The 57671-nt window shown below is 41.7% G+C and carries 37 protein-coding genes, 5 tRNA genes and 1 pseudogene (1 of these 43 running past the window's edge); 23 read left to right on the forward strand and 20 right to left on the reverse strand.

What is annotated here, in order from left to right; genetic code table 11:
- Positions 1 to 235: 235 nt before the first annotated feature.
- Positions 236 to 697: a response regulator gene (locus tag H6G41_RS16970; RefSeq protein WP_190747367.1), complete on the reverse strand. Its 462-nt coding sequence runs from the start codon at positions 695 to 697 to the stop codon at positions 236 to 238.
- A gap of 320 nt (positions 698 to 1017) precedes the next feature.
- Between H6G41_RS16970 and H6G41_RS16975 the strand changes: the two genes are divergently transcribed.
- The gene (locus H6G41_RS16975) at positions 1018 to 1167 is read left to right on the forward strand and encodes a hypothetical protein (RefSeq protein ID WP_190747368.1); all 150 of its coding nucleotides are present in this window, start codon (positions 1018 to 1020) and stop codon (positions 1165 to 1167) included.
- Here H6G41_RS16975 and H6G41_RS16980 read toward each other — a convergent pair.
- The 5 genes from H6G41_RS16980 to H6G41_RS17000 form a co-directional block, all read right to left on the reverse strand.
- Positions 1151 to 2755 (reverse strand): TROVE domain-containing protein, encoded by a 1605-nt coding sequence (locus H6G41_RS16980; protein WP_190747369.1) that lies wholly within the window; start codon positions 2753 to 2755, stop codon positions 1151 to 1153. The genes H6G41_RS16975 and H6G41_RS16980 overlap by 17 nt on opposite strands.
- 37 nt (positions 2756 to 2792) lie before the next feature.
- A tRNA-OTHER gene (locus H6G41_RS16985) sits at positions 2793 to 2916 on the reverse strand.
- A gap of 33 nt (positions 2917 to 2949) precedes the next feature.
- Positions 2950 to 3090 (reverse strand) — tRNA-OTHER (locus H6G41_RS16990).
- A gap of 54 nt (positions 3091 to 3144) precedes the next feature.
- A tRNA-OTHER gene (locus H6G41_RS16995) sits at positions 3145 to 3285 on the reverse strand.
- Between the two features lie 27 nt (positions 3286 to 3312).
- Positions 3313 to 3432: transfer RNA gene (locus tag H6G41_RS17000), tRNA-OTHER, on the reverse strand.
- A 648-nt stretch (positions 3433 to 4080) separates the two neighbouring features.
- Between H6G41_RS17000 and H6G41_RS17005 the strand changes: the two genes are divergently transcribed.
- Positions 4081 to 4842: a hypothetical protein gene (locus H6G41_RS17005; RefSeq protein ID WP_190747370.1), complete on the forward strand. Its 762-nt coding sequence runs from the start codon at positions 4081 to 4083 to the stop codon at positions 4840 to 4842.
- Positions 4843 to 5014: 172 nt separating this feature from the next.
- Here the strand turns inward: H6G41_RS17005 and H6G41_RS17010 are convergent, their stop codons facing one another.
- Positions 5015 to 6157, reverse strand: a complete 1143-nt coding sequence (locus tag H6G41_RS17010; protein WP_190747434.1) for a quinone-dependent dihydroorotate dehydrogenase — start codon at positions 6155 to 6157, stop codon at positions 5015 to 5017.
- A gap of 174 nt (positions 6158 to 6331) precedes the next feature.
- Here H6G41_RS17010 and H6G41_RS17015 point away from each other — a divergent pair, with 174 nt between their 5' ends.
- From H6G41_RS17015 to H6G41_RS17025, 3 genes are all read left to right on the forward strand, one after another.
- Positions 6332 to 9217, forward strand: coding sequence for a GAF domain-containing protein (locus H6G41_RS17015; protein WP_242037954.1), 2886 nt, complete (start codon positions 6332 to 6334; stop codon positions 9215 to 9217).
- A gap of 482 nt (positions 9218 to 9699) precedes the next feature.
- On the forward strand, positions 9700 to 9870 hold the full coding sequence (locus H6G41_RS17020) for a DUF2256 domain-containing protein (protein ID WP_190747371.1): 171 nt from the start codon (positions 9700 to 9702) through the stop codon (positions 9868 to 9870).
- A gap of 32 nt (positions 9871 to 9902) precedes the next feature.
- Entirely contained in the window at positions 9903 to 10868 is a 966-nt protein-coding gene (locus H6G41_RS17025; protein ID WP_190747372.1) for an isoaspartyl peptidase/L-asparaginase, read from the forward strand.
- A gap of 19 nt (positions 10869 to 10887) precedes the next feature.
- On the opposite strand, the gene H6G41_RS17030 is transcribed toward H6G41_RS17025, so the two are convergent.
- The 6 genes from H6G41_RS17030 to glcD form a co-directional block, all read right to left on the reverse strand.
- Positions 10888 to 11313: a hypothetical protein gene (locus H6G41_RS17030; RefSeq protein WP_190747373.1), complete on the reverse strand. Its 426-nt coding sequence runs from the start codon at positions 11311 to 11313 to the stop codon at positions 10888 to 10890.
- Between the two features lie 89 nt (positions 11314 to 11402).
- Positions 11403 to 11474, reverse strand: a tRNA-Lys gene (locus tag H6G41_RS17035).
- Between the two features lie 49 nt (positions 11475 to 11523).
- Positions 11524 to 13785 carry a GAF domain-containing protein gene (locus H6G41_RS17040; RefSeq protein WP_190747374.1) on the reverse strand — a complete coding sequence of 754 codons (2262 nt, stop codon included), beginning with the start codon at positions 13783 to 13785 and terminating at the stop codon, positions 11524 to 11526.
- 420 nt (positions 13786 to 14205) lie between these two features.
- Complete coding sequence (locus tag H6G41_RS17045; protein ID WP_190747375.1) at positions 14206 to 14781, reverse strand: hypothetical protein; 576 nt, start codon at positions 14779 to 14781, stop codon at positions 14206 to 14208.
- A complete protein-coding gene (locus H6G41_RS17050; protein WP_190747376.1) occupies positions 14781 to 16025 on the reverse strand; it encodes a glycoside hydrolase family 10 protein in 1245 nt (414 codons plus the stop codon). Before H6G41_RS17050 ends, H6G41_RS17045 begins: the two co-directional genes overlap by 1 nt.
- A 213-nt stretch (positions 16026 to 16238) precedes the next feature.
- The gene (gene glcD / locus H6G41_RS17055) at positions 16239 to 17702 is read right to left on the reverse strand and encodes a glycolate oxidase subunit GlcD (protein ID WP_190747377.1); all 1464 of its coding nucleotides are present in this window, start codon (positions 17700 to 17702) and stop codon (positions 16239 to 16241) included.
- 298 nt (positions 17703 to 18000) lie between these two features.
- Between glcD and H6G41_RS17060 the strand changes: the two are divergent.
- Positions 18001 to 18294, forward strand: a pseudogene (locus H6G41_RS17060) (Uma2 family endonuclease); the annotation flags it as partial.
- A 371-nt stretch (positions 18295 to 18665) separates the two neighbouring features.
- On the forward strand, positions 18666 to 20516 hold the full coding sequence (locus tag H6G41_RS17065) for an adenylate/guanylate cyclase domain-containing protein (protein ID WP_190747378.1): 1851 nt from the start codon (positions 18666 to 18668) through the stop codon (positions 20514 to 20516).
- Positions 20517 to 20519: 3 nt separating this feature from the next.
- On the opposite strand, the gene miaA is transcribed toward H6G41_RS17065, so the two are convergent.
- Positions 20520 to 21416 carry a tRNA (adenosine(37)-N6)-dimethylallyltransferase MiaA gene (miaA, locus tag H6G41_RS17070; RefSeq protein WP_190747379.1) on the reverse strand — a complete coding sequence of 299 codons (897 nt, stop codon included), beginning with the start codon at positions 21414 to 21416 and terminating at the stop codon, positions 20520 to 20522.
- A gap of 226 nt (positions 21417 to 21642) precedes the next feature.
- Here miaA and gyrB point away from each other — a divergent pair, with 226 nt between their 5' ends.
- Positions 21643 to 23580, forward strand: a complete 1938-nt coding sequence (gene gyrB, locus H6G41_RS17075) for a DNA topoisomerase (ATP-hydrolyzing) subunit B (RefSeq protein ID WP_190747380.1) — start codon at positions 21643 to 21645, stop codon at positions 23578 to 23580.
- 1774 nt (positions 23581 to 25354) lie between these two features.
- Complete coding sequence (gene rpoD / locus H6G41_RS17080; protein ID WP_190747381.1) at positions 25355 to 26533, forward strand: RNA polymerase sigma factor RpoD; 1179 nt, start codon at positions 25355 to 25357, stop codon at positions 26531 to 26533.
- Between the two features lie 510 nt (positions 26534 to 27043).
- On the opposite strand, the gene H6G41_RS17085 is transcribed toward rpoD, so the two are convergent.
- A complete protein-coding gene (locus H6G41_RS17085) occupies positions 27044 to 27226 on the reverse strand; it encodes a chlorophyll a/b-binding protein (RefSeq protein WP_190747382.1) in 183 nt (60 codons plus the stop codon).
- Between the two features lie 545 nt (positions 27227 to 27771).
- A complete protein-coding gene (gene gyrA, locus H6G41_RS17090; protein ID WP_190747383.1) occupies positions 27772 to 30273 on the reverse strand; it encodes a DNA gyrase subunit A in 2502 nt (833 codons plus the stop codon).
- Positions 30274 to 30500: 227 nt separating this feature from the next.
- On the opposite strand from gyrA, the gene H6G41_RS17095 reads away from it, so the two are divergent.
- A complete protein-coding gene (locus H6G41_RS17095; RefSeq protein ID WP_190747384.1) occupies positions 30501 to 30899 on the forward strand; it encodes a response regulator in 399 nt (132 codons plus the stop codon).
- A gap of 147 nt (positions 30900 to 31046) precedes the next feature.
- Here H6G41_RS17095 and H6G41_RS17100 read toward each other — a convergent pair whose 3' ends face one another.
- A complete protein-coding gene (locus H6G41_RS17100) occupies positions 31047 to 31931 on the reverse strand; it encodes a tetratricopeptide repeat protein (RefSeq protein ID WP_190747385.1) in 885 nt (294 codons plus the stop codon).
- An 819-nt stretch (positions 31932 to 32750) separates the two neighbouring features.
- Here H6G41_RS17100 and H6G41_RS17105 point away from each other — a divergent pair.
- From H6G41_RS17105 to H6G41_RS17135, 7 genes are all read left to right on the forward strand, one after another.
- The gene (locus H6G41_RS17105) at positions 32751 to 34328 is read left to right on the forward strand and encodes an efflux RND transporter periplasmic adaptor subunit (RefSeq protein WP_190747386.1); all 1578 of its coding nucleotides are present in this window, start codon (positions 32751 to 32753) and stop codon (positions 34326 to 34328) included.
- A 73-nt stretch (positions 34329 to 34401) separates the two neighbouring features.
- Positions 34402 to 35682, forward strand: coding sequence for an ABC transporter permease (locus H6G41_RS17110; protein WP_190747387.1), 1281 nt, complete (start codon positions 34402 to 34404; stop codon positions 35680 to 35682).
- A gap of 108 nt (positions 35683 to 35790) precedes the next feature.
- Positions 35791 to 36462 (forward strand): ABC transporter ATP-binding protein, encoded by a 672-nt coding sequence (locus H6G41_RS17115; protein WP_277878141.1) that lies wholly within the window; start codon positions 35791 to 35793, stop codon positions 36460 to 36462.
- Between the two features lie 151 nt (positions 36463 to 36613).
- Complete coding sequence (locus H6G41_RS17120; RefSeq protein WP_190747388.1) at positions 36614 to 38038, forward strand: TolC family protein; 1425 nt, start codon at positions 36614 to 36616, stop codon at positions 38036 to 38038.
- A 595-nt stretch (positions 38039 to 38633) separates the two neighbouring features.
- The gene (locus tag H6G41_RS17125; RefSeq protein WP_190747389.1) at positions 38634 to 40094 is read left to right on the forward strand and encodes an efflux RND transporter periplasmic adaptor subunit; all 1461 of its coding nucleotides are present in this window, start codon (positions 38634 to 38636) and stop codon (positions 40092 to 40094) included.
- A gap of 69 nt (positions 40095 to 40163) precedes the next feature.
- Positions 40164 to 41381, forward strand: a complete 1218-nt coding sequence (locus H6G41_RS17130; protein ID WP_190747390.1) for an ABC transporter permease — start codon at positions 40164 to 40166, stop codon at positions 41379 to 41381.
- Between the two features lie 469 nt (positions 41382 to 41850).
- A complete protein-coding gene (locus H6G41_RS17135; protein ID WP_190747391.1) occupies positions 41851 to 42282 on the forward strand; it encodes a DUF2262 domain-containing protein in 432 nt (143 codons plus the stop codon).
- Positions 42283 to 42433: 151 nt separating this feature from the next.
- Here H6G41_RS17135 and aqpZ read toward each other — a convergent pair whose 3' ends face one another.
- Entirely contained in the window at positions 42434 to 43192 is a 759-nt protein-coding gene (aqpZ, locus tag H6G41_RS17140; RefSeq protein ID WP_190747437.1) for an aquaporin Z, read from the reverse strand.
- Between the two features lie 453 nt (positions 43193 to 43645).
- On the opposite strand from aqpZ, the gene H6G41_RS17145 reads away from it, so the two are divergent.
- The 3 genes from H6G41_RS17145 (at position 43646) to H6G41_RS17155 (ending at position 46095) form a co-directional block, all read left to right on the forward strand.
- On the forward strand, positions 43646 to 44293 hold the full coding sequence (locus H6G41_RS17145; protein WP_190747392.1) for a histidine phosphatase family protein: 648 nt from the start codon (positions 43646 to 43648) through the stop codon (positions 44291 to 44293).
- Positions 44294 to 44391: 98 nt separating this feature from the next.
- The gene (locus H6G41_RS17150) at positions 44392 to 45444 is read left to right on the forward strand and encodes a glucokinase (protein WP_190747393.1); all 1053 of its coding nucleotides are present in this window, start codon (positions 44392 to 44394) and stop codon (positions 45442 to 45444) included.
- Positions 45445 to 45486: 42 nt separating this feature from the next.
- Positions 45487 to 46095 carry a hypothetical protein gene (locus H6G41_RS17155; protein WP_190747394.1) on the forward strand — a complete coding sequence of 203 codons (609 nt, stop codon included), beginning with the start codon at positions 45487 to 45489 and terminating at the stop codon, positions 46093 to 46095.
- Between the two features lie 89 nt (positions 46096 to 46184).
- Here the strand turns inward: H6G41_RS17155 and H6G41_RS17160 are convergent, their stop codons facing one another.
- Complete coding sequence (locus H6G41_RS17160) at positions 46185 to 50906, reverse strand: PAS domain S-box protein (protein ID WP_190747395.1); 4722 nt, start codon at positions 50904 to 50906, stop codon at positions 46185 to 46187.
- A 905-nt stretch (positions 50907 to 51811) separates the two neighbouring features.
- On the opposite strand from H6G41_RS17160, the gene H6G41_RS17165 reads away from it, so the two are divergent.
- The gene (locus tag H6G41_RS17165; RefSeq protein ID WP_190747396.1) at positions 51812 to 53497 is read left to right on the forward strand and encodes an alpha/beta hydrolase; all 1686 of its coding nucleotides are present in this window, start codon (positions 51812 to 51814) and stop codon (positions 53495 to 53497) included.
- Positions 53498 to 54149: 652 nt separating this feature from the next.
- Here the strand turns inward: H6G41_RS17165 and H6G41_RS17170 are convergent.
- Positions 54150 to 54719 carry a hypothetical protein gene (locus H6G41_RS17170; protein WP_190747397.1) on the reverse strand — a complete coding sequence of 190 codons (570 nt, stop codon included), beginning with the start codon at positions 54717 to 54719 and terminating at the stop codon, positions 54150 to 54152.
- Between the two features lie 555 nt (positions 54720 to 55274).
- On the opposite strand from H6G41_RS17170, the gene H6G41_RS17175 reads away from it, so the two are divergent.
- Both H6G41_RS17175 and H6G41_RS17180 read left to right on the forward strand, forming a co-directional pair.
- Entirely contained in the window at positions 55275 to 56159 is an 885-nt protein-coding gene (locus tag H6G41_RS17175) for an SDR family oxidoreductase (RefSeq protein WP_190747398.1), read from the forward strand.
- A gap of 363 nt (positions 56160 to 56522) precedes the next feature.
- Positions 56523 to 57671, forward strand: the 5' portion of a protein-coding gene (locus H6G41_RS17180) for a glycosyl hydrolase family 57 (protein ID WP_190747438.1). The gene runs 354 nt beyond the window's last position; only the first 1149 of its 1503 coding nucleotides appear in the window; the start codon lies at positions 56523 to 56525; its stop codon lies beyond the right edge, outside the window.

Below are 57671 nucleotides of genomic sequence, written 5' to 3' on the forward strand. Positions count from 1 at the left end.
ATTCTACTTTGAGCATCCCTGCTTCATTCTCCACTACACCCATTTATTTACAGTAATATATTTTCTTGGGAAACTCCAGTTCTCAAAATGGACGAGGTTTAGCTATAAAATTAGACTAATTCAAACCATAATTGCGACAGATGAATTGACAGAACCTATATCTAGGCAAGAATTTCCAATCCAAAATCTAAAATCCAAAATCTAAAATGGCATTAGGCGATCGCTTTCTGGATTTTTATTGATATGATTGAGGCGCAATTTTATTTTTATTTATCAAATGCTTAATTTCTGTTAATAAAATCGTTGGCTCTACAGGCTTACTTACATAACTTTGAAAACCAGAAGCCAGAGCTATGCTGCGACTTTCGTCAGAACTAAGAGCAGTTAAAGCTATAGCTGGGATCTCTTTTTGTTCATAAATACCACCTTCTCTAATTTGGCGAATTAGAGAATAACCATCCATTTCTGGCATGGCAATATCAGAAATTAAAATATCAAATTTTGATTGTTTAATTGTTTCCAAAGCTTGGGACACCGACATTGCTGTTTTTACTTCCAAGCCAATATTTTCTAGGATAAAAGTAGTGAGAATCAAGCTATCTTCATTATCATCTACTAATAAAACTCGCAAGCCGTCTAGAGATTGAAAGTCTTTTGTATCTTCTTGAAGATGTGAATTGTCGGCGTTACTTGTCATTGTTAACATGTGCCTCCTTAGTTGCCTGCATCAATTACGGAGGAACTCCCAAGAGACAGCTATTATCTAACTGCCTCTTGGGAATCTAACAACAAGCTACCACAACATTAGGCATCTACCAGGTGAAATATTTGTTGCTCAATGCAATATTCAACCTATATAAGCCTTTATTAGCAGTTATGAATCTTTTAAAGGCGGGTGCGGGGATTGAACCCGCTATCCCCACAATGGTGGAGATACAACCGATAACCCTAAGTTCTTCGTCCTAAAAGGCAAGTTGCGAACTAGGATAACCCGCCATGTAGTATAAATTCTCAAAGATGAACGCGGATACAGGAGCACAGGAAGCACAAGAAGCAGAGGAAGCAGAGGGAGCAAAAGAGATATTTAATCAATGCCCCATACCCAATGTCCAATGCCCCATGCCCAATGTCCAATACCCCATGCCCCATTTTAAACTTCACCAGTAGCTAGCATCTGGATAATGCGAGGCGTTCCTGGATCGAATCCAGCTAAATCCCAAGATAGGGGATCTTTTGGATCTACTAAGGTAATGTTGTAAGGTGCCAAAGTGACATACACTGCCTTAGCATTGGGATTCACCTTCTCGCGGTACTGCGCCAAGGCTTGACTAGGATGCTTATAACCAGCCCATGACTCGTTATCTGTCCAAAAGCAAATGACATCGGCTTTGAACTTATTTTGAATCATCCAATCGTAAGCTACAGAAGCATCTGTACCACCAAAGTTTTGATTGCTAGCTTTTTTTATTGCAGAACTAAAAGTATCTTTGGCAGTGATACCTAATTCTCTAAATTCCGTTGCAAAGCCGCGAATCATGTAGTTTTTCTCAGCTTTGGCTGTGACTAGCGCCATTGTAGTGGCAATTTCACAACAGCTTAAGCCAACTGAATCAACCACACCCCAAGACATAGAGCCAGATACATCCACAGCGTGCATAAAAACTTTACCTGTGGGCTGTACAACATCAAAAGATAGTTCTAGCGCCTTTTCTAAAATATCTACAATCCGAGGAACTGGTTCCCATGTTTTCTGGCTGCGTCCTAATTTCCCACCAGATTGATAAGTTTTCAAAGCTTTTAAAACATCTATCGGATGGATACGACCTTTACGCAGATGTTCTTGCTTGTTGAGAACGCTTTCTACTCGCAAAATATTAGCACTTTCATCAGCGCGTAATACACCTAATTCTGTCAAGGAACCAAGGTTACGCAGCATTGCGCCAATAGGCATTTCTTGGAAAAGTAACTGCCAAGCTTGCTGATCCATTTTACCTACAGGGGCAGCCATTTCGTGAGTTAGACGGCCTTGGGCGATCGCTGTATGAGTTTCGCTAGGATTGCGCTTGAGCCACTCATACCACCAAATCTGCGCCAACGCTTCGGAGGGAATATCGGCTGGTAAATCTTCCCAACCTTTGACAACCCACTTATATAATTGGCGGTGATTTTCTGTAGGTGGTTTGACATGGAATAACCGCAATGCATCTCGATGAGAAAAGCCTTGACGCTGTTGATATTTCAACAATTGATAAGCCAAACCTTTAATATCATCACGAGATAGCCAAGTTTTCCCAGCTTCACGCACTACCTTACCAAATCCGCGCAGAGATTTAGTGTAGTTCAGCCATTCGTAGAAGTGGCTACCTGTACGTACAACTTGCCCAAATATCTCACCAAACGCCTTTTTAGCTTCTGGTGTTTCACCCATCGATAGCAGCACTAATGCTAATATTGGCGCACTGTTGTTGATGGCGCGTCCATCGCTAGCATAGAGAATTTCCTCAGCAACCCGCCCTGGATTTTCCGCCACAGCTTGTTTGATAACGGCAACAAAATCTTCTGTTAATTGCTGCTTTCCGGCGTAGTAAGTGCTTTTTGCCGTACCAATCAATAGACAACGGCGCAGCATTTTCCAAATACCCGCATCAAACATATAGCCGCCGGAACGTCCTTGAATCATCTCTGCTTCCCTTCCGGGGATAGGCTGAGTTTGCGGTGTATTAGTTTTCTTTTTAGTAAAAAAATTATAATTCATGACTTCATCTCCCGGCCCTTGCGGGCAAAAATGAAAGGTGGCAGGGCAGGACTCGAACCTGCGACATCCCGCTTGGAAGGCGATAACCCTCATTCTTCGGCCTTTACAGGCAAGGGGTGAACAAGGATGTTTTAGGCGCTCTACCACTGAGCTACCTGCCACATACAGAATTTTGGATTTTGGATTTTAAATTTTGGTGGATGAGGCAGGATTTGAACCTACAACCTTTGAAGTTGCGATAACCCTCGAATCGTCGGCCTTTTCAGGCAAGGTTGTGAACCAAGGACTATGGGTGTTAACCCATCCAATGCTCTACCAGATTGAGCTACCCATCCATATAAAAATTCAGAACTTGTACTAAGTTTGTCGGATGATTCAAAATTAAATTTTGGCGGATGGGGCAGGAATTGAACCTGCAACTTTTGAATTGACGATAACCCTCGAATCGTCGGCCTTTTCAGGCAAGGTTGTGAACCAAGGACTATGGGTGTTAACCCATTCAACGCTCTACCAAATTGAGCTACCCATCCATGCAAGAATTCAAAATTAGATTGTTGGTGGTGGAGCGGGAATCGAACCCGCGATCGCTCGAACCTAAATCGATAACCCTCAATTCGTCGGCCTTTGCAGGCAAAAGGTGAATAAGGATAAGCGCCTTACCACTTGGCTACCCACCACATAAAAATTCAAAATTTAAAAAATTAGGTTTGATTGTAGCGGAGCAGGATTTTCACCTACACCTCCAGAACTAAAATCAAGGATTTTTGTTGTTAAGTAATTTGCGATAACCCTCGATATGTCGGCCCTGACGGGCAAGGTGGGCGCTCTGGTATTTGAGCTATCCGCTACGGTTAACAGTTAAAAGCTTACTCCTTTGGGAATGTCGCCTTGTATTATTAATGTAATACATGTAGTATCGAGTGTCAAGTATCTCGGACGCTAATTTTGTAATTTATTGTTTAAACAAACCAGCAAGTTACAAATACAGCAGTTTTCATACCATTTCTCGAAATCTCAGCTAAAGATAATTCTCTCTCTAGGATTGCTTTTGCCCTGCGAAGTATAGATAAACACTGTAGTATCTATTTTTGCCAATAATTGCTAATGGCAAAAAATACTTTTTTTGGCAAAAATATTGATTTAACGTCACTACAGCCTAGATATTTTGTCAATTGTTCAGTTGGTTTACAGTGTATAAAAATTATTGATGTTATATTTTTCCAACAAATTTGCCGTGAGTTTGCCAAAATATACAAAAAAATGTCACAATTTTTGCCAAGATAATAGTTATTTCTTTTTTCACAATTCACTTGGCAGCAATGAGCATGAGTGAAAAGACATTAGAAGGCAGCGGGAAGGCTTTTCTCGTTCTGCTTTTGCCCATCTCGTTTTTGATTATTTTCCTGGTAACTACTTGGAAATTTTTACTAGCTTTGATTTTCTTGCTAACGGGCTTCAATCTTTGGCAATGGCGTCAATGGCAAAATTGGTGTGCGCAAGTTAATCCAATTTTCAATCGTCTAGTTTTGGACAATCAAGGTAAAGTCACACCGATGGACTTGGCAATTAAGGGTAATTTTTCGGGAACAGTCGCCAAACGTTACCTAGATACGAAAGCCAGCGAATTTGGTGCGAGTATTCAGAATTTGGAAGATGGCAATCTGGTTTATTACTTTATTAATGCCACCATTTTGGGAAGCATACTCGAAAGTAGTGAGCCAGTTAAAGAACTTACGGCTAAATCATTTGTCCAAACTGCGCCTGTATTGCTAGCACCAACGCTACCACAGACGCAGCCTGAAGCCGAAGAAGCCGAAAAAGCAGCAGCAGAAACTGAAGCTGAATTGTTACCCCCGGTAACTCATGAAGCTGTTACAGTACCTTTGGAAAAACAGTTAGTTTTTGGCTCTCTGATTCAATCAGAACTGGCTAAGAGATTAAATGTTTATTCCAGTACTGTATATAAACGGCGCAACGATCCTGATTTTCCGGAATGGAGTCGCAGCCGCGATCCTGATGGTATTGCTTGGTCATTTTCTCGGAGAAATAAAGAGTTTTTCCCTTTGGAAGAAGAAGATAAAAGTTAAAATTAGCAACTTTAATTGTCTTACTTTTGCCAAGGAAAAAATATCAACAATCAGCCCACAGTGAGGAGTTTTTCCGATGGGATTTAAATTAGCCCATTTCTGGAATGCGTGAGTTTGAGTTGCGGAATAAATCCCAACTCAAACTTGCAAAAATCATCACTGCGTCATTTTGTCAATTTTTAGCTTTTGCTGCTAAACCGACAGCAGCATTAATAGAAGTTAATCCGCTTTCTTCTAACTTAGAAAGTAAACCTGTGAGAATGCGGCGTACCATCATCGGGCCTTCGTAAATCCAGCCTGTGTAAACCTGAATCAGGCTAGCACCAGCAGTAATTTTTTCCCAAGCATCGGCTGCGGAAAAGATACCACCAACGCCAATAATGGGCAATTGCCCTTGGGTTTGCTGCCAAATAAAACGAATTACTTCGGTTGAGCGATCGCGTAATGGTGCGCCGCTAATTCCACCAGCTTCTTCTTGTACAGGCTTGCCAGTTTTAGCAATAATTTGAGTTTTCAGCAAATCGCGGCGAATAGTCGTGTTAGTGGCAATTAACCCGGCAATTTGATAGGTATGAGCCAAAGTAATAATATCCGCGATCGCTTCCCATTCTAAATCGGGTGCTATCTTGACAAAAATCGGCTTTCGTGTTTTATTGTCTTGTTGCAATAAATCCAAAATAGAGCCGAGCATGGCTGCATCTTGGAGCGATCGCAACCCTGGCGTATTCGGGGAAGAAACATTGACTACAAAATAGTCTCCCAAATCCTGAAGTAAACGAAAACTATTGAGGTAATCGTTTGCAGCATCTTCGAGGGGGGTAACCTTAGATTTACCTAAATTTATACCGATAGGTATGCGCTGATTTAATTCTTGTTTCCCTTGTGCTAATCTTGCCGCCATTGCTGCTGCACCGCTATTATTAAAGCCCATGCGATTGAGGACAGCTTGGTCTAAAGGTAAGCGAAACAATCGAGGACGAGGATTGCCTGGTTGGGGAACAAATGTTACCGTTCCTAATTCAGTAAAACCAAAACCAAAACTTGACCAAAGCTGGGTAGCAAGACCATCCTTGTCAAACCCAGCTGCTAAACCTAAAGGATTGGGAAAGTTTAGACCAAATAGATTTTGTTCTAAACGGGGGTCATATAAACATAATGACTGCTCAAGGAAGTGTTTCACCCAGCTAGCAGGGGGGCGATCGCTTGTTTGGGATAGCCAACCAAGAGTGTTAATTGTCTTGTGGTGTAACCACTCTGGATCTGCTTTAAGCAGATTAAACAAAAGTGGTCTAATTGCTAATTGATAAATATCCATGTCAATTGGAGTTAGGGCATTAGACATTGGTCTTTAGTCATTTGTCCACAGTCAACAGTCAACAGTCAACAATATTTTCCAGGTAAACTTTCCCTATATCCCCATTTTTAGATGTTATTTTTAACTGCAATTTAGTATCATGGTGCATTTCTGGGCATCTTATATATTACAAGTATGTTGACTAATAATCAGATGGGGCCGCCAGAAAAACCTACAGCTGCTGAAAAACAGATACTTTCCTTGGGGCGTGTCCTTCAGAAACTCAGGGAAGAGGATAATGTTGAAGTTTTAATTGAAACTACTATTGCTTATATTAGAGAGCAATTTGATTACCAGCTAATTTGGGTTGCTCTTTATGATCGCCTAAATCATACATTATTCGGTAAAGGTGGCATCACGCCTAATAAAGAAACTAATTTTTTATATCAGCGGTTAGTTCTTAGTCCTGGAGATTTATTAGAACAAGTCGTGATTGAACAGCGTCCGCTGGGGCTAGCAGATTTAAGAGTTGAACACCGCGCTGAGACATTAAAAGATGTAGCCAAAAAATTTCAAATCCAAGGAACGGTAATTTTACCAATTCGCTATCGAGACTGCTGTTTGGGTTTGGTATTACTCGGTTCCCAAAACTGGGGCTATTTATTGGGTGGAGATGCTAAGGCCAGACTTTTAATAGTCTTAGCAGAATTAGGAGCAATACTTTATCAACATGAGATAGATCTGCAACAAAAGCAAACCAAGCGGATTGAGGAGCCTTTGTTGCAATTGCTAGAGAATTTACGCTCCCTAACTAATTTTGAGGAAAAATTAGAAACAGTTGTCGAAGCCATTCATCAATTTGTTGCGCCTTCGCGAACAAATATTTACTGGTTTCAACGTGAAGGACGCTCTTTTTGGTGTCGGGCGAGCAATCAGCTTGTCAACCCAGGACGCAATGCGCCTCCATCTCAACCTGCATTAGGAATTTCCGCCCAGGACTTAACAGAATTTTATTATGCTTTAGCAGTCAATCAAATTGTCTGGATTGGGGAATCGCGTAGTTCTCTCAACACCCATGTTACAGGCAAACTACTACAACGCCTGCGAGTGCGATCGCTTTTAGCAGCTCCTATTATCTGTCAAAAGGACTTGCTGGGTTTTGTCGCAGTAGAAGGTCATCAACCACGCATTTGGACTGATGCAGACAAAAATTTTATTCAAAGCGCTGCGGGATTGATTTCTTTGGCTGCGCCTACGGAAAACATGGAAGGTACCATCAGCCAAATTCAAGCTGATGCTCAGTTAACTAGTCAAGTTGCTCAAGCTATTTATAGCCAGCATGACTTGCAACAAGTACTACACATCTGTGCGCAGCGAGTGTTAGAGCGACTAGCTACTACCCGCTTTTTATTGTTGCGCTACGATCCCGATCAAAATCACTATCAAATCCTCCACCAAAGCCAAATTCAGCATCGCAGACCATTGACATTTACCCTCAATGCTCTGAAAGATTTGGATAGACAGCTGTTGCAACGTGCTACAGAAGCTGTAGAAATTGAAAATTTAGATGACGATCTGCGATTTTTTAATTGGCGTCCATTTCTGAGCGAACATGGCGTGCATTCCTTGTTGGTTTGCAACTGCTCTCAAGGTAATTCACCTACAGCCCTTGTCGTCATTGCTGATGAAAAGTACCGTTCCTGGACGACTTTAGAAAAGGAATTGCTGTGGATTGTGAGTCAACAAGTGGGTGTAATTGTCCGTCAGTGGCAGCTACAAGACAATAACGAGCAGCAAAAAACAATTTTACAAAGTTTTCAACAATGCTTGCATATTCTGGGACAAAGCCAGAGTCCAATCACACAGACAGAAGAATATCATTTAGAACGCACGGCACTGCAACAAATTGCATCTGTTGTCAATTGTCCTTTGGCAATCATGCTCTCTTGGTCACCTGGTGAGTATCAAGCAAAAATTATACCTGGAGTATTTACCAATGAGGGATTCGAGGTTGTTGTCAATACATCTATTTCTATCCACACTGAAGTTCTGATTCAATGGGCATTGAGCCAAGATAGCTACTTAAGCTTGACTATAGATGATTTACCACCACCAACCAGAAATTGGTTGTATGGTTATGATATTGGTCAAATTTTAGTGATAGTATTACGTACTTCTACGGCTTGCCAACCTAAAAGTGTGGTAATACTAGCAGACCATAGACAGCGTTATTGGTCAGAACAAAGCCTGAATGCCGCAGAAACGCTGGTTTTTCAACTAGCATGGTTACAGCGTCAACAGGACATTACACAACTTCTAGAGTCTACAACCCAAGACTTACGCCAGCTCAATTGGTACAAGCACCGTTATCTCGAAGAAATTTATAGAGCAACAACACCATTAATATCGCAAATCAATGATTTGGGGATTAATGCTCAAGAAGTCAAAGATACACGTACTCAGCCACTATTACGGCAATTAGAACAGACAACAGCGGCGATCGCCGAATTGCTCAAAAATGAGCAATGGGAATTACAAATGAAATGGGAAACTGTACCCATAGCCAGTTTGTTGAAAAGAGCGATCGCCCGATTAGACAATTTACTCAAACAAAATAAGTTGTGGATTGGCGTACATGGTTTAGCATCGTCAGATGCAAATCAAGACTCGATTAAAACTGCTGCGGATCTCAATATTACTCAAGCCTTAGCCAATCAATCTGCAATGGCGATCGCTGGTGATATTGCCAAAATAGAAATGGTGCTTCATGAATTATTGCTTGCAGCTTGTCACCGTTCTCCATCAGGCGGCAGAGTTGATATTTGGTGTCGCCGTTTAGAAGCAGGAATGTTAGATATTTCCATCACAGACAACGGGGAGATAGAATCACAGCTACTAGCAGAACTCAATCAAACCCAACCCAAGGATGTGCTGGCTGTGTCTAGCCTAGATCGACCACCTGGTTTACATTTACTAATCTGCCAAAATTTCAGCCGCCAAATGAAAGGAGAATTGCATTTCTATCAATTAGAAGATAGTCGCATAGTCAGCCGTTTATTATTGCCGTTAGCAAATCACTGAACAGGACTTACGCAAGCAAAATTTGTCATTGCGACCGGAACGAAGTGTAGGGAAGCAATCCCAGAATATCAGGCGATTACGTCGCTACGCTCGTAATGACGTAATTCGGTAATTTTTGCGTAAATACTCTCTATGAATAAGTTATTAAAACAACATCATATTTTGACTTGATTTGTGAGGGGTATAACCCACAAATTTGCAGACTTTTTACTAGTAGCAAATCCCTAGACTTACTGAGATTTGTCTCGGTCTAAATCGCTGAAAATACAGCCAAAATCTATCTATATAAGGCTTTTGACAATTGCTAGAGAGTCTCAATAGCCCCAAATCTGCCTGAATCCTCCATTAGAATGGGCAGAAATAACCCTATAGGGGGAGTCACCCCACATTTATTTGCTAAAAGTATCCTCCGGTTGTAACAATTTAGTTATAATATTTTTCCATTGCTCTCGCATTTTTTCTCTAATTTACACAGTATTGATATGGGGCGTACACGTTCTAAATCTGACTTGCCTACAAAAATCTGTCTGGTATGTGAACGTCCCTTTACCTGGCGCAAGAAATGGCAAGATTGCTGGGACGAAGTCAAATACTGCTCAGAACGTTGCCGCCGTCGGCGTTCCGAGGTTAAAAATGAAACTAACTCAAACTAACACCACACAGACGCAAATAGCGCAAACAATATATGAAGTTACAGGTGCAGCCAAAATTAATTATTCATGGAGGGGCTGGTAGTTCACTACACGGAAAAGGTGGAGTGGAGGCGGTGCGCCAAGCGCTTTATCAAGTGGTAGAGGAAGTGTATTCTCTGCTAGCTTCTGGAGCAAATGCTTCTGAAGCTGTGGTGCTAGGCTGCCAATTGTTGGAAGATAACCCCCGCTTTAATGCTGGTACTGGTTCGGTACTGCAATCTGATGGGCAAATTCGCATGAGTGCTTCCCTGATGGATGGAACATTAGGACGCTTCAGTGGTGTCATTAATGTCTCACGGGTAAAAAATCCAATCCAGTTGGCACAATTTTTACAAACATCTCCAGACAGAGTACTGTCAGATTACGGTTCAGCAGAACTGGCGCGGGAGTTACAAATTCCTAGCTATAACGCTTTAACTGATTTGCGGTTACAAGAATGGATACAGGAACGGCAGGATAATTTTAAAAGCACAATGGCTGGGGTGATAGCAGAACCAGAACTTGTGGAAAGCAGTAATGCTGGACGTGGCACTATAGGTGTAGTAGCTTTAGATACCTATGGTAGATTATCTGCTGGTACTTCTACGGGCGGTAAGGGTTTTGAGCGGATTGGCAGAGTTAGTGATTCGGCTATGCCTGCGGGTAATTATGCAACTACCAAAGCGGCTGTAAGCTGTACTGGGATTGGGGAAGATATTATTGATGAATGTCTAGCCGCCAAGATAGTTGTGCGCGTAACTGATGGGATGTCGTTGCAAGAGGCGATGCAGCGCTCATTTGCAGAAGCTCATGACAATCAACGGGATTTTGGCGCGATCGCACTGGATGCAACAGGCGCGATATCTTGGGGTAAAACTAGCCAAGTCTTACTCGCTGCCTACCATGACGGTTACAAGCTGGGCGATACTTTAGAACTACCAGTAGCGACAAACGTTGGTTGTATCGTTAATCCTGAGTAAATTATTGAAAACTCGGTAATTAACAATAAGAACGAATGTGATCGCTTTGATAACGAACGTCGTCATGTTGGTAACGAATGCGATCGCTTTGATAACGAACGTCGTCACGTTGATAACGAATGCGATCGCTTTGATAACGAACGTCGTCACGTTGGTAATGAATGCGATCGCTTTGATAACGAACGTCGTCACGTTGATAACGAATGCGATCGCTTTGATAACGAACGTCGTCACGTTGGTAATGAATGCGATCGCTTTGATAACGAACGTCGTCACGTTGATAACGAATGCGATCGCTTTGATAACGAACGTCGTCACGTTGGTAATGAATGCGATCGCTTTGATAACGAACGTCGTCACGTTGGTAACGAATGTCGTCATGTTCATAACCAACATCGTCATGTTCTCGATGAATGTCGTGATTTGAGTGACTACAGCTTGTCAATTTGCAGAATGCGATCGCATTTCCTCATCTCAAACTTTAATTCGCAAAACTTCTATTGCTATTCAAGTAATTTCAAAACTTTCAGGAGATGGGTGACCTGAGATTCGAACTCAGAACCAGCGGATTAAGAGTCCGATGCTCTACCGTTGAGCTAGTCACCCATACAAAAAGTGATTATAGCAAATCGCTAGCGGCTTTACTAGTCCTAAATCAGAGCAATTTTTTGGCTATCGGGAATTTCACGATAAAGCTAGTTCCTCCGGCTACGCTTTCTACTTGAATTGCACCGCCTAAATGTTGCACCATTTTCTCGACTAATGCTAGTTCTAGACCAGTTCCGCTATGTTTCCAAGAATCGTTTTGGGCAAGGTGATAAAATGGCTGAAAAATTTTTGCCTGTTGTTTGGCAGATATTTCTAACCCGGAATTGTGGAAGCTAATCTGCATCATATCTGCTATCAAGTATGCAGATACGGTAATTGTCTCACCTGCTGGTGTGTATTTGCAGACATGGCTTAAAATTTCGGTGACGATGCGCTCTAATTCGGTGATCTCTGTTTCTAAAGGTGGGAGTGCTGTTTGAATATCCAGTTTTAAATGCTGACGCTGACAGGCTGTAACTTCGCGAAAGGATTCAATAATTGGATGTAGCCAGGTTTGTAAATCGATGGGGATAAGGGTATGACGATCAAGTGGGGTTTGGGTTTGGGTGAGTGTCAGTAAGTCTTTAATTAATTTGCTACCTCTGCCACATTCACTATGGAGAATCTGCAATAATTGGGAAACTATATCTTTATCGGCTAATTTCTCGGTTGTGAGGACACTTTCTAGGGTTTGGGCTGCAAGGCTAATGCTGGTGATGGGTGTGCGCAATTCTTGAGCTAGGGTGCGGAGAAATTCGCTTTTGCGGCGATCGCTTTTATTTAATTCTTGCGCCTGGGTTTGGATAGTTTCATTCAACCGTGATTGACGCAGAGCGATCGCACATTCATTGGCGATTTGCGCCACTATTTCCTGTTCCCATTCATCAAATGGTTGTTGTGTGGCGCGAATCACCCAAAGATTACCAATCATTCTTTGAGCATCAAATATCGGGTAAGCTATCTGCGTAATTAGCCGGATTTGGGGTTGCCATCCAGGTAAAATTTCTACAGAATGCAGAGGTTGTTTTTGCAGGAGTTTTTGATAAACTCCGGGGAAGTCTGCAACTGATTTCGTTGATCCTGCACAGAATGGTGGGCTATTGCTGTATTCATAGACTATGGTTGCTGTGGTGCAGTCAGGATCGTAAAGTTCAAGATGACAGCGATCGCTTTGTAATAATTTGGCTAATTCCCAAACTGCTATTTCTAGTATCTGGCTGATATCTACATCGTTGCGGATTTTTTCTGTAATCTGTCGCGTCAATCCTTGAAATGCTTGGATTTTCTGCAATTGGGCTGTATAGTTATGCCTTTGCAATTCCATTTCAGCTTTAAGTTGCTGTACTTGCTGCTGAAGTTCTATTTGCTGGGTTGCAATACCAATTTGATTTGCGAGATGCTTAAGTAAGTCAATTTCTGAATCTTGCCATTGATGTGGTTTATGGCAATGCTGGGCAATCAATAGCCCCCATAACTGCTGCTGGGATAAAATTGGCACAACTAAATTCGCCCGAACTTGCAACGAGGCGAGAAAGTCAATTTGACAAGGATGTAACCCAGCTGCGTAGATATCTTCAATTACTTGAATCCCTCCTCGTTGATAGCGATCGCGATTTTTGCTACTAAAGCAAGGATCGCTGATATTTTGATTCAACAAAGGGCCGCTAGCCGCTATAGTGGCTTCAGCAACGATCGCATCATTGCCATCAGCTATGAAGCGGTAAATTAAAACGCGATCGCTATCTAATAAATTCCGCCCTTCTTTAACTATCTGTGAGAGAATTGTCTCTAAATCTTCAGCTTGACCAATTCTTTGGGTGATCGCTTCTACCAATTTTGCTCTTTGCTGCTGTAAGCGATCGCTGCGTTCTACCTGCTTTGTCGGCGTAATATTACTACTAGTGCCAATTAAACGGTAAATCCTGGAGTTCTCATCTCGTAAGGGCGTTAAAGTCGTACTCCACCAAGTTTTAACTCCTTGAAATTGCAAGCATTGTTCATAGGAAATAGTTTTACCAAACCGCACGCAGTCACTATAACGCTGGCGTACCTTAGCCGCATCCGCAGGTGAGAGAATATCCTCTGGTTTTTTCCCTTTAAGTTCATCCGAGCGAATTCCGATCCAGCGTTCATGAGTTGGGTTTAGCGCCACATAGCGAAAATCCCCATCTTCGAGAACATCTACTACAAAAATCGATGCTTGCCCAGAATCGTATATGCTCAGTAGAAACTGCTCACTACTACTTTGATCCGCATTTGTTCCGAAGAGAAAGTAAGGCGGTGATAGTGGTTTCATCTCTACAATTGATTCGGATTGATTAATATTCATGCGAGAGTCCCTGTATGGTGTTACTGACTCATCTAGGCGCTCTCGTAATTTTTCCTATAGTAAAAATCTCCCTTAGCGCCTACAGCAAAGGATTGTCAGCCTTTATTTGTGGTTATTTTGTTTCTTTTTCTATTGACAATCAAAAATCTCGACAAGCTTATCAAAGTAAGCTTAATAATTTCTTATTCATGAAAAGCTGAAATGCATGAACAAGTTAGTGCAAAGAGAATCGAGTTTTGATTGTTAACAATTCCTTAAGATTTTTGCACATATTTTATGTACAATCAAGCCGGATCGTCAAGATTTGCAATAATTCTTTATGGTTGACTGTTGACTGTTGACTGTTGACTGTTGACTGTTGACTGTTGACTGTTGACTGTTGACTGTAGTTACCACTAACAACTGACAACTGACTACTGACTATTGACTATTGACTAATATATACATATTTATCCCAGTAAGTATTGCTAATACTAACCAAGCGATCGCTAAACCGATGACTTCGCCTAAAAATATTTCGCTGATTTGGCGTAAAATTATACCGATAGCTGAGCCGATAGCTAGAGCGATCGCCCAACTCACTGCACTAATGAATATCCAGCGCCAAGCGAAAGCAACTGATTGATAAATGGCTAACCATTGGGCGATTCCTAGGACAAAACCGCCCAAAGCGCCGGAAAATGCACTATCAAGGATTCTTAAAGGGAAAAATTGCCTGCTGGGGACAAACCAACCTAATACACCCACACCCATAAGTGCGATCGCCATCCAAGCACTAACGGTGAAAAATAACCAGCGTACACCGAAGTTAGTGTGTTTGAGGATGAGCATTTGCGCTGAGGCGATCGCTAAAGAACCAATAAAAGCTTGTAAAATTCCCACATCTGGCTTTTCGCCAATCTCAACGAATAGTAAACTCAGCACAAAACCGCTAAAAGTAGCGATCGTCCACTGTAATGTAAAGCTAAATTGAGTTTTGGCTGGTGCAAATAGCATCAAATTCTCTTTGGTAGTAGGATTGGTCTTGTTGCTTTCGCCGTAAATATTTCTTGAAATACTCTGCGCCTATGTTGTGGCGCTTCTGGGGAGATATAACCCCATAAACTTTCCCAGTAGAAAAATGAAATACCGGAAAATTTGCGATCGCGTACTACTTGTACCTGTTCTCTAATTTGGGCGATATCTACAGAATTTTTTAAAGTTCCCGTTGTAATTCCAATAGCTACCGGAATTTGACTGCGCGCAAATTCCACCGCAGGCTGTTTTAGTTCCCGAATAAAACTATTTTTATCATCCCGATAAACCTGCAAAATCAACTCATCAACCAACCCTTTTTTTACCCAATCTTCCCAATTTTGTAAGTAATATTTGTAAGCAAAAGCTTGAGAATTAGGAGACAAAGAAATTTTCGCGTATGGTTTAATCGCCTTCACAGCTTGATAAATTGCAGCCATAAAATCAGTAATTTTATCGGCTCGCCAACGCATCCATTCTGGGTTAAAAGGATTATTTGGCGGACTTTTACCTTCATGTTCTTGTTGATAAAGCTCAACAGTAAAAGCATCGTAACCAAACTGTACAGGCATCCCAAAATGATCGTCAAGCTGAATTCCATCTACATCATAATTAGTCACAACTTCTACAATTAGTTCTTGAATAAACTCTTGCACTTGCGGATGTAGAGGATTGAGCCAAGCTTGCTTAGTAGTATGATTATTGCCAATTTCTTCCAGGGGAACTTCGTTAACAGATTTAATTCCGGCTTGTCCAATTGTTAACCAATCTGTATATCTTGTAGCTAATTCCGAATTAGGTGGTGTCATGAACCCATATTCAAACCAAGGAATTACACTTATACCTTTAGGTTTAGCCAGTTTAATAAACTTAGCTAAAATATCATCTCCCCCATGCATTAATTTGAGAACAGGTTGAGTATTTACTCCTATAATTTTTTGGGCTACTTTACTATTATAAAAAGTATGCCCGCGATTCCAGACAACAGGATAAATGGTATTGAAGTTCAGTGCTGCAAGTTGGTTAATAGCACGATTAATACCCCAAGGGACAAATAACACCCCGCTAGCAACATTAGTTAGCCAAACCCCACGAATTTCTGTTGTGGTTGGACGACTGGCTTTTTGGTCATTAACTGATTGAGAAGGAAGCGAAAATGTAATTGCAAATAATATTAATCCCAAACACAGCCAGTAACAAAAATAACGGCGGGCAAACCGATTCATCTGTAGGTTTGACTTACTTTTCAATGGATATCAGGAATATATATAACTACTAAATAAAATGCAATAATCCGGATTATTTATTTATATCTAAAATAATTTGTAAATACACAAAGGCAATAGAATTATAAATTACCAAATCTAAATAAGGTGGGCAATACCCACCTTACAGTTATTGTTATTGATAAGCACAAATAACAAATAAAAAGTTATTTTTTAATACTTTTCTACGCCTTCAAATTGCTTGATATTTGCTATATTTGCAGCTTCACCACAAGTTCGAGGTGTAGGAAATATTTTTTCTGGGTTGGCTAAACCTCTGGGATTAAATACTTGTCTCACCCATTGCATAGTTTCTAAATCAGTTTGACTAAACATATCGGGCATATAACATTTTTTATCTGCACCGATACCATGTTCGCCCGAAATACTACCGCCAACTCTCACGCAAAGTTTGAGAATTTCTCCACCTAATTCTTCCACTTTTTCTAAAGCTCCAGAGATAGCATTATCATAAAGAATTAGTGGATGTAGGTTACCATCACCTGCATGAAAAACATTGGCAACACGGTACCCAAATTTTTGACTTAATAATTCAATTTCTTGTAACACATAGGGTAATTGTGTCCGGGGAATTACGCCATCTTGCACATAATAATCAGGACTTAAGTGTCCCGCAGCCGCGAACGCAGCTTTACGCCCTTTCCACAATTTCAAGCGCGTTTCTGGGTCGCTAGCAGAAGTCACATTTCTAGCACCATTCTGTTTACAAATATCAATAACTCGCTGTTTATTTCCGGCAACTTCTACTTCCAAACCGTCTATTTCTATGAGTAAAATTGCTGTCGCATCGCGGGGATAACAATTTGTAGCAACAACATCTTCCACAGCATTAATACTAAAGTTATCCATCATTTCCATACCACCAGGAATAATCCCTGCACTGATGATATCGGAAACCGCAGCACCAGCTGCTTCTACACTGGTGAAATCTGCTAACAATACACAAATTGATTCAGCGCTTTTGAGAATTTTTAAGGTAATTTCTGTAGCAATTCCCAAAGTACCTTCGGAACCAACAAAGATACCTGTTAAATCATAACCTGGCATTTCCGGAATTTGTCCGCCAACATCAACAATTTCCCCATCGGGAAGGACGAGTTTTAAGCCTAAAACATGGTTAGTAGTCACACCATATTTGAGACAATGTACTCCACCAGAATTTTCGGCGATGTTACCACCAATTGAGCAGATAATTTGGCTGGAAGGATCTGGTGCATAGTAAAAACCAGCACCACTGACAGCTTGTGTTACCCAACTATTAATTACGCCTGGTTGCACTACAGCCCGTTGATTATCTAAATCAATGCTGAGTATTTGCCGCATTAAAGAAGTGACAATTAAAACTGAATTTTCTAATGGTAAAGCACCACCAGATAAACCAGTTCCCGAACCCCGCGCAATAAAGGGAAGGGAATATTGGTTACATATCTTTACAGCTGCTGCAACTTGTTCTGTAGTTCTTGGTAGTACAACAATAGCCGGACGTTGACGATAGCCGGTTAAACCATCACACTCATAAGTGATGAGTTCTTCGCGCCGTTGTACCACGCCATTTTTACCAAGAACAGCCTCAAAAGCGTTAACGATTAATTTCCAGTTACGTTGTTGGGTAAGCATAAGTGTTGTGTAATGGGGATGCACTGGTAATGCTAAAGAATATTGTGACAGGAGTTACAGGGAAGCGATCGCATTTTTAGCATTGTTTTCCTGAGTGCGATCGCCTTCTTCCTATCTATCTCATCGACTAAGCTATAGATAATGCCCTCAAATAGTCGATAAAGTCATGGTTGAGCAACTTCTAATCAATGATGATGATTACTATAGCGATCCTATTTCAGTTGTGAAAAATATCGGTTTTGGCTGTTGACTGTTGACTGTTAACTGTCAACGGTTAACATTCAACAACCCTGTTATTTACTATATTGTATACGATCCTACCCAACAGTTAGGAAATAAAATATTTTACGTTTATGAATTAAGAGGCAGATGCTACTTTGAAACTCCAGAAACTTGGTGAGAACAAGTTAGTTTAGGCGTGACTCTCTGGGAAGGTAAATTTGAAAATAGACAAGATACCTGGTTGCGCTGGTGCGATCGAAATGGTGGTGTTTTAGCAACTGGTGATGAGCTTGCTGAACAAGCAGAAAATCGCGCTCAATTATTAGCAGAAGGACTGAGATCTATGGGTATAGATCCGGAAAATCTCTAGCAATATTTGTAGGATAGATATTACCCGCCGAAACCCAGATATGGTGAGCATTATCCAATGTCAAGGCTGGAGTCTCACCAAAGCATTAGCTACCCTATATATACAAATATTTTTGGTGAATTCAAAGTTTATTACTAAATACTTATATAATTAACTAATGTTGTAAAACTCAACTTTAGAGTTTAAATAAATGTAATAACTTATATTCTTGAGAATTATTGCTTTAAAATTATTTAATCAATAACTTAGAATCCTGCAACAATTTTGTTGGTAAATAATCAGTTAAATTTGGCAAACACATTAATTGTTTGCATTCAAAGCATATATCATCATTGATTTAATTTACTATTTAAGACAAATGAGGTCAGCGGATGGAGCGGTGGATTTCTCGCTTGTCGAAGTTTTTATTAAATTTGCTGTTTAAACAAACAGTATTGATTCTCCTTTTGTTGTTTGCCATTGGCGTGGGTGTAGCTTTAGCGAATATGTCTAATCTTTCCAATAAACTGATGGAATCCCAAGCAATGACAAATGCTGAATTACAAGCCCAATCAATTATGGATGCTTGGAAACTTTATAGTAATTCAGCCGCCGATCGCGCCAAAAAAGTCAAAGGGATTACCATTACTCACGACTATCCGATCGTAGAAGGTGCAATTCCTCCACCCGCAACCTATGCTATAGAACTAGGAAAAAATATCAGTGTCAAACAACAGGGAATGTCAGTCCGTCTATACAGTGATTACCCTTTTACTTGGCGAAAAGTTGATGGTGGTATCAAAGATGATTTTGAAAAAAAAGCACTCAGCTACTTGAGAGCACATCCTGAAGAGAAAAATTTTGCTCTCATGGAAAGAAATAACGGTCGTATCTTATGGCGCTATGGCGAACCAGTGCGTATGGAGGCGACTTGTGTTGCTTGTCATAACACCGATCCCAATAGCCCCAAGAAAGATTGGCAAGTGGGAGATGTACGCGGAGTTTTATCGATTACTCAATCTTTAGATAGTTTTACGGAACAAACAAATAAGAGTTTGCAAACCACATTTGCGATGTTGGGAGGGTTATCTGTATTAGGGCTGACTGGCTTAACTTTAGTTATTAGTAGACTGCGTCAAACTGCTAAAGAGTTAGAAGTGCGTGTAACAGAACGTACTGCCGATTTAGCACAAGCCAACCAAGACTTAGAACAAAGAAATTCACTGATTCGTCAGGTGTTTGGACGTTACCTCAGCGATGAAATTGTCAAAAACCTCCTAGACAGTCCCGAAGGCTTGAAACTGGGTGGTGAAAGGCGGAAAATCACGATTCTGACCTCTGATTTAAGAGGATTCACAGCCATAGCAGAGCGATCGCAACCTGAAGAAGTCATTACCATCCTCAACATCTATCTAGAATACATGGCCGATGTCATTACCCAGTACAACGGAACTATTAACGAATTCATGGGTGATGGCATTTTAGTTTTATTTGGTGCGCCGATGCCAAAAGAAAATGATGCAGCACAAGCTGTAGCTTGCGCCTGTGGGATGCAATTAGCAATGGATGCTGTGAATCAAAAATTGAAAAACCTAGGTTTTCCCCAATTAGACATGGGAATTGGAATTAATACCGGACTAGTAATTTTAGGAAATATTGGTTCAGAAAAACGCACTAAATATGGCATTGTCGGTAGTGAAGTTAACCTAACTTACCGCATTGAATCTTATACAACAGGCGGTGAAATCCTGATTTCTGAAGAGACATTAAAAGCCGCTGGATCGATTGTCAAAGTTAATGGACACAGACAAGTAAAACCTAAAGGTGTCAAACAGCCAGTTACTATCTATGAAGTGTATGGTATTAGTGGAGATTACAACTTATTTTTATCTAGAGAGGAAGAAGAGTTTTTCCCAATTTCGGGAATTATTCCCATACAATACACATTTTTAGAAGAAAAGCACATTAGTTCAAATATATTCCTTGGAAATATAGTCGAACTATCAGCTAAGGGTGCTAAAGTTCGCATTGAAAACTCAGAAATCAGTTCTTTACCACCTGCACAGACAAATATCAAGCTCAATTTCTCAGTGCCAAATATATCCCCAGAACTGAGAGAAGATATTTATGCTAAGGTCTTAGATAAAGAAGCCGAAAATGGCAGTTTTTATATCCATTTCACCGCCAAACCTCCGGCTGTTAAAGCTAGATTAGATGCTATATACGAATCGATAAAAGGTTAGTTTTCATTTTTCAATAAACTGCTTGACACGCTGCAAGACTTTCATAAATAAATCGGCATCGTCAGCATTAAACCACTCAATTTGCGGATATGCTTTAAACCAAGTGCGTTGTCGCTTAGCAAATTGTCGCGTATGTAAAACTATTAATTCTTGCGCTGATGCTAAAGAAATTTCCCCAGCCAAATACTGCTTAATTTCTTGATATCCTAAAGTATTTAATAACGGTAAATCAACACCATATTTCTCACAAAGTCCATCGACTTCAGCAACTAATCCATCGGCGAGCATTTGTGCGGTACGCTTGTGAATGCGTAGCTGTATAGCCTCCGGATCGCAGTCTAAACCAATTTGCAAAATTGGGTAATCTGGTGGATTCTCCCCTTGTTGGGCGGAAATAGGTATTCCCGTAACATAATACACTTCTAAAGCTCTTAAAGTCCTAACTGTGTCATGAGAATGAATTTTTTGTGTAGCAATAGGATCAACTTGCTGCAACATAGCGTAAAGTTGATTTTGATCAATTTGTGAGAGTTGCGATCGCAATTCTAATTGCGGTGCTACCCTGGGAATTTTCATTCCTTGGACAATAGAACGTATGTATAAACCTGTACCCCCAACTAGCAATAAAGGAGAACTTGAAATAGAAGCGATTAAATCTTGCGCTTTTTCTTGATAATCTGCTACCGTCATCGTGTCTGTGGGAGCGCAGATATCTATTAAATAGTGCGGCACTAATTTTTGTTCTGCCAAAGTCGGCTTGGCTGTGCCAATATTAAACTCGCAGTAAACTTGGCGAGAATCTGCACTGAGGATCGCAGTATCCAGTTCCCTGGCTAAAGTCAAAGCCAAACCAGATTTACCTGTCGCCGTTGCTCCACAAATCACAACTAATTTAGTCATTTGTCAATAGTCAATGGTCAATAGTCAACAGTCAATTATTATTCATCCTTCTTGTCCCTAACCCCTAGCCCCTAGTCCCTAGCCCCTAACAAGGGTGCAGTCCCTGTATAAACCTCCCACAAAATTGCCCTACAGACGCTAGCAAGGCTTTTGTGTTAAAATTTTGGAGTGATTTGACTTTTTTGCCATTTAAGCGATTTTAACCCCACGCATCAGGAGAATTTTCATGACGAGCAGTTACAGTGCCGATCAGATTCAAGTTCTGGAAGGTCTGGAAGCCGTCCGCAAACGACCAGGTATGTACATCGGTTCCACTGGTCCGAAGGGACTCCATCATTTAGTTTACGAGGTGGTGGATAATTCTGTTGATGAAGCTTTAGCCGGTTACTGTACCCATGTGGAGGTGGATCTCAACGCCGATGGTTCTGTGACTGTAACAGATGATGGCCGGGGTATTCCCACAGATATTCACCCCAAAACCGGAAAATCAGCTTTGGAAACGGTTTTGACCATATTGCACGCCGGAGGCAAGTTTGGAGGCGGCGGCTACAAAGTTTCTGGAGGATTACACGGAGTAGGGATTTCTGTTGTTAACGCCTTATCTGAATTTGTAGAAGTGACAGTTTGGCGAGATAAAAAGGTTCATCTCCAGCGGTATGAAAGGGGTATCCCAGTTACCGATCTGGAAGCCAAGCCTTACAAGGAAGCCAGAACCGGAACTTCGGTCACATTTCAACCTGATTCGCAAATTTTTACCACTGGTACTGAGTTTGATTATATTACTTTATCAGGTCGCCTGCGGGAATTGGCTTATCTGAATGCAGGGGTCAAAATTACATTTACTGATAATCGATTAGAACTCCTCAAAAGCGATACACCCAAAGTAGAAACATACGAGTATAAAGGCGGGATCAAAGAGTATATTGCCTACATGAACCGCGAGAAGCAGCCCCTACATGAAGAAATTATTTATGTGCAGGGAGAACGCAGTCATGTCCAAGTTGAAGTGGCGTTGCAGTGGTGTACTGATGCTTATACAGATAATGTCCTCGGATTTGCCAATAATATTCGTACAGTTGATGGTGGTACACACTTAGAGGGTTTGAAGGCGGTTCTGACTCGGACATTAAATGCGATCGCCCGCAAACGTAACAAAATTAAAGAAAATGAACCTAACCTCAGTGGTGAACACGTCCGCGAAGGCTTGACAGCAATTATTTCTGTAAAAGTCCCCGATCCGGAGTTTGAAGGGCAAACAAAAACTAAACTGGGTAACACGGAAGTCCGGGGAATTGTTGATTCTTTAGTTGGTGAAGTGCTGACGGAATACCTAGAATTTCACCCAGGTGTTGCTGATTCAGTTTTAGATAAAGCCATCCAAGCATTTAAAGCAGCGGAAGCAGCGCGTCATGCACGGGAATTAGTACGCCGCAAGTCCGTACTGGAATCATCACCATTACCTGGAAAGTTGGCTGATTGTAGTACTCGCGATCCCAGCGAATCGGAAATCTATATTGTCGAAGGCGATTCAGCGGGCGGAAGTGCCAAACAAGGACGCGATCGCCGTACCCAAGCTATCCTGCCTCTGCGCGGTAAAATCCTCAATATTGAGAAAACTGACGATTCCAAAATTTATAAAAACAATGAAATCCAAGCTTTAATTACAGCACTAGGTTTGGGTGTCAAAGGCGAGGAATTCGACGCTTCCCAACTGCGCTATCACCGGATAGTCATTATGACCGACGCTGACGTAGATGGCGCGCACATCCGGACTCTGCTGTTAACATTTTTCTATCGGTATCAACGGGCGTTAATTGAACAGGGTTTCATTTATATTGCTTGTCCGCCACTTTATAAATTAGAACGGGGACGCAATCATGAGTATTGCTATAGCGATCGCGAATTACAACAAAAAATAGCTGCCTTTCCTAGCAATGCTAATTACACTATCCAGCGTTTCAAAGGTTTGGGGGAAATGATGCCAGAACAACTCTGGACAACGACGATGAACCCGGAAACTCGCAAAATGAAGCAAGTAGAAATTGAAGATGCTGCCGAAGCCGATCGCATTTTCACAATTTTAATGGGCGATCGCGTCGCACCCCGACGAGAATTTATCGAAACCTACGGATCTAAACTGAATTTAACCGATTTAGATATCTAGATTCTGCTAATAGTTAACTTTTTTGTAGGTTTTTTACATTAAATTACAGGGCGCGGTTAACGCGCCTTATTTATTGGCTTTAACCACTTAATATATATTCACACTATGCGCCATTGATTAAGAATTGATACTCTTGGGGCTGGGCAGTGCGATTTTAGACATTGCCTGTAATATTTGGTTAATTGCATTAGTTTTGTGAGCGGAAAAATTCTCTGCATCTGCGTACCTGCAAATCTTTGTGTTAGCTTCATCAAGCTCTCATAATTACCCTATGTAATCTTTTACAGTAGGTTTTCATCTGAGTAAATTCTCTGGTTTTCCTTGTCAGCTAAGCTTAGTCGCAACTCGATTTCCGTCAAGTAGTTGGTAGATTCATATTAGTCAACGTTAAAGCCGTCACTACATACCCAAGAAAATTGCTGAAGCAAGTTAGATAATCAGGATTGATTGATACAATAGATAAACATTAATTACAAAGATCGTAAAATTCATTGAAATCCTTGAATACATATAAATTTTTTTTTGTCAAGTTATGGTTTGCAGTGGCAGTAATTGAGTATAGGCAAGCTTGCTAGCTTCATCTCTATTTGATGAAAACTCAAAAGTAATACTTAACGGATACAGGTATATTTGCCCCATGAGTCAGAAAAGTATTTGTTATGCTGAAAGAGCAAAGCTAAAGTTTATATACTCTGACGCATTTGCTATGCAACTTCAAGACTAATCATTCAACATCAGTCCAATCGGTCACTGGAAACTGGGTATTAAAATTTACAAAATTTTTACCTAAATTAAATTTTCAACTAAGTATCCAACCCACCATCTCAATTTTTAGTTCTTCAAAGAGCAAATAATTGAGCGTCAATGATGTCAAATCTTTAATGAATTGATTAAAATATCGTTGGATACAATAGGAAAAGTTTGTCAAGGTTCATAGGGCTGAAATCGCAGTAGTGCGCTAACGTGTGAATAAGGCCAAATAGTTGAATCCAAATCGATCTTCTATCAGGCGGATTTAACCCTTACCTCAACTCCTCAGTTTGGGTAACTAGTACACACAATATCGAGTCCTTGAAGGCAAACATTATCATATTAGCTGTATCTACCTAGCGGGATATTTCACTTTAGCTTCACGAACTGAGTACTTTATGAAGGAAATGTAAAAATACCTGCGCTATTGCTTCTAACTTGAGTTAATATAAAATGCGCTGTTTCTCAGTAATTAATGTTGTGCATTCTACTTAGAAACTTGCATCAACAGGTGTAGTTACTTTTTAAAGTAATGACAATGCCACTGCAATTCCAAAAAAGTTTCAGAAAAGATTTAAGGGTATGACTACCATTTTGAAGTTCTTTTTGATAATAGTGGCTTTACCTGTGTTCGGGGCTAAAAGATTAACACACAAAAAGAGTGCAATTTCTGTGAAACAGGCTACAATCGGAACAGTCTTTACGGAAAAAATCTATCCTCAGTTATGTTTATTTAACTGTAGTGGTAAATTTTTTTATCAAGACATGTCTTTTTTGAGACAAGTTCGTTAAAGGTAATATGCGAGAACAATACGCATACCCTTTACTAAGGTGAGTAAGTCAGCAACAACAGCGATTTTCACACTTAGTAAAAAACTCCTCCAAAGGAGAAAGAAAATTTCCGAAAATATCTCAGCTAACCCAGCCAAAAAAATATTTTCGGTAGTAAACTAGCTCAATTAATAAGAGCAGTAAACACAACATCTTGAGTAATTGATTCTGCAAGGAGCATGAGGAACGCGGCATGAACCAGGCTAACAACGTACTCGAAAGCATTTATCAGCCTGACCTAGAAATGATAAATCAGCCTGATCTCGAGTTAGATCCATTGTTAATCGACGACGAAGTCGATGAGGACTTATTGCTCAGCGATGAAGGCGAAATTGATGAGTTTTTAGAGCCTCAGTCTGATGAGGACGACGCAAAGTCTGGAAAAGCCGCTAAGTCGCGTCGTCGGACACAAAGCAAGAAAAAGCACTATACCGAAGATTCGATTCGGCTTTACTTGCAAGAAATCGGCCGAATTCGTTTGTTGCGGGCAGACGAAGAAATTGAATTGGCGCGAAAAATCGCTGAATTGTTGGAATTAGAGCGGATCAGAGAAAAGCTTTCCGAACAGTTGGATCGCGATCCTAAAGATAGCGAATGGGCAGAAGCTGTGCAATTGCCATTGTCAGCGTTTCGCTACAAGCTGCATATTGGTCGCCGGGCAAAAGATAAGATGGTGCAATCCAACCTGCGCCTTGTAGTTTCAATTGCCAAGAAATATATGAATCGGGGCTTATCCTTCCAAGATTTAATTCAAGAAGGAAGTCTTGGGTTGATTCGGGCCGCAGAAAAGTTTGACCATGAAAAAGGTTATAAGTTTTCTACCTACGCTACATGGTGGATTCGCCAAGCCATAACCAGAGCGATAGCAGATCAATCTCGTACCATTCGTCTTCCTGTTCACCTTTACGAAACCATCTCTCGAATTAAGAAAACCACCAAGCTGCTTTCTCAAGAAATGGGACGTAAACCCACAGAAGAGGAAATTGCTACTCGCATGGAAATGACAATTGAGAAATTACGCTTTATTGCTAAATCGGCTCAATTGCCAATTTCTTTAGAAACACCAATTGGGAAAGAAGAAGATTCTCGCTTAGGTGATTTTATTGAATCCGATGGTGAGACACCAGAAGATCAAGTTTCCAAAAATTTGTTGCGCGAAGATTTGGAAAAAGTCCTCGACAGTCTTAGCCCTCGTGAAAGAGATGTTTTGAGATTGCGCTACGGTTTAGATGATGGGCGGATGAAGACTTTAGAAGAAATTGGTCAGATTTTTAACGTTACTCGCGAACGCATTCGCCAAATTGAAGCGAAAGCACTCCGCAAGTTACGCCACCCAAATCGCAATAGTGTTCTGAAGGAATATATCCGTTAATCATTAGTCGCTGGTTATTAGTCATTAATATTTGGCTAATGACTATAACCAAACACAAATTAGCAACAGTAAAAAACTTCATCGCTTGTGGGTGAGGTTTTTTATTTGGTCATTAGCTTTGTAGCTTGGGCTTAGCTTGTGTAAACCCAACAATTATAAAACTTTGATGTGTTGGTTTACCCTACGGGAAGCCCTTCGGGTTCGGCAGTTGCTTCAAGTCGGGGAACCCGCCCAACGCACTGCCTCACCGCTCCGCGTCTATGTCTGTTAACCCAACCAGCATTCGTATCATATTCGTGTGAATTGGTATAACAACTGACCAACCTGGAATAAAGAACCTGGCGATGTTTTTATCCCCAGGTTTTTCATTTGTAGTTAATTTTGTATTTTAATGCTTGAACAACAGTCTGATGGCAAAAGCTTTGAATCCAAAACTATTTACCTTTACAACTGTTAGCTATTGACTTGTCCTAAAAGTACTTCGAGAATCTCAAATCCAAAAAATTGGGATTAGAGAATACCCCAGAAATGGAGGAAGCCTTGACCAGAAAATAGCTCAATTAACGCCGCAGCTAAAAAGCCGATCATTGCTAAACGACCGTTCCAAATTTCTGCTTGGGGAGTAAAACCCCAACGCCAAGCATTGCGATCTTCTACTACAGGAGCAGTGATGGTTTTTGTGGCATTAGTCATAGTTGACACTCCAAAAGGGATTTAATAAGATTTATTGGCTTATGTAAACTAATATAACAATTATCCTCATAATTGCAAGGAGATGTTTGTACTTTTGTTGCTGAAACTTGACTTAAAAAACAGTAACTGATATCTAAAGGTGGCAATATCTATCTTTAGATATAGGAAAGCAGTTGAACTATTAAAGAAATTACTGCGCAATTATACTCATAAGAATTAATAGATCGTGCTTAATCTTAAGCTAGGGGCTGAATTGGCATTGCTTGAAGTTGAGCGATAGGAGGATTTATTGAAATTCTTTTGCAAATATTCTACCTAATATGGGGAGATTTGCTCAATTGCTAACAATCGTAAAGACAGAAAATTCTCTTGTAGAGACTTGAAATGCCAAGTCTTGACAATGTGTTTGAGCCATTTTTTTGATAATCTAAGATACTTAAATTCTCAGGAATATCAATATTTATTTACAAATTTGATTGCGGAATATTGCGATCGCTAAGCTAAGGGTGGGGAAACCCTGCCCCTACAGTGGATAATTTAATTGACTAACGGACTTCGACAACAGTGATGATTTTTTCATCGCGGTGGAGTTTGAGGATGCTTTCACCCTTGGCGTCTCTATTCAATAGGGGTACGCTTTCTACTGGTATGCGCAATACTCGTTCTTTATTTGTGACTAAGGCGATTTCCCCAGAAGCGATCGCTCCTACCATTCCGGCTAAGTTATCAGTTTTGCTGGCGAATTTGAGGTATTGAGTCCCTAAATCGCCGCGATTAGCAGATCTGAGTTGATTGACGGGAAAACGCTTAGCATATCCTTCTTCGGTAATTAGCAGTAAATCTTCTTGTTCATTCACCGTGACACAGCCTACCATTTGCTGATGTTTGAGCATTCGTAGGGCTTGCAGTCCCATCGCCGTCCGTCCCATGATGGGTAGTTGTTCGTCATTTACGGGGAATTTCAATAAACGTCCGCTGGAACTGGCGACAATCAGATGTTTGCCTGTGGTGGTGAATTGGCTTAATAATAATTCATCGTCGTCTTTGAGTTTGACTATCGTTACACCGCGTCGGGTGAGGTTAGCCAATTCTTCTAAAGCTAAACGTTTAATTCGCCCTTGTTTTGTTAATAGAATAATTTGCGTAGTGTCAGCATTTTCTGGTAGCACAAAGCGATTAATCACCCCTTCTTGAGTACCTTGGGCTGTACTACTCAACATGGTAATTAGTGGTGTTCCCTTAGGCGAACGTCCGGTAATGACGGGGATATCTCCTACCCTCACCGGGTAAACTTTACCGCCACTGGTAAGGACTAATAAATCTTTGTGGGTATCGGTTGACTGAGTTTGAATAATAAAATCATGATCGTTTAAACCGTTGTCAGCTTTGGGTTTTTTACCGTTGGGCTGAATTCGGCGCACATATCCCCGTTGGGTAAATTCTAAAATCGCTGCTTCTGCTGGTTGGGAAGATTGAGGACTATCTTCATCTTCTGCGGCTGACTGGCGAGTTTTTCCTTTTTCCTCTGGTTTTTTAATTTCTGCGGTAAAAGGTACAAGTTTGGTACGCCGCGGATCGTTGTATTTGCGCTTGAGCGATCGCAAGTCTTTTTTTAGTGCTTTGAGTAATTCTTTGCGATCGCTCAGTAATCGCCGTAATAAATCAATTTGCTCTGAGAGTTGTGCAAACTCCTGCTGTAAATTCTGCTGTTCTAAGCTGGTTAAACGGCGCAAGGGCATAGCTAATATCGCATCTGCTTGCACTTCGGTTAAATTTAACCGACTACAAAGGCTAATTTTCGCCGTGCTACCATCAGCAGCTTGGCGCAAAATTTCAATGACGGTATCAACGTGAGATAAGGCTGATAGTAAACCTTCCACTAAGTGCAGACGGCTTTCGGCTTTACCTAACTCGTAACTGTAGCGCCGGGATAGGGTTTGCTCACGAAAACTTAAAAACTCCTGCAACAGTTGGCGCAAACTTAACTGGCGGGGTTGTCCATCTACCAAGGCTAAAAGAATCGCCCCAAAGTTGGTTTGTAAAGCGGATTGATGATATAAATGCTGAAGAATTTCTTGGGGGTTGGTATCGCGTTTGAGTTCAATCACGACGCGCATTCCTTCGCGATCGCTTTCGTCGCGAATATCAGAAATTCCTAACAAACGACCTTGGTTAACTAATTCTGCAACTTTCTCAATCCAGCCTGCTTTATTTACTTGATAAGGCAATTCTGTAATGATAATTGCTGTGCGACGTTTGCTACCACGAGTTGGTGCTATCTCTTCTAAAGTGGCGACTCCCCGCAAAACAATTCCACCTTTTCCTGTGGTGTATGCTTCCTTGATTCCCGCATCACCAATTATTTCTCCGCCTGTGGGAAAATCTGGGCCGGGAATTAATTCAAATAATTTTTCATCTGTTAAATCTGGCTGATCGATTAAGGCGATTAAACCATCAACAATTTCCCCTAAATTATGGGGGGGAATATTTGTCGCCATACCCACAGCAATACCAGCACAGCCATTAAGTAATAAAAATGGTAACTGTGCTGGTAAAACTGTTGGTTCTTGCTGGGAATTATCGAAGTTACCGATAAATTCTACAGTTTCTTCCCCAATTTCTGTCAGCATTCCCTCATGACCAATGGCGGCGAGGCGCGTTTCTGTATAACGCATCGCGGCGGGTGGGTCATTGTCAACGCTACCGAAGTTACCATGTCCTGCTAGTAAAGGGTAGCGGCTAGAAAATTCCTGTACCAGCCTAACTAAGGCATCGTAAACCGCTTGATCGCCATGGGGGTGGTATTTACCTAGCACATCCCCGACTACACGGGCGCATTTACGATAGGGTCTATCTGGTGTCAAACCCAGTTCGTGCATGGCATATAAAATCCGCCGATGCACTGGCTTTAAGCCATCGCGCACATCTGGTAACGCCCGCCCTACAATCACGCTCATGGCATATTCTAGGTAAGACCGTTGCATCTCAGTGTGCAGGGCTGTGGTGATTACCTGTCCCGTTGAGAGAAGGTTTAACTGTTTTGCCATGAGCTTGTTCCCTGAAATTTAACTACACAAAAGTCGCTGTAAATTAACGCTGCAACAACCACAGCATAACGGATGAAAAGCAATTTCTCACCAAATCTTGTTAGTCATAGGATAAAAAGCAGTAGTATTATCCTTGATGACGGGGAGACACATTGAAGACTAAAAAGGAGGCAGACAACTGTTTTGTTCAGGTGTTGATCCCCCCCATTCTCATAAGTTAAATTCTCATGAAAACTGTTCTGATTGTAGAAGACGATTTAATCAATGCTCGCGTTTTTTCCAAGATTTTAACCAAGCGCGGTGGCTTAGATGTTAAACATACAGAAAATGTAGACGAAGTCATCAAAATTGCCCAATCTGGTGATGCAGACCTGATTTTGATGGATGTTTCTTTGTCTCGAAGTGTCTACCAGGGTAAATCTGTTGATGGTATCAAAATTACACAAATGTTAAAAGCTGACCCCAAAACAGCACATTTACCTGTGATTTTGGTTACCGCTCACGCTATGGAAGGCGATCGCGAAAACTTCTTGAAACAAAGCGGTGCTGATGGCTACATTTCTAAGCCTGTAGTTGACCATCAACTTTTTGTTGACCAAATTCTGGCACTTCTACCCACACAATAGAAGCAAAGAACTGGTGGTTGATACTCAGCAATGCTTGACTTGCAAATGCATCAGTATATATGTACTATAAACGGGGCTAGTTCGGCAAGTGGTAATGAGTGGTGGGTAAAAGCGGTTCCAATTACCAATTGCCAAATTACTGTTTGACTATTGCGCAGGTGGCTGGCTAGGGTTTAAGGGACTTTCCCCTTGCTGTAAAGCCGCTTGAATCCTGGGTAACTCCAGGAATTTTTTGGTATCTGATAGTAACCGATCGCCCCAAAGATTTTGCTTGAGGAAATCCAAATCGCCATAGCGCTGATCGATACGCAAAGCTTGTTCGCCCATTGCTAAACCCTGTTGGCGATCGCCTTTAGTGTATAAAGCCACTGCTAAGGCTAATAAAGGTTCGGCTGCTTGTTTGTCCAAAGATATAGCAGTTTGCCATTGCTTAATAGCACTTTGGACATCACCCTGTTCGTATTGAATTAAGCCAGTGTTGTTAATTGCTGGCCAAAATTTTGGATCGTTGGAGACAGCTTTGTTATATTGAGCGATCGCATCTGGTAAGCGACCAGTCATATAGTAAGCATTCCCCAAATCAAATAAACCTTCTGGATCGTTGGGTTTCAACTTCAAACCAGCTTGATAACTAGCAATAGCTGCTGGATATTTTTGCTGCTGAAATTGAGCCGAACCCATCGCAAACAACACATCAGCATTTTTAGGATTGAGAGATTGGGCTGTTTTAAGAGCCGCGATCGCCTCATCATATTTTTTGGTTTGCAGATGCAACCCACCCAATAGAAACCAAACTTTATCATTTTTTGGAGCCAGTTGACTAGCTAGCCTAGCTCGTGGCAAAGCTAACTCAAACTGTTGAAACTGACCCAGTTGAGCCGCCTCTTGTGCCAAACTCAACCCTTGTTTTTCCAATTTTCCTGCATCAAGTTGCAGTGTATGGGGTATCAGGGCCTGTGCTTGCGCTGCTTTTGGCATACTCCACAAACTACAGACAACTAGAAAAGAAATTAATCCAATTTTTTTAGGCACACTACCCCCTCTTACCCACAAATCAAATAATCTTTCAGCTAGCTTAAACGATCTCCACTCTAGACGAAAAGCAAATTTGTCGTTAAGAGTCAAGAGTTTATCTTAAATTATTTCAAAAAGATTGGGCATTGGGCATTGGGCATTGGGCATTGGTTAAGCATTTTCTTCCCTCCCTGTTCCCTATCCCCTACCTGTACTTCCTATCTCCTAGTCCCTAGCCCCTAGTTCCTAACCCCTATTTTCCAGTAATTTAAGTTAATTTAGACACTTGATTAAATCAATAGCGATCAGAGAAAACAGTAGGAGTTTGTAATTAAGATAAATTACAGATGGGATAAATTAAGTAATCCTGCTGAATTAAAGGTCAACTTGAGGAATAATTACCAGCAATAAAAGTAACTAATAAAGTTACATAATTCAATCAAGTTATGGATAAATGTAAGTAGTTATTAATAAAATCATCTCTCAGTGTAGCCTGATGAAAACAGTTTTGTAAGCTGATGCTGAATGCAGGTAGTTACTCTCATACGCTAGATAGTTGCAATTATTAATCGCAAAGTATAAAAATTATTGATGTGTGAAATGCTTACTAGCCACAGCCCGAATAATTTTTTTGCTGGCTGAATTATGCGTAAAGTTGCATTAATTCAATGCACTTTATTTCTGCAAAATTGGTGACTTTGGTCATGTGTCAGTTGGGAATTACTTATGACTTTGGTCATGCACCAATTTGGCAAATTTTGCAGGATAATTACTAGCATGAATTTATACAATAAAATTGTGGTCGAGTCATGTTTACCGATAAAAAAAAGAGTAGCTATGACAATTGATGCCTCAAACCCTGTAGATTCATCAGCTTTGATTCCTGAGGTAAAAAGAAGCAAAGGCAGGATTAAATGGCTGCCGTGGCTACTTACCCTGATGCTGTTGGGTGGAATTGGCTATGTAATTTATTACCAAATAGCTGTGGCTCCAACTCAGCAAGCGAGACGGCGAGTATTGACACAGCCTGTAGAAAGACAGACTTTAGCGATCGCAGTTTCCGCTAATGGTACGGTAAAACCAGAGAGGTCAATTAATCTCAGCCCGAAAAATTCCGGCATTCTCAAAAGACTTTTAGCCAAAGAAGGCGATCTCGTCAAACAAGGGCAGATAGTCGCTTACATGGATGATTCCAACCTGCGAGGACAACTCACATCTGCCCAAGGACAATTGGCACAAGCCCAGGCAAATCTGCAAAAAGCTCAAGCTGGTAATCGCCCGCAAGATATTGCTCAAGCACAAGCACAACTAGACGAAGCCCAAGCCAACCTACAAAAGGTACAAGCTGGTAATCGTCCTCAAGATATTGCCCAAGCACAAGCACGCTTACAAAGTGCCCAAGCTACTTTCACAAAAGCAGACGATGATTATCGTCGCAACTTGCAACTTTACAATTCCGGTGGGATTTCCCTTCAGACTGTCAACCAAAAACGTGCAGATCGTGACAGCGCCCAAGCGGCGGTGAATGAAGCCCAGCAGGCATTAAATTTACAAAAAGCCGGATCGCGTCCAGAAGACATTGAGCAAGCAAGAGCTACAGTTAACCAAAGAAAACAAGCTTTAGCACTTTTACAAGCTGGAACGCGCCAAGAAGATATCAGCGTCGCCCGCGCCCAGGTAACATCTGCACTTGGTTCCTTGCAGAATATCCAAGCCCAAATCAATGACACAATCATTCGTGCACCCTTCGATGGTGTAGTTACCAAGAAATATGCCGACCCTGGGGCTTTTGTCACGCCCACAACAGCAAGTAGTGACGTATCTTCTGCTACTTCTTCTTCCATTTTGGCTTTGGCTTCCACTAACGAAGTTGTCGCCAATTTAGCTGAAACTAACATTTCTAAAATCCGCCTGGGTCAGAAAGTTACAGTCACGGCAGATGCTTATCCTGGAAAAACATTTGAAGGTAGAGTTAGGCAAATTGCTGCCCAATCTGTAGTCTCACAAAACGTTACCAGTTTTGAAGTTAGAGTCACGCTTACCGATCCGCAAAGATTACTCCGTTCTGGGATGAACGTCACCACAGATTTCCAAGTCGGTCAGTTGGAAAATGCGCTCGTAGTCCCCACAGCCGCCGTAGTCCGCCGCGAAAATGCCACAGGTGTCTATGTCCCAGGAAAAGATAACCAACCTGTATTTACTCCTATTGAAACCGGCGTTACGGTCAACAAATTTACCGAAGTTAAATCTGGATTGACAGGAAAAGAAAGAGTATTGCTCAGTTTTCCCCCAGGTTCTAGACCCCAATCAACACCAAGAGGCGGAGTCTTTCCTGGCGTAGGCGGTGGTGGCGGTGGTGGACGTTCTCAAGGTGGTGGCGGTGGCGGACGTTCTCAAGGTGGTGGTTCACTCTGAATAGTCAGTTATCAATCGTTAACAACAATAGTATTTGTTCCCCCTAGCCCCTAGCCTCTAGCCCCTAACCCCTATGTTCAAGATATTCCACGGTTTTTACAAAAGAAAAAATACCCGTACAGTGCCGTTACTGGAAATCTTGTCAATGGCAGCTGAGACTTTATGGAGTAACAAATTACGCACAGGATTAACGATGCTGGGCGTAATTATTGGCATTTCTTCAGTGATTGCGATTACTTCTGTTGGTCAAGGGGTACAAAAGGGAGTTGAGCAACAAATACAAGCATTGGGTACGGATGTGCTGCAAGTTCTAGCTGGTGCAGCTAGAAGCGGGAATATCAGCCAAGGGATAGGTTCAAGCAGCACTTTAACCTGGGAAGATGCTAAAGCGATCGCTCAACAAGCGCCATCAGCCCAAATTGTTTCTGCATATCTCCAGCGGAACGCCCAAGTTGTTTATGCGGGACAAAACACATCAACAACAATCTACGGTACAGATTTGAACTACCCAGAAGCTAGAAATACTTTCCCTCAACAAGGAAGATATTTTACTGAAGATGAACTCAATAATGCTGCACAGGTTGCTGTTCTCGGCCCTACAGTCCTGAGAACTCTTTTTGGTCAAGGTGCCAACCCCATAGATGAAACTATCCGCATTCGGGGAGAGGCTTATAGAGTGATTGGTGTCATGGAACCCAAAGGTTCTCAAGGGCCTTTCGATCGCGATGACCAAATTTTCATTCCGCTGACAAGTATGTCAGCCAGACTAGTTGGTAACAATGCCTTAGCAGGTGTATCTGTAAATGGAATTTTAGTCAAAGCCGCCAATCAAGAACAGTTAGAAGCAGCGCAGTTTCAGGTTACCAATCTTTTACGCCTGCGCCACAATATCTATCCACCACAAGCTGATGATTTTCGCTTAACTAACCAAGCGGATATTGTGAGTACTTTTACTAACGTCGTCGGTTTATTTACGGTGATGGTAGTAGCGATCGCCGGAATTTCCCTTGTAGTTGGTGGCATTGGAATTGCCAATATTATGCTAGTTTCCGTAGTCGAACGCACCAGAGAAATTGGCATCCGCAAAGCTGTAGGCGCAACCAATTCAGCGATATTAAATCAATTTTTAGCCGAAGCGATCGTTATTTCCATTGTCGGTGGAACTATTGGCATGGTGGTTGGGGTTGCGATCGCTTTTGGTGCAGCCAATATTTTTAAATTTCCCTTTGTTATTTCTTTGATATCAATATTTGTCGGTTTTGGACTTTCTTTAACCGTTGGCTTAATTGCTGGTGTAATTCCCGCAAGAAATGCAGCCAAGTTAGATCCGATTACTGCTTTAAGGAGCGATTGAGGGAAGCAGGGGAGCAGGGAGCAGGGGGCAGGGAGAAATAACTAATGATAAATAACAATTGTACAGATACGATTCATCGCGTCTCTCACAAATGACTAATAAGACACTATGCCCACAATGATTTGGATGGAATCTATTACTAAAACCTACCATTTAGGAGAAATTGATGTTCCCATACTTAAGGGAATTCAACTTTCTATAGAAGAAGGTGAATATGTGGCAATTATGGGGGCATCAGGTTCTGGTAAATCCACACTTATGAATATTTTAGGCTGTTTGGATCGTCCGACGGCAGGACATTATATTTTTGAAGGCAGAAATTTAACTACTTTTAATGATGATGAATTAGCCTATATTCGCAATCAAAGAATTGGGTTTGTTTTTCAACAATTTAACCTTTTAGCAAGAGCAACGGCGCTAGATAATGTCATGCTACCAATGGTTTATGCTAATGTTCCGAAAGCAAAACGCCAGCAAAGAGCGTTAGAAGCATTAGAAAGAGTGGGATTAAAAGAACGTATTGCTAACCGTCCCAGCCAACTCTCTGGCGGACAACAACAACGGGTAGCGATCGCGCGTGCGTTGGTAAATCGTCCTGCATTAGTTTTAGCTGATGAACCCACAGGTGCATTAGACACAGAAACTTCTTCGGAAGTCATGAATTTATTAACAGAATTAAATGAACAAGGAATTACCATTATCATCGTTACCCATGAGCCAGATATTGCTGCGCAAACTCATAGAATTATCCGCGTACAAGATGGGTTAATTGTGGGCTAAGTGTAATTTTAGATTTTAGATTTTATTTAGATTTTATTTAGATTTTTAGTTAAAAAAAATTGAAATTCGCTGCCAAACTTTTAAATTTTCTGCTCTCTGTCCTCTGCTTTCTGCCTGTCTTAATAATTACGCATTTTTCTGGGGATGACCTATGAATTTCATCTTATTCCGTATGCATTCTACCTGGATTGCAGTGCTAGTTACTTTTTTAATGACTGCATTGGCTAAAAGTGCAGATGCACAAATCCTGCAATCTCCAAGTCCGACAAATAATAATTCTGCGTCGGTTCTTGATAATCTCACACCAAATCCTAATCCTTTACAATTTCCTACCAACCCAGAGGAAGTCAGAGTACGGGGAATTGTACCCATTACTTTAAATCAGGCTTTAGAACTAGCAAGACGGAACAATCGAGATTTACAAGCAGCGCAATTTCAGCTAGAACGCAGTCAAAGTGCGCTCAGGGAATCTCAGGCGGCTTTACTTCCTAATGCTGGTATTAATGGGAATTTAACTAATAGCGGTGATGGTTTTTTTGGTGGTTCATCTCCATCCACCACATCTTTTAACGGTCAAGCACAAATCAATTATGACCTTTATACTTCTGGTAATCGACAAGCTAATATTCGTTTTGCTGAGGAACAAGTACGTATAGATGAATTAAACTTTGAAAATCAATCTTTAATTGTTGATTTAAATGTTGCTACCCAGTACTACAACTTACAAGGAGCAGATGAACAAGTCAGAATTAATCGGGCTGCGGTAGAAAATGCTGAGGCTAGTTTACGAGATACTCAAGCTCGACTACAAGCGGGTGTGGGTACACAATTTGATGTACTCCAAGCACAAGTGAATTTGGCTGATGCTCAACAACAACTAACTAATTCAATTTCCCAACAAAGAATAGCTCGTCGTCAATTTGCAACTCTTCTGAGTTTGCCACAGTCGGTGGAGATTAGTGCTGCTGATCCTGTGAGCTTAGCTGGTTTGTGGCAACCAACACTGGAACAAACTATTATACAAGCTTTTCAAAACCGTCCAGAATTGCCACAATTTTTAGCCCAACGCAATCAAGCTGAACAACAGCGCAGACAAGCACTGTCGCAGTTAGGGCCACAACTGGGTTTAACTGGTAATTATAGTTTGCAAGATAGATATAACGATTCCCTTAGCGTTGCTGATGGCTATTCTGTAGGGTTACAAGCTAATTTAACTTTATTTGATGGCGGTGCGGCTAGAGCTAGAGCAGCTCAATCACGCGCTAATATTGCGATCGCAGAAACTCAATTTGCTAACCAGCGCGATCTCATCCGCTTTGATGTAGAACAATTCTATTTTCAATTACAGTCAAACTTAGATAACGTGCAGACTTCTACGTTAGCTTTAACTCAAGCTAGAGAAGCTTTGCAAATAGCTAGGCTGCGATTACAAGCAGGTGTAGGTACGCAAACAGAGGTGATTTCTGCGGAAAACGATTTAACTAGGGCTGAAGGTAATCGAGTTACGGCTATTTTAGATTACAATCGCGCTTTGGCTAATTTACAACGTTCTGTTACTTCTAGAACTAGACGTTAATACTTCACCACACAAATTATCAATATAAAATCTTTCGTAGTCAGGACTAAAGTCCTGTTTTTTTTGCACTAAATTCTTACATTTTCATCACATTATTCCTTTATTTACCATTTGCTAATCTAATCTATTCTATGCATTTGTTTCACTTATATAGGATTTCTAATTGATTTTTGAACCCACTCTACCGTTTATCGCCTTCTTTTTGCGAATTGATAAGCTAATCGTCATTTAAATTGCATCATTGTTTATGCTGCTAAAAGCTACAAACCCTCTCCCTTGCTCCCTGCTCCCCTGCGTCCTCAATGTGCATATTAAATGCTTAACAGCTTATACCCTCTCTACATACTTCAGACTTCATACTTCAGCCTGATTTTGCTCTTAACTAACATAGGTATTAACTCACCCATTCAGGTGAAGTCATGCATATAAGCGCAAAGCTAAAATAAAAGCAAATTAACTCATCAACTAACAAAAAATTTTTGATGTCTTTGATCAATATCTACTCTTTATTCTAAATTTTATTCTCTAAGAAAGTGCTGTCATAGTCTATTAACTGATAGCTATTTCAGCAAAATCATCCTTATCGGCTGGTATTATGAATACGTACATAGAAATCCCCTTGATTGGCAAAAAACTTAAGTATCCAATGCGCTGGCTGATAGGGCTAGTAACAGCAGGTGCTTTAGTTGTGGGTACTACTACCACATATAATTTGGTGAATCGGGGAACTAGCCAACAAGATATCTCGGAACTAACAGTTCCCGTAGAAACCCAAAGCGTTACCTTGCGGATTGCTGCTAGTGGGAAGGTAGTACCAGTTCAAAGTGTAAATATCAGTCCTAAAAATCCTGGTGTGTTGGGTGAATTATATGTTGAACAAGGCGATCGCGTTAAACAAGGACAAGTAATTGCGCGGATGGATGTCGGTGAAATTCAAGCGCAAATCCTTCAGTATCAAGCTAATATCGCCCAAACCCAAGCCCAACTCGATGAAGCCCGCGCCGGGAGTCGTCCCCAAGAAATCGCCCAAGCAAAAGCACGTCTAGCCCAAGCCGAAGCCCAACTAGCCGCAGCGCGTGCGGGTAATCGTGCTCAAGAAATTGGACAGGCGCAAGCGCAAGTAGAATCAGCCCAAGCCCAAGTAAAATTGACACAAGCACGAGTGGAAAGGTATCGGGAATTAACTAGGCTTGGCGCAACTTCTCAAGATCAGCTCGATCAATATATCAGTGAAAATAGCCGCGCCCAAGCTGGTTTACAAGAAGCGCAAAAACGCCTCTCTCTACTGCAAAGTGGAACTCGCAGTGAAGAAATCGACGCCAGAGAAGCCGCAGTTACCGAAGCCCGCGCCGCTGTAGTGCTGTTAGAAAATGGTAGCCGTCCTGAGGAAATTGCCCAACGCCAAGCAGCAGTCAAAGCAGCTCAAGCTCAATTAAAAGCAGTCCAGGTAAGGCTTGCAGATACAGTTATTCGCGCACCTTTGGACGGAATTGTTACTCAGAAGTACGCTAATGTTGGTTCATTTGTGACACCAACAACCTCAGCATCTACCAGCGCCTCAGCTACATCTAGTTCAATTGTCGCCGTTGCGCGGGGTTTAGAAGTATTAGCCCAAGTCCCCGAAGCTGATATCGGTAGAATTAAAGCCGGACAATTGGTAGAAATTGTTGCTGATGCTTACCCCGACCAAGTATTTAAAGGTCGCGTGCGCCTAATTGCACCGGAAGCGGTAGTTGAACAGGGTGTAACTTCCTTCCAAGTGCGGGTGGCATTAGATACTGGTTTAGATAAACTGCGTTCAGGCTTGAATGTGGATTTGACCTTTTTAGGCGATCGCGTCAACAATGCTTTAGTATTACCCACCGTCGCCATCGTCACCGAAAAAGGACAAACAGGCGTACTCGTCCCCGACGCCAACAATAAACCCCAGTTTCGCCAAGTTACCGTTGGCGCACAAATCGAAGACCAAACCCAGGTTTTAGAAGGTGTCAAAAGTGGCGATCGCATTTTTATTAACCCGCCAAAAGATTACAAAATAGATCAGGCGAAAGAGTAAAAGTTGGTTGACGGTTGACAACTAACCACTGACAACTGACAACTGACCACTGACAATTGACCATTAACAATGAACTTTTTAGAAAGCATTCAAATGGCGGGGAAAACCCTGCTGGCGAATAAGTTACGCAGTGCGCTTACCATGCTGGGTATTGTTATTGGTAACGCTTCGGTGATTGCGATGATTGGGATTGGTGAAGGCGGACAAAAGTATGTTTCTCAACAGCTGGAGTCCTTAGGGCCAAATATCTTATTTGTGCTTCCAGGTAACCAAGAAACTCAACGTATTTCTAGGGATGTACCAAAAACTCTGGTTTTGGAAGATGCAGAAGCGATCGCATCTCAAGTCCCTACAGTAGCAAATGTGACTGCCGAATTAAATAGCCGCCAAGTAGTGACTTACCGCAATCGCAACACCGATGTTAATATCATTGGCACAACTCCCAGCTTTTTAATCGTCAGGGATTTTGAAACAGCCACAGGGCGATTTTTCACTGACATTGATATGAAGCGCAGCAACCAAGTGGCTGTATTGGGTGCAGAGTTAGCCCAAAGATTATTTGGTAGTAGTAATCCTGTCGGACAGCAGTTAAGAATTAAAAATACTAGCTTTCAGGTGATTGGTGTACTCGCAGCCAAAGGTTCCAACTTAGGCGTGAATTACGACGACGCTGTATTAGTCCCAATAATTACCGCAGCTAATCGCCTCATCGGGCGGACTTCTCCCTACGGCTTGGAGCTAAGCTATATTGTCGCCTCTGCCAAAAATGCCGAGACTGTGGATGCAGCAGAATTTCAAATTACCAATTTACTGCGACAACGCCACAAAATTATCAGCGAAGATGACTTTACCATCCGTTCTCAGAAAGATGCCTTGCAAACAGTCGGACAAATTACAGGCGCATTAACAATTATGCTAGCAGCGATCGCGGGCATATCCTTGTTTGTTGGTGGCATTGGCATCATGAACATCATGCTAGTATCCGTCACCGAACGCACTCAAGAAATCGGATTGCGAAAAGCGATCGGCGCAACAGAGGAAGATATTTTGTTACAGTTCATGATTGAAGCCGTAATTGTTTCCGCCATTGGTGGTTTTGTCGGGACTGCGGTAGGTGTTGGTGGTATTTTCTTAGTCGCCGCCTTAACACCCTTAGAAGCTGGCATTTCTCCCGTAGCAATTACAATGGCTGTTGGTATTTCTGGTGGAATCGGCTTATTCTTTGGTGTTGTTCCCGCAAGACGCGCCGCCAAACTCGACCCAATTGTAGCTTTAAGAAGTGCCTAGAGCCGCTGTTGAGGAAGTCAAAAGTCAAAATACAAGTTGTTTGGTTGAGAACACAAGTTGTTTGGTTGAGAACACAAGTTGCTTGGTTGAGAATGCATGTTGTTTCATTCAGAACACAAGTTGCGTGGTTGAGAATGCATGTTGCGTGGTTGAGAATGCATGTTGCTTGGTTAAGAATGCATGTTGTTTGCTTGAGAACACAAGTTGCTTGGTTGAGAATGCATGTTGCTTCATTCAGAACACAAGTTGCTCATTGAGAATGCATCTTGCTACGTTTACCGTTTCAATTTTAATCATGATACCAATACGTTGGTAGGGACAAGGCAATGCCCTGTATCAGGGTTGTCGTGAATTGGTATGAATTTGGGCGAAAAAAGGGGGAATTAAAACCTTTTCTTATTCACCATACATCTAAAATTTCAGCATTAATTTAGAATTGCTATATCTGCAATTACTCACTTATTTAAGTATGACTCAACAAGTAATTAAAAATAAAATTTTAGGTGAATTAACTTGGCATAATGACTTAAATTGGTGGAAAGGTAAGCTGGAAATTACTCCAGGAAATGTTATTAGTTTGAGCGTTGACAGTGAGAATATAGAAACACCATCTGTTAGCGAACTTGCTTATCATTCCTTCACCAGAATTCAACAACAAGAAGTCAACCTTCGTCGCTCGGCAGCTAACCATCTTCTCGACTTGTACAATGATAGCTGGAATAATAGCGATGCAATTGACTGCCCTACTTTCATGAATTTGATCAAACTGGAAGCAGTCCATTTAAATTTTGACGGTAGCGCCACCATATATTATGAGGATGGCGATTTATTTGGCGGACATGTAATTGTTGTCTCGATTGATTGTAATGGAATTTTTGAAGATGCAGATATTGCAGGTTAATACCGCTAAATAAAAATCACAGCTTGACTGTTAACAGTCAACAGCCAAAACCGATATTTTTCACAACTGAAATAGGATGGCTATATATAGGCAATGCCCACCATTTTATGTTTTTGGTGGGCATTGTGAATCATATTGTATTTGAAAATTGCTATTTCAACTGTAACTCTGCTTCACCTACAACAGGTTCTCCTGATTCACCTAATACCCGTGCATAGAAAGTTCCAGCTAAGATTGCACCTAAAATAGGCGCAATCCAAAACATCCATACTTGGCGAAACATTTCTACCCCAGCAAACAGTGCAGGGCCAGTAGTACGTGCAGGATTTACTGATGTGTTGGTAATGGGAATACTAATTAAATGAATTAGAGTCAGTGCTAAACCAATAGCAATAGGTGCAAAGCCTTTAGGCGCACGCCCATCGGTTGAACCTAAAATTACTATTAAAAAAATGAAAGTTAATACAACTTCTGTGATGAAACAAGCAACCAGTGAATAACCGCCTGGAGAATGTACTCCAAACCCATTTGTTGCTAATGGATTAGATCCTGAAAGGGTAAAGCCTGGTTTACCACTAGCAATGAGATAAATTAAGCCTGCGGCAAAAATTGCTCCTAATACCTGGGAAATAATATATGGTAGTAATTCTGAACCTGGAAACCGTTTTCCTGCCCATAAACCAAATGATACAGCTGGGTTAAGATGACAGCCAGAAATATGACCAATCGCATAGGCCATAATCAGTACTGTCAAACCAAATGCTAAAGACACACCTAAAAAACCAATTCCCAATTCATTGGTTTTGGCATCAGGAAAGGCTGCTGCAAACACAGCACTTCCGCATCCGCCTAAAACTAGCACCAATGTTCCGAGAAATTCTGCCAGACAACGCGTAAACAGGGGTATCATTTTTTTATCCATACTTTCCTGAATATCAATTTACGCTGGCATGTATCCAAGTTTTTAATATTTTATGTTGTCTTAAAGTTTATACAATTGTTTATATTATTTATATCGATTTGTATCCTGCTGTTTATTCACTAGCTAGTTGCTCAATATTTAGCAATATACGTAGGGTAACCACTGCCAAATATATCCAGGTTTGATGGGCGATACGCACAATACAGAGCGGCAGATTTTTTGAAAAATCAAATCAGATAACTAAAGCTAATTTCTCAATGTTTAGTAATAATCTCAACTGACTGACTGAGTTTCTTAAAATGAGAAATTATCTCAGATGTCTTCCCCTGACAGAAATTGTTTTACAAAACATCATAATATTTATAATATATTTAGATTTGTCGCCCAGTTTTTGGGTATCTACTGCTGTAGCGAATTGTATTCGCCTGAACAATTAAAGTCATGAGTCAAATCATCTGGATCGCTAGACACGCCAACCGCCTCGACTTTGTCAACCCCGATTGGTTTCTGACTGCTGAACGACGCTACGATCCACCTTTATCAGAGGATGGTTTCATGCAAGCAAAACAGCTAGCAAATCGCCTAAAAGCAGAGAAAATCAGCCATATTTTTGCTTCTCCGTTTCTGCGCACAGTGCAAACAGCGAATGCTGTGGCTGAAGCCTTAGATTTACCGATTAATTTAGAAACGGGTTTAAGTGAATGGCTAAATCCGGCTTGGATGACAGAAGAACCAGAAAGGCTGTCAACGCCAGCATTAGCAGAGTTATTTCCCAGAATAGATATCAGCTATACTGCACGCATTGCCGCTAAATATCCTGAAACCCAAGAACAAGTCAGGGGACGTTCTGGACAAACAGCTAGATGTTTAGCCACTGAATTCTACCCGCAGAATATTCTATTAGTAGGACATGGCGCTTCTGTACTAGGTGCGGCGATGGGATTAGTCGGAGAAGTGGCAAAAATGGAAGTGAAGGCTTCTTTATGTTCTTTAGTCAAAGTCGTGTTGCAAGACTCCGAATGGTTACTAGAACTTAAGGGAGATACTTCTCATCTAGTTGAGGTAGAGGAGGTAGTTCGATTTGTTTAAATCTCTGATAGATCTGATAGAGATTTTAAATCTTGGCTTCCGCTAATCTAGATACATTGCTATGTACTGAGAAAGTCACTTTATTACTTATAAATTTTATGACATTACTACTAGCGGGAGATATAGGTGGGACAAAAACTATTCTGCGGTTAACGGAAACCACAGATTCAGCAAAGTTAAATGAAACCTCAGACTCACATCTGTTACGCAATATTTATGAGGAGAGTTTTCACAGCCAGGACTTTCCTGATTTAGTACCGATAGTCAAACAGTTTTTAGCGAAAGCTAAGGCTGGAAAACCACAAAAAGCTTGCTTTGCGATCGCAGGCCCGGTAGTGAACAATACTGCTAAGCTGACTAATTTAGCTTGGTATTTAGATAGCGAGCGTCTACAACAAGAATTGGAAATTGCTTCTGTTTCCCTAATTAATGACTTTGCTGCGGTTGGTCATGGGATTTTCGGCTTAAACCATAAACATCTATTAACGTTACAACCAGGTAAACCCAAAGCTGAAGCACCTATTGCGATTATTGGTGCGGGGACTGGCTTAGGACAAGGATTTTTAATCAAGCAAGGAGAACAGTATCAAGTATTTCCTTCCGAAGGCGGACATGCTGATTTTGCAGCGCGTACCGAGTTAGAGTTTCGGCTGATGAAATACCTGATGGATAAACATGATATTCAGCGTGTTTCTGTAGAAAGAGTCGTATCTGGTCAGGGAATCATCTCGATTTACCAATTTTTGCGCGATCAAAAAATTGCGGCGGAATCACCAGATATTGCCCATGTTGTGAGAATTTGGGAACAAGAGGCGGGAAAGCTAGAGAAAAGCGTCGATCCGAATGCGATTATTGGTACTGCTGCACTCCAAGGACGCGATCGCCTCTGCGAACAAACTATGCAGCTATTTGTCGAACTTTACGGAGCTGAAGCGGGAAATCTTGCCATTAAACTTTTACCTTATGGTGGATTATATATTGCTGGTGGTATCGCTCCCAAAATATTGCCGTTAATGCAAGCCGGTAGTTTCTTATTAAACTTCACCCAAAAAGGCAGGATGCGTTCTCTCCTCGAAGAAATACCGGTGTATATTATTCTCAACCAACAAGTCGGGCTAATTGGTGCTGCTTTGTATGCTGCTAGGTTATAACAGCTAGCATCGGTGATATTAGCATCATCAAAAGCAAAATCTATGACAATTAAACTTTTATTGCCCTTACTTGCTGCCACGCTTGTATGTAGCAGTTCTTTACTGGTAGAAGCAGCTCAAGCGAAACCAAAAGTTACTCCTACTCCTGCGAAGGCTAAGGTTACGCAACCAGTCCAGCCAAAATGGCAGTTATTTACTGGCCCCGATGGACGATTTAGTGTTTTAATGCCTGGAATACCCCAAAGGAATACTCAAACCCAAAAAACCTACATGGGGGAAATCAATGTAGAACTATTTATCACTCAACCACCAAAACAGGAAGTAGCTTATGTAGTGGCTTACAATGATTTTCCTTACAGTTATGGTCAAATGGCTAATCCCCAAACAGTCCTGAATAATGCCAGAGATATTGCTTTAAAGACCACAAAAAGCAATTTAATTAGACAGCGAGATATTCGCAGTACTAATGGTCATCCTGGCAAAGAAATTGAGTATGTTGATGCTGGGGGTAAATTTACTAAAAATAGAATGTATTTTGCCCAAGGGCGTTTGTATCAAGTAATGGCTGTGACGACAAGAAAACAACGTCAATCTTTAGCTAAAACCATCAATGGTTATTTAAATTCCTTTAATGTGGTTTTAAAAGCTTGAAGACATTTCTCAGCTTTGAATGTACATTCAAAGCTGAGACTGGGCATGGGGCATAGGAAGGTCAGTAATCTCCAATTACGCCAACTTACTTAATTTTTGGTCAGTGCAATAACTGCTTGAACTAATTTTTCTGGATCTAGTGGCTTGGTGACATGTTTTTGATAGCCACTGTTTAAGGCGCGCTGGCGATCGTCAACTCTGGCATAGGCAGTTAAGGCGATCGCGGGAATTTGTCCGCCCTTTTGGGGTGGTAGAGCACGAATTTGTTGAATTAGGGTATAACCATCTACATCGGGCATCCCAATGTCACTAACTATGACATCTGGTTGGAAAAACTCTAGGGTTGCTAGCACTTCCGCAGCAGAGTTAACTGTGACAACTTCTGCACCTTGTTGGCTAAGTAATACTGTTAACAACTCACGGGCATCGCTGTCATCATCAACTGCGAGGACGCGAATTCCGGTTAAATCAAGTATTTCTGCCAAAAATTGCTCTGGTTGCGGAATTTCTGGAAGTCCCTTAAGTAGGGGCAAGCAGACAGTAAAAGTTGCCCCTAAACCGATACCTGGACTGTCAGCTTTGATGATCCCGCCGTGAGCTTCAACTAATTGCCGGACGATCGCCAAACCCAACCCTAATCCTCCATACTTGCGCGTGATCGAAGCATCTTCCTGGCGGAAAGATTCAAACAGGTGGGGCAGAAAGTCTGGACTAATGCCTTTGCCTGTATCTTTGATGATAATTTCTGCGCGATCGCCTACTTTTTGTAATTCAATGTCTACCCGCCCACCATTAGGGGTAAATTTGACGGCATTAGAAAGCAAATTCCAGACAATTTGCTGTAAGCGGGCAGCATCTGCTGATACTTGCCCAATATCGGGTAATTGGGTCTGAATTGAGATAGATTTAGCTGTGGCTGCTGTTGTCACTGTATCAATTGCCGCAGCAATGATAAAAGATAAATTCACCGATGTTAGATTGAGGCTGAGTTTACCACGAAGAATTTTGGCAACATCAAGCAGATCGTCAATTAATTGCGTCTGTAATTTGACATTGCGTTCAATCGTAGCCAGGGCTTCAGCAGTTTTGCTTTGATCTAACTTGCGCGATTGCAGTAATTTTGTCCAGCCGAGAATGGGGTTGAGAGGCGATCGCAATTCATGGGAAAGTACGGCGAGAAATTCATCTTTGATGCGGTTGGCGCGTTCGGCGGCTTCTCTTGCGGCTTGTTCTTGCTGAAATAGTTGTTCGCGTTCGGCTTCGGCGCGTTTTTGTTCAGTAATATCTAATACCGTACCAATAAAGCGTAGGGGATGACCCGCAGGGTCAAAATAGGCTTGCCCTTTGGCTTTAACCCAGCGTTCAATGCCATCATGAATCCCGATTGTTCGGTATTCTACATCATAGTTACCGCTACTGGCTGGGTTGAGGGCGTCTTGTACTACTCGTTCCAAGCGATCGCGATCTTCTGGATGCAGTCCGGCATAAAATACCTCCAAGCTAGTTTCTGCTTCTGGGGGTAAACCAAACATGGCTTTACAGCCTGCATCCCAGATGAGTTGATTGGTGCTGAGGTTTAAATCCCAAGTGCCTAATTGAGCAGATTCAATGGCCATCCGCAAACGGTCTTCACTTTGACGCAGGGCGGCTTCTGAGCATTTGCGATCGGTAATGTCAGCCAAGACACCGGGAAAGGCAATGGCTTTGCCATTGGCATCATATTCTACTCGTCCTCGCGCGATTACCCAGCGTTCTTGGCCATCGGCATTGATAATGCGGTACTCAGCTACATAATCTTCTCTATAGACAATGGCGCGTTTAATGGCAGCGGTGACTAGGGGCAGATCTTCTGGATGAATGGCGTTGAGAAATTGCTCGACTGGTAAACCAGCTATGGCAGTTTCGGGATCGACACCGAATAGGTGGGCGGAACTGCGATCTGTGAAGACCAAATTTTCTGAAATTTGCCAACGCCAAGTGTAAATTAAACCTGCCGTCAAAGCGGCTTCTAGTTGAATATAAACTTCTTGCAGGGCAATTTCGGTTTGCCGCAAATCGGTAATGTCAGTATTAGTGCCAAACCACTGCAAAACTTGCCCCTGTTCGTTATACACAGGAATAGCACGGGAGAGAAACCAGCGATATTGTCCATCTTTACCCCGTAGGGGAAAAGTATCTTCCCAGATTTCCCCTGTTTCCATCGCCTGACGAAATTTTTGCACTACCCGCTCAACATGTTCGGGGTGATGGACTTTTTGCCAACCCCAACCGGTCATTTCTGCCAGGGTTGTACCAGTGTAGTCATACCAGCGTTGGTTATACCAGAAAATCGCTCCGTTCGCGTCTGCCATCCAGGCAAACTGAGAAATGTTATCTGCCAAGGTACGGAAGCGGGCTTCGCTGGCTGCGAGTTCCTGTTTTGCTTGGGTGAGATGGGTAACATCCATCACTGCTACCCCTACCCCAATTACTTCGCCATTGGATAAACACACAGGATAGTGATTGGCGATTGTATGCCGAAACACACCCGGCCTGACTTCACCACTAAACTCCAGATTGAGAACTGGCTGTTGAGTTTCCATGACCTCAAGGAGCAAGGGCGCAAACTGGGGTGCCATCTGTGGTACAACATCCCATAAAGTTTTTCCTAAATGCTCGCTTAAGGGTAAGCCATTAATTTTAGCGAGGGCTTCGTTAGCATAAAGAAAGCGTAGTTGGCGATCAAACAAAACTAAAACAGTGGGGGAAGCAGCGATAAATGCTTGGAGAATGGCTTGGCTGCGTTCGTGGTTAGCAATCTCCTCGATTAATTTTTGTTCTAATTGCTTCTGGTGGTCAATATCTGTAATTGTGCCAATCCAACCGGTGATTTTACCTTGGCTATCCCTGGTAGGCACTCCCCGACTAATGAACCAATGATACACACCATCAACACGACGGATGCGGTATTCCATTTCAAAGGTTTGGCCGTTGGCTACTGACTGACGCCATTTTTCTAAAGTGTGATCGCGTTCTTTGGGGTGAACTGTATTGACGCCCTCTACTCCCATTGACTCGGCTGGAGTCAAGCCTGTGTAATCATACCAACGTTGATTCCAGTAGTTCACTGCCCCTGTAACATCGGCTGTCCACACCATTTGCGGCATTGCTTCCGCCAACTCTTGATAACGTTGCTGGCTGGCTTTGAGCGCAGCTGCGGTTTGGTGACGTTCGGTAATATCGACAAAAGCACCAATACAACCCCGGATTTGCTGCTGTTCATCTCGTAAAGGAGTGGCATAAGCTAACATCTGACAGACTGTACCATCAGCCAGCAGAATTTCAAATTCGGCATCGCGCACATCTACACCTAATCTGGCAGCCATTTGCATCGGTAAATCGGCGGCTGCTACTTCCTGTCCATTGCGGAATGTGCGGTAGGGTGGTTGCTCCTGGGGTGGCGCACTTTTCGAGACGTTCCTTCCACCACTCACACCAAGCAATTGACGCAGATAGGCATTACTTTGCATTTGCAAACAGTCAGGATCTGTGGCGATCGCAATTCCCACAGGTATGATCTCGAACAGGGTTTGCAGTTCTGATACCCGATTGGCCAAGTCGTGATTTAATTGTTGAATTACTGCCTCAGCTTGTTTTTGCTCGGTTAAGTCTATGGCAAAGGCAATATGGTCATTCTCACCATCTAACCATTGAGTTGCACTGATCCAAATGGGCACCCTGGTTCCGTCTCGACGCAGCAGTTCTTTCTCATGGGGTGGGAGAAAGCCTTGGTGGCGTAGTTGCGCCATTACTGGCTCAGTTTGTCCAGAAAGTTCTGGCGGGATAAACTCATGCCAATTCATTCCCTGTTGGGCAAACTCTTGCCTGGTGTAGCCGTGTAGTTCTAGCATGGCATCGTTAATTACTTTGACTTCCCCTGTAGCTGAGCCAATAGCAATGCCAATGGGAGCTGTCTCGATCAGCCTTTGTATTTTTTTTTGCTGTTGTTGTAGATTTTTCAGTGAAAAGCGCAATTCTAACTCTAAACGTTTGCGATCGCTAATATCGCGCCAGGAAGCCACAAAACCATCATTCAATTTGGATGCGCGAATATCATAAGCCCGCACTAGCCGTCTATCGCCATAAATATCTTCGTGGATGAGTGAGTCTTTAATTAACGGTTCTCCGGTTGCTACTAGCTGACAATATTCTTCAAACAATCCCGATGTGCGATGACCTGGGAATAGTTCACATAAACCCCGGCCAATCTGCATTTCTTTCGCCATCTGGTTGTTTTCACAAGCCGCCGCATTGAGGTAATCAATCCGAAAATCTACTATTTCGCCAGCATCATCGCGGATAGCGGAGAAAATCCCAAAGCAGTCGAGCATATTCTCTACAGAAGTTTGAAATTGCTCTTGGCTGCGTTGAAATTCTCGTTTTAATTCAGCATTGACGATCGCACTGCGCATGGCTTGGCGCAAATCATCAGGCGTCATTTTCTCTCTCACTAAATAATCCGCCGCCCCGGTTTTAAAGGCGCGCACCACCATCTCTGCATCACCATCATCAATTACCACAATCGGCGGACAGCGATCGCCCATTTGTGCTTGCAGTTGAGCGATCGCATTTATACTATCAGCATGGGGCGAGGTCAGTGCTAAGAGAATGCCGTCAATTAATTGCGATCCCCACTGTACCCCAATTTGCTGACTATAATTCTGTGTGATAATTTTGTATGCCAAACTCCCATCTTGCTGTAATTGATGCTCGTAATCGCGATCGCTTTCATCCGCATCAATAATTACAATCACAGTCCGGTGAGTTAACATACTTACCTAATTCCTCTAGTCTTAAAAAATTTCCAGCTATCGGGTTACAGGTTTTGTGGCAGATTAACTTAATTAAGCCAGTGCGTGTCTAAATTGCATAACTACTAATATGGGCTGTTAACTTTTGAGTGTTCACTGTCAACGGTCAACGGTCAACGGTCAACGGTCAACAGCCCTGACGATGGATTGTGCAACTTAAAAGCAGAATAACTTAATTATCCTTGATCCCATTAACTTGGTTGGCGATCGCGCAAATACTTTTCTACAATAGCTTGACTACCAGGACTGCTGGCGGTTGCTTTAACCCAAGAGCTAGTTTTTTAGTTTTGAAGTCTCATTGAAAATACATTGCTTGTTAACTACCTTCAGCTTTGGATTTTATAGGCAATGCTATATACAATCAAATCTCTCTAAAGACATAAGGGATTGGGTATTTTATTGGCAAAATTTTTACATACATTAAAAATGTCTCGTTTCATCCATAACGTAAAAAACTGCCAAATTTATCTGAATGCAACTAACTTTTGCAATATATAAATTAATATATAAATTGTTTAATACAGTCCTAGCAGCGCCCTAATAACGATTATCTGCTATTTGATTGACGAAAACTTATAGGAGTAAGTAATCTAGTTAAGATAAAAATAATTAACCCTAGCTGCAAAACGATAAAAGCCGATATTTATTCACCGCAAATTACTATGGTCGCATACTTAACTTCTTTAAAAAATTAAGTAATTTTTATCTCTAAATACTTGATAAGTGTTATCTATCCTATTAGATATATGTGTAAAAATATTCCATTTGATATATCTAAATAAGTAAATAGGAAAGCGGTACAGATCCCGCCCTGCTTTCCTCAGCGTCCAAGTTTGTCTGGACGGGTTAGACAGCGGGTTTTGCTGATGAAAAAATTGCTGAAATACCTCAGTTTAGGTATATTATCTACGATTTTGACGGCGACCCCTGGATTGGGCGCTGAGCGGATTAGTTTTTTTTACCCTCCCTTTGGAGAATTTTATTTATCGGCCGAATCCCTGGAAAAGTTTGCCAAAGAAGGCAAAATCAATAATGAATTAGCATTTTATGCCAGCCGTGCGACTCCTCAACAACTAGCGCAATTGCGACAACTATTGCAACAAAAATTTGATATTAGTCCAGTTTTAGTGTCCCAGTTTACCTACTCACCTTTAGGTGAAGCGGTGGTGCGACGTTTAGGAGAACTAGTACTGACAGAATCTCGCCAAAATGGTTTTTATGCCATCCGCGCCGCTTTAATTCTCTCAGCTGCTTCTCCCGAAGGGTTAACTGTTGTCAATTTATTGCGTAAGTATCCTAGCGAAAGTTTGCGGTTGAATTTTGCTGAGGGGCTACAGATAGTTAATAGCTTGGTAGAGTTGGGTAGAGCTAAGGATCAAATTGTGGCATTGATCCAACAACAGACGATCGCTCAAACTAATAATGCCACAGTTAACTTTGCCCAACAGCCAGATTTGCGATCGCCCGGAAACTTCCCCTTCCAAATCACCAGCCTTAAACTTAACGACAATTCCCGCGATCGCAGTTTACCCGTAGATATTTATTTACCGCAAGCATCAGCAGCCACCACAGGAAATATTAAACCGCCTTTTCCTTTAGTTGTGATTTCGCATGGCGTTGCTTCCGACCGTTATGCTTTTATTTACTTAGCTGAACATTTAGCATCTCATGGATTTGCCGTTGCTGTCTTAGAACACCCTGGTAGTAACGCCGAACGCTTTCAGTTATATTTTGCTGGCTTAGCAGGGCCGCCAGAAGCCCAAGAATTTCTCAACCGACCTCTAGATGTTAAATTCGTACTCGATCGACTCCAGCAATTAGATAAAACCGATCCCAACCTCCGAGGTAAACTAAATTTCCAACAAGTCGGCGCGATTGGTCATTCCTTCGGTGGTTATACCGTCATGGCTTTAGCTGGAGGGAAAATTAACTTTGATAAACTGCGCCGCGATTGCAATCCCAATCGCACCTTGAATGTTTCCGTATTTTTGCAATGTCGCGCCTATGAGTTACCTGTAGCCAATTATCCCTTACAAGACGAGCGCATTAAAGCTGTGATGGCGATTAATCCCATTGATAGTTCAGTTTTAGGTGAAGCAGGCGTTAGTCAAATTAAAGTGCCAACAATGTTAGTAGCTGGTAGCGAAGATATCTTTGCCCCACCCATAGCTGAACAAATTTACCCCTTTACTTGGTTACCCAATCCCAATAAATACTTAGTTGTTATTCAAAATGCTACACATTTTAGCGCGATCGCAGAACCCACAGCTAACAATAATGTCTTACCAGTACCAGAGGCGTTACTGGGGCCCAACCGTGCGCCTGCTTATTCCTATATCAAAGCTTTAAGCCTAGCTTTCTTACAAACCCATCTTTTAAATCGTAGTGAATCCCGCAGCTACTTACAACCAGCTTACGCTCAATATATTAGTCAAAGTCCACTTAATCTCAGTCTGATACAGTCCTTAACACCAGAACAGCTAAAACAAGCGCTCAATGGCTTAAATCCCCAACCAACCACACCAGCACCGAAGTCTACACCGTCCCCCTAAACGCGATCCAAGACCCGTGACAATGGGATTGATAAGTTTAGTTTAGAGCTTATTTAGTTTGATATAAGCATTAGTTGAAATGATCGAAGCATTCATAAGTTTAGTTTAAAGCTAATTTAGTTTGACATAAGCATTAGTTGAAATGATCGAAGCATTCATAAGTTTAGTTTAAAGCTAATTTAGTTTGCCATAAGCATTAGTTGAAATGATCGAAGCATTCATAAGTTTAGTTTAAAGCTAATTTAGTTTGCCATAAGCATTAGTTGAAATGATCGAAGCATTTGTAAGTTTGGTTGAAAGCTACTTTAGTTTGACACAAGCATTAGTTGAAACGATCAAAGCATTTGTAAGTTTGGTTGCAAGCTAATTGAGTTTGACACAAGCATTTGTACAAGCGATCGCAGCGCAAACCTGTTGACTGTCGATTAAAGCGTTAGGGGAAGCAGTCTCGATGAAAAAATTTCATTACCATATACAAAACAAAGACAAGGAAGATTAGGAATCCTTCCTTCTACCTCCTGCCTTATTTTCAAGTCAGCCCCTCATGAGAAAAACCCACAACCAAACATGAAAATCTCGCTTTCCCATGCCCAATGCCCAATGCCCAATGCCCAATGCCCAATGCCCAATGCCCAATGCCCAATGCCCATTTTCAAGCTAGCAGGTAAAACTTGATGTATGCACTCCAATAAAATAGATTGACGGCTATTAATAGTCCTTTATGCAAGTATGAGCGCATAGTAAGAAATAGATAAATGCTGGCGATTAACACTAAAGAAATCTCTACGAAAGCGACGATCCCCGCGTAATGTCGGCGATCCCAGTAGGAAATCGGGCTAATAAAACGGTAATCGCTAAAGGGAAAAAAGTGCCGATGGGCATCGTTGTTATGCACAGGTAAATCTAAAAGTGAGTGCAGTACCATACTGATAAACCCAACTTCTATCACTTGCCAATTCACAAAATGGGCAATGATTACCCCAATTATGGCTAAAGGTATGGAGTGGAAAGTACTGATAATATTTTGCCAAAAGGGCTGATAGTAAACTTCTGACCAAATTTGATGTGATGGTAAACGATAGACAAACTTCATCAAGAAAAAGAACACAAATATGGGCACATCAGGCAAAATTGCACCAATAAAAATTGCGTGACTTGCTTGATTTCGCATATTCTGGCTGAAAAATACCAGGTTGAGAATTGCATGGCTAGGAGTATTCATCACCTAAATTTAGTAGATTTGCTGACGACGATCGCTAGTGAAATGTTTCCCAAATTCTCTGTACGGTTAATATCTAAGTAATCAAGCAAATTGTTACAAATGTAGCTAAATCGCTGAATTCAGGGAATTAAGCCAGCAGTTTTTACCGATTGTCAAGAAATTTTTATATTAGTGAGGCAGTATTAATAAAAACTTATCCCAAAAATTTTGCCTATATATATACTATTTGTAAACAAGTATTAAGAAATGCTTATTAATAAATGTTGCCATAACTTGATGAAATTGTTAACGTGTGTATGACAGCGTTGTGGTTAATGCTTGGATTAAGGAGATAAAAAAACCTATGAGCTATATCCATGCAGCCAATTGTACAAAGTCGTAATTGTCAAACACCAAGGGAGACATTTCTGCAGTTGGGAGGCTGACTATAAGGGATTTGTAGATTAACTCAGAAATCTCTCCTGGTAAAAGTTTTGATGTCAAAAATCATAAATAAATCGTCTTACCCTCCGGATGCGAGAACGCGGTAAGACTCAAGATTTTGGAGGTAAACTCATGAAGATTCAAGGTAAGGTAGCCCTGATTACCGGGGCTTCCCGTGGAATTGGGCGGGCGATCGCGCTCGAATTAGCCCAACAAGGTATCAAGCGCGTGATACTATTGGCACGCGATCGCCAAAAATTAGCCGCAGTCGCCGAAGAAATCGAAGCTATCGGCACAGCAGCCACCATCGTACCCATAGATTTAACCCAAGCTATTGAGGTAAATATTGCTGTAGCTCAACTATGGCGCAATCATGGCCCCATTCATCTACTAGTTAATTGTGCCGGAGTCGCTTACCAAACTCCCTTTCTCCAATCGAAACTTCCCCAAATTCAAGAAGAAATCTCCCTAAATCTATTAGGGATGTATAACCTCACAAGTCTGGTAGCAAGACGCATGGCGAACCATAGACAAGGGACAATCGTCAACGTCTCCAGCTTGATGGGAAAAATTGCTGCACCCACAATGGCGACTTATTCAGCCACCAAGTTCGCCATTTTAGGATTTACTCAAGCCTTACGCCAGGAACTAGCACCTTACAATATTCAAGTGCAAGCATTGCTACCTTCCCTCACAGACACAGACATGGTCAAAGGCTTCCAATTATTTCGCTGGGTAATTCCCATGACACCCCAAGAAGTCGCCCAAACCTTTGTCGCAGGCTTACAGAGAGACTCACCAGAAATTTTAGTAGGATGGCAAAGTCATCTCGCTATATGGTGTCAACGCCTGACACCTTGGTTACTAGAACCAATTTTACAAATAGCTAGTCCCCCAGCCTTCAAACCCAGACAGCCGCAAAATATCTTCAGTGCGATCGCGCAAAAACTCAGCCTGATCACCAGAGAATTACTCATATCCCGAAATATGGTATCTTTCGTATCCGCCCGCAAGTAACATAAGTAGGGGCACAACAAAGCTATTCTGCTTTTAAGTTGCACAATCTATCGTGAAGGCTGTTGACCGTTGAGCGTTGACAGTCAACAACCCTTATTAGTAGTTATGCAATTCAGATCCACGTTAGCCTATGTTGTGCCCACAATATCTCTCTTCTCTCTGTGTACTCTGCGCCTCTGCGGTTCAATCAATTATTTTTTAACCGCAGAGAACACAGCGAAAAGTCTGAGCGGAGGTTTCCTCCGCTCAGAACTTTTCAAGACAGAGAACGCAGAGGAAAACAGATTTGATGATCTCCTCTTGGCGCTCTTGGCGTCTTGGCGGTTAAATCATAAAACCAACCTCATCGCGGAGCCACCAGAAATGCTGAAATTACCCGATAATCTCCCAATTATCCCCGAAATCATCGATGGACTCCCCAATATTTCTGGTTGGGAAACAGAGGTTCTTTCCGTAGTCAACCACAACTCACCCATATTTTTACCAAAAACCAACCTAAACTTAGATAATATTCACGCCGGATTTGCGATCGCCTTACACATGCACCAGCCAACCATCCCCGCTGGCTATGATGGCGGACTAATCAGCAATCTGCAATATATGTTTGAACATCAAGGCGAAGGTGATAACCACAACGCCGCGCCTTTTGCCTATTGTTACAGCCGCATGGGCGATTTTATTCCCGAACTTGTCGAGCAAGGTTGCAATCCCCGCATCATGCTGGATTACTCTGGTAATCTTTTTTGGGGACTCAGACAAATGGGACGCAATGATATTATCGATAACCTCAAACGCATCACTTGCGATCCCACCTATCAACCTTATGTAGAATGGTTGGGGACAATGTGGAGTCATGCCGTAATTCCATCCACACCCATAGCAGATATTAAATTACAAATATTGGCATGGCAGCAACACTTCGCTGCAATTTTTGGTTGGGAAGCATTAGCACGAGTCAAAGGCTTTTCTCCCCCAGAAATGCACCTACCAAATCATCCCGATACTTTATTTGCCTTTGTCAAAGCACTAAAAGAATGTGGCTACAAATGGCTATTAGTGCAAGAACATTCTGTAGAAACAATTAGCGGACAACCTCTAAGTTATAAACATTTACCACATCGTTTAATTGCTCGTAATTCCCTAGGTGAAACAATTAGTATCACCGCCTTAATTAAAACCCAAGGTTCAGATACTAAATTAGTCGCTCAGATGCAACCTTACTATGAAGCCAAAACTCTTGCTAAACAACAATTAAGTAATCTATCAATACCACCAATTGTCAGTCAGATTGGCGATGGAGAAAACGGCGGCGTCATGATGAATGAATTTCCCAGTGCTTTTAAACAAGCTTGGGGAGATATGGTAAATCATGGTGGCGGAAAAACAGGCGTAGTCGGATTTTGTGGCACAGAATATTTAGAATTAATTGAAGCTGCTGGCTGCAAACCAGAAGAATATACAGCTTGTCAGCCCATAGGACAACATTATATCTGGGAGCGAGTTGCACCAGAT

This window comes from Tolypothrix sp. FACHB-123, from assembly GCF_014697075.1.
GTDB lineage: Bacteria > Cyanobacteriota > Cyanobacteriia > Cyanobacteriales > Nostocaceae > Aulosira.

Bases quoted from the DNA above. Each gene is read 5' to 3' on its own strand.
- H6G41_RS17145 (WP_190747392.1), top strand. From the start codon at position 43,646: ATGAGTCAAATCATCTGGATCGCTAGACACGCCAACCGCCTCGACTTT.
- H6G41_RS16970 (WP_190747367.1), bottom strand. From the start codon at position 697: ATGACAAGTAACGCCGACAATTCACATCTTCAAGAAGATACAAAAGAC.
- H6G41_RS17110 (WP_190747387.1), top strand. From the start codon at position 34,402: ATGTTCAAGATATTCCACGGTTTTTACAAAAGAAAAAATACCCGTACA.
- H6G41_RS17120 (WP_190747388.1), top strand. From the start codon at position 36,614: ATGAATTTCATCTTATTCCGTATGCATTCTACCTGGATTGCAGTGCTA.
- H6G41_RS17125 (WP_190747389.1), top strand. From the start codon at position 38,634: ATGAATACGTACATAGAAATCCCCTTGATTGGCAAAAAACTTAAGTAT.
- H6G41_RS17095 (WP_190747384.1), top strand. From the start codon at position 30,501: ATGAAAACTGTTCTGATTGTAGAAGACGATTTAATCAATGCTCGCGTT.
- H6G41_RS17020 (WP_190747371.1), top strand. From the start codon at position 9,700: ATGGGGCGTACACGTTCTAAATCTGACTTGCCTACAAAAATCTGTCTG.
- H6G41_RS17040 (WP_190747374.1), bottom strand. From the start codon at position 13,785: ATGAATATTAATCAATCCGAATCAATTGTAGAGATGAAACCACTATCA.
- H6G41_RS17165 (WP_190747396.1), top strand. From the start codon at position 51,812: ATGAAAAAATTGCTGAAATACCTCAGTTTAGGTATATTATCTACGATT.
- H6G41_RS17065 (WP_190747378.1), top strand. From the start codon at position 18,666: ATGGAGCGGTGGATTTCTCGCTTGTCGAAGTTTTTATTAAATTTGCTG.
- H6G41_RS17050 (WP_190747376.1), bottom strand. From the start codon at position 16,025: ATGAATCGGTTTGCCCGCCGTTATTTTTGTTACTGGCTGTGTTTGGGA.
- miaA (WP_190747379.1), bottom strand. From the start codon at position 21,416: ATGACTAAATTAGTTGTGATTTGTGGAGCAACGGCGACAGGTAAATCT.
- H6G41_RS16975 (WP_190747368.1), top strand. From the start codon at position 1,018: ATGAACGCGGATACAGGAGCACAGGAAGCACAAGAAGCAGAGGAAGCA.
- H6G41_RS17045 (WP_190747375.1), bottom strand. From the start codon at position 14,781: ATGCTATTTGCACCAGCCAAAACTCAATTTAGCTTTACATTACAGTGG.
- gyrB (WP_190747380.1), top strand. From the start codon at position 21,643: ATGACGAGCAGTTACAGTGCCGATCAGATTCAAGTTCTGGAAGGTCTG.
- H6G41_RS17155 (WP_190747394.1), top strand. From the start codon at position 45,487: ATGACAATTAAACTTTTATTGCCCTTACTTGCTGCCACGCTTGTATGT.
- H6G41_RS17115 (WP_277878141.1), top strand. From the start codon at position 35,791: ATGCCCACAATGATTTGGATGGAATCTATTACTAAAACCTACCATTTA.
- aqpZ (WP_190747437.1), bottom strand. From the start codon at position 43,192: ATGATACCCCTGTTTACGCGTTGTCTGGCAGAATTTCTCGGAACATTG.
- H6G41_RS17025 (WP_190747372.1), top strand. From the start codon at position 9,903: ATGAAGTTACAGGTGCAGCCAAAATTAATTATTCATGGAGGGGCTGGT.
- glcD (WP_190747377.1), bottom strand. From the start codon at position 17,702: ATGCTTACCCAACAACGTAACTGGAAATTAATCGTTAACGCTTTTGAG.
- H6G41_RS17135 (WP_190747391.1), top strand. From the start codon at position 41,851: ATGACTCAACAAGTAATTAAAAATAAAATTTTAGGTGAATTAACTTGG.
- H6G41_RS17175 (WP_190747398.1), top strand. From the start codon at position 55,275: ATGAAGATTCAAGGTAAGGTAGCCCTGATTACCGGGGCTTCCCGTGGA.
- H6G41_RS17085 (WP_190747382.1), bottom strand. From the start codon at position 27,226: ATGACTAATGCCACAAAAACCATCACTGCTCCTGTAGTAGAAGATCGC.
- H6G41_RS17015 (WP_242037954.1), top strand. From the start codon at position 6,332: ATGTTGACTAATAATCAGATGGGGCCGCCAGAAAAACCTACAGCTGCT.
- H6G41_RS17150 (WP_190747393.1), top strand. From the start codon at position 44,392: ATGACATTACTACTAGCGGGAGATATAGGTGGGACAAAAACTATTCTG.
- H6G41_RS17105 (WP_190747386.1), top strand. From the start codon at position 32,751: ATGACAATTGATGCCTCAAACCCTGTAGATTCATCAGCTTTGATTCCT.
- gyrA (WP_190747383.1), bottom strand. From the start codon at position 30,273: ATGGCAAAACAGTTAAACCTTCTCTCAACGGGACAGGTAATCACCACA.
- H6G41_RS17010 (WP_190747434.1), bottom strand. From the start codon at position 6,157: ATGGATATTTATCAATTAGCAATTAGACCACTTTTGTTTAATCTGCTT.
- H6G41_RS17160 (WP_190747395.1), bottom strand. From the start codon at position 50,906: ATGTTAACTCACCGGACTGTGATTGTAATTATTGATGCGGATGAAAGC.
- H6G41_RS16980 (WP_190747369.1), bottom strand. From the start codon at position 2,755: ATGAATTATAATTTTTTTACTAAAAAGAAAACTAATACACCGCAAACT.
- H6G41_RS17130 (WP_190747390.1), top strand. From the start codon at position 40,164: ATGAACTTTTTAGAAAGCATTCAAATGGCGGGGAAAACCCTGCTGGCG.
- rpoD (WP_190747381.1), top strand. From the start codon at position 25,355: ATGAACCAGGCTAACAACGTACTCGAAAGCATTTATCAGCCTGACCTA.
- H6G41_RS17005 (WP_190747370.1), top strand. From the start codon at position 4,081: ATGAGTGAAAAGACATTAGAAGGCAGCGGGAAGGCTTTTCTCGTTCTG.
- H6G41_RS17170 (WP_190747397.1), bottom strand. From the start codon at position 54,719: ATGAATACTCCTAGCCATGCAATTCTCAACCTGGTATTTTTCAGCCAG.